This window comes from Salinimicrobium flavum (genome assembly GCF_042684505.1).
In the GTDB taxonomy this organism is placed as follows: domain Bacteria; phylum Bacteroidota; class Bacteroidia; order Flavobacteriales; family Flavobacteriaceae; genus Salinimicrobium; species Salinimicrobium flavum.
On the sequence record NZ_JBHULT010000005.1, the window covers coordinates 115,343 to 173,013 of the forward strand.

The 57,671-nt window shown below is 43.3% G+C and carries 49 protein-coding genes and 1 tRNA gene (2 of these 50 running past the window's edge); 35 read left to right on the top strand and 15 right to left on the bottom strand.

Going from position 1 to position 57,671, the window contains the following annotated elements:
• From ACFSTG_RS01025 to dnaG, 13 genes are all read left to right on the top strand, one after another.
• A protein-coding gene (locus ACFSTG_RS01025; protein ID WP_380747584.1) for a SusC/RagA family TonB-linked outer membrane protein crosses the window boundary here: on the top strand, positions 1–2,921 show its 3' portion. 46 nt of this gene lie to the left of the window's left edge; only the last 2,921 of its 2,967 coding nucleotides appear in the window; its start codon lies beyond the left edge, outside the window; the stop codon is at positions 2,919–2,921.
• A gap of 10 nt (positions 2,922–2,931) precedes the next feature.
• Positions 2,932–4,371 (top strand): RagB/SusD family nutrient uptake outer membrane protein, encoded by a 1,440-nt coding sequence (locus tag ACFSTG_RS01030; RefSeq protein WP_380747586.1) that lies wholly within the window; start codon positions 2,932–2,934, stop codon positions 4,369–4,371.
• A gap of 72 nt (positions 4,372–4,443) precedes the next feature.
• Entirely contained in the window at positions 4,444–5,826 is a 1,383-nt protein-coding gene (locus ACFSTG_RS01035; RefSeq protein ID WP_380747588.1) for a glucoamylase family protein, read from the top strand.
• Positions 5,816–6,598: a carboxylesterase family protein gene (locus ACFSTG_RS01040; RefSeq protein WP_380747590.1), complete on the top strand. Its 783-nt coding sequence runs from the start codon at positions 5,816–5,818 to the stop codon at positions 6,596–6,598. Before ACFSTG_RS01035 ends, ACFSTG_RS01040 begins: the two co-directional genes overlap by 11 nt.
• A 92-nt stretch (positions 6,599–6,690) precedes the next feature.
• The gene (locus tag ACFSTG_RS01045) at positions 6,691–8,496 is read left to right on the top strand and encodes a family 43 glycosylhydrolase (RefSeq protein ID WP_380747592.1); all 1,806 of its coding nucleotides are present in this window, start codon (positions 6,691–6,693) and stop codon (positions 8,494–8,496) included.
• A gap of 34 nt (positions 8,497–8,530) precedes the next feature.
• A complete protein-coding gene (gene bglX / locus ACFSTG_RS01050; RefSeq protein WP_380747594.1) occupies positions 8,531–10,801 on the top strand; it encodes a beta-glucosidase BglX in 2,271 nt (756 codons plus the stop codon).
• Positions 10,802–10,855: 54 nt separating this feature from the next.
• Positions 10,856–13,438, top strand: a complete 2,583-nt coding sequence (locus ACFSTG_RS01055) for a glycoside hydrolase family 2 TIM barrel-domain containing protein (RefSeq protein ID WP_380747596.1) — start codon at positions 10,856–10,858, stop codon at positions 13,436–13,438.
• A 9-nt stretch (positions 13,439–13,447) separates the two neighbouring features.
• On the top strand, positions 13,448–14,347 hold the full coding sequence (locus tag ACFSTG_RS01060; RefSeq protein ID WP_380747598.1) for an alpha/beta hydrolase: 900 nt from the start codon (positions 13,448–13,450) through the stop codon (positions 14,345–14,347).
• Entirely contained in the window at positions 14,344–15,435 is a 1,092-nt protein-coding gene (locus ACFSTG_RS01065; protein WP_380747600.1) for a formylglycine-generating enzyme family protein, read from the top strand. Before ACFSTG_RS01060 ends, ACFSTG_RS01065 begins: the two co-directional genes overlap by 4 nt.
• A 155-nt stretch (positions 15,436–15,590) precedes the next feature.
• Positions 15,591–16,160 (top strand): RNA polymerase sigma factor, encoded by a 570-nt coding sequence (locus ACFSTG_RS01070; protein WP_380747602.1) that lies wholly within the window; start codon positions 15,591–15,593, stop codon positions 16,158–16,160.
• A complete protein-coding gene (locus ACFSTG_RS01075; protein WP_380747604.1) occupies positions 16,141–16,839 on the top strand; it encodes a hypothetical protein in 699 nt (232 codons plus the stop codon). The genes ACFSTG_RS01070 and ACFSTG_RS01075 overlap by 20 nt, the downstream gene beginning before the upstream one ends.
• Positions 16,840–16,859: 20 nt before the next feature.
• A complete protein-coding gene (locus ACFSTG_RS01080; RefSeq protein WP_380747606.1) occupies positions 16,860–17,894 on the top strand; it encodes a hypothetical protein in 1,035 nt (344 codons plus the stop codon).
• A gap of 95 nt (positions 17,895–17,989) precedes the next feature.
• On the top strand, positions 17,990–19,939 hold the full coding sequence (dnaG, locus tag ACFSTG_RS01085; protein ID WP_380747608.1) for a DNA primase: 1,950 nt from the start codon (positions 17,990–17,992) through the stop codon (positions 19,937–19,939).
• On the opposite strand, the gene ACFSTG_RS01090 is transcribed toward dnaG, so the two are convergent.
• Both ACFSTG_RS01090 and nadE read right to left on the bottom strand, forming a co-directional pair.
• Positions 19,932–20,570 carry a response regulator gene (locus ACFSTG_RS01090; RefSeq protein ID WP_380747610.1) on the bottom strand — a complete coding sequence of 213 codons (639 nt, stop codon included), beginning with the start codon at positions 20,568–20,570 and terminating at the stop codon, positions 19,932–19,934. The genes dnaG and ACFSTG_RS01090 overlap by 8 nt on opposite strands.
• Before the next feature lie 140 nt (positions 20,571–20,710).
• Positions 20,711–21,499: an NAD(+) synthase gene (gene nadE, locus ACFSTG_RS01095; RefSeq protein WP_380747612.1), complete on the bottom strand. Its 789-nt coding sequence runs from the start codon at positions 21,497–21,499 to the stop codon at positions 20,711–20,713.
• 103 nt (positions 21,500–21,602) lie between these two features.
• On the opposite strand from nadE, the gene gldB reads away from it, so the two are divergent.
• Positions 21,603–22,562, top strand: coding sequence for a gliding motility lipoprotein GldB (gene gldB / locus ACFSTG_RS01100; protein WP_380747614.1), 960 nt, complete (start codon positions 21,603–21,605; stop codon positions 22,560–22,562).
• Positions 22,562–22,897: a gliding motility protein GldC gene (gldC, locus tag ACFSTG_RS01105; RefSeq protein ID WP_380747616.1), complete on the top strand. Its 336-nt coding sequence runs from the start codon at positions 22,562–22,564 to the stop codon at positions 22,895–22,897. Before gldB ends, gldC begins: the two co-directional genes overlap by 1 nt.
• Positions 22,898–22,924: 27 nt before the next feature.
• On the opposite strand, the gene yihA is transcribed toward gldC, so the two are convergent.
• Positions 22,925–23,530, bottom strand: a complete 606-nt coding sequence (gene yihA / locus ACFSTG_RS01110) for a ribosome biogenesis GTP-binding protein YihA/YsxC (protein WP_380747618.1) — start codon at positions 23,528–23,530, stop codon at positions 22,925–22,927.
• A gap of 9 nt (positions 23,531–23,539) precedes the next feature.
• Positions 23,540–24,304: an alpha/beta fold hydrolase gene (locus ACFSTG_RS01115; protein WP_380747620.1), complete on the bottom strand. Its 765-nt coding sequence runs from the start codon at positions 24,302–24,304 to the stop codon at positions 23,540–23,542.
• A 286-nt stretch (positions 24,305–24,590) separates the two neighbouring features.
• Between ACFSTG_RS01115 and mraZ the strand changes: the two genes are divergently transcribed.
• The 17 genes from mraZ to ACFSTG_RS01200 all read left to right on the top strand — a co-directional run bounded on the left by mraZ (position 24,591) and on the right by ACFSTG_RS01200 (position 42,080).
• On the top strand, positions 24,591–25,058 hold the full coding sequence (gene mraZ, locus ACFSTG_RS01120) for a division/cell wall cluster transcriptional repressor MraZ (RefSeq protein ID WP_380747622.1): 468 nt from the start codon (positions 24,591–24,593) through the stop codon (positions 25,056–25,058).
• A complete protein-coding gene (gene rsmH, locus ACFSTG_RS01125) occupies positions 25,045–25,941 on the top strand; it encodes a 16S rRNA (cytosine(1402)-N(4))-methyltransferase RsmH (RefSeq protein ID WP_380747624.1) in 897 nt (298 codons plus the stop codon). The genes mraZ and rsmH overlap by 14 nt, the downstream gene beginning before the upstream one ends.
• Positions 25,942–25,955: 14 nt before the next feature.
• Positions 25,956–26,273, top strand: a complete 318-nt coding sequence (locus tag ACFSTG_RS01130; RefSeq protein WP_380747626.1) for an FtsL-like putative cell division protein — start codon at positions 25,956–25,958, stop codon at positions 26,271–26,273.
• Between the two features lie 6 nt (positions 26,274–26,279).
• Positions 26,280–28,286 carry a penicillin-binding protein gene (locus tag ACFSTG_RS01135; RefSeq protein WP_380747628.1) on the top strand — a complete coding sequence of 669 codons (2,007 nt, stop codon included), beginning with the start codon at positions 26,280–26,282 and terminating at the stop codon, positions 28,284–28,286.
• Positions 28,283–29,746: a UDP-N-acetylmuramoyl-L-alanyl-D-glutamate--2,6-diaminopimelate ligase gene (locus ACFSTG_RS01140; RefSeq protein WP_380747630.1), complete on the top strand. Its 1,464-nt coding sequence runs from the start codon at positions 28,283–28,285 to the stop codon at positions 29,744–29,746. Before ACFSTG_RS01135 ends, ACFSTG_RS01140 begins: the two co-directional genes overlap by 4 nt.
• 30 nt (positions 29,747–29,776) lie before the next feature.
• Positions 29,777–31,021, top strand: a complete 1,245-nt coding sequence (gene mraY, locus ACFSTG_RS01145) for a phospho-N-acetylmuramoyl-pentapeptide-transferase (protein WP_380747631.1) — start codon at positions 29,777–29,779, stop codon at positions 31,019–31,021.
• A gap of 5 nt (positions 31,022–31,026) precedes the next feature.
• Positions 31,027–32,397: a UDP-N-acetylmuramoyl-L-alanine--D-glutamate ligase gene (gene murD / locus ACFSTG_RS01150; RefSeq protein ID WP_380747633.1), complete on the top strand. Its 1,371-nt coding sequence runs from the start codon at positions 31,027–31,029 to the stop codon at positions 32,395–32,397.
• A gap of 31 nt (positions 32,398–32,428) precedes the next feature.
• Positions 32,429–33,640: an FtsW/RodA/SpoVE family cell cycle protein gene (locus ACFSTG_RS01155; RefSeq protein ID WP_380747634.1), complete on the top strand. Its 1,212-nt coding sequence runs from the start codon at positions 32,429–32,431 to the stop codon at positions 33,638–33,640.
• Positions 33,637–34,740: an undecaprenyldiphospho-muramoylpentapeptide beta-N-acetylglucosaminyltransferase gene (murG, locus tag ACFSTG_RS01160; RefSeq protein WP_380747636.1), complete on the top strand. Its 1,104-nt coding sequence runs from the start codon at positions 33,637–33,639 to the stop codon at positions 34,738–34,740. The genes ACFSTG_RS01155 and murG overlap by 4 nt, the downstream gene beginning before the upstream one ends.
• Positions 34,741–36,093, top strand: coding sequence for a UDP-N-acetylmuramate--L-alanine ligase (gene murC / locus ACFSTG_RS01165; protein WP_380747637.1), 1,353 nt, complete (start codon positions 34,741–34,743; stop codon positions 36,091–36,093). It abuts the gene before it with no gap.
• Positions 36,083–36,799, top strand: coding sequence for a cell division protein FtsQ/DivIB (locus ACFSTG_RS01170; protein ID WP_380747639.1), 717 nt, complete (start codon positions 36,083–36,085; stop codon positions 36,797–36,799). Before murC ends, ACFSTG_RS01170 begins: the two co-directional genes overlap by 11 nt.
• A 3-nt stretch (positions 36,800–36,802) precedes the next feature.
• Positions 36,803–38,140, top strand: coding sequence for a cell division protein FtsA (gene ftsA, locus ACFSTG_RS01175; protein WP_380747641.1), 1,338 nt, complete (start codon positions 36,803–36,805; stop codon positions 38,138–38,140).
• 70 nt (positions 38,141–38,210) lie between these two features.
• Positions 38,211–40,217, top strand: coding sequence for a cell division protein FtsZ (gene ftsZ, locus ACFSTG_RS01180; RefSeq protein ID WP_380747643.1), 2,007 nt, complete (start codon positions 38,211–38,213; stop codon positions 40,215–40,217).
• Between the two features lie 134 nt (positions 40,218–40,351).
• The gene (locus tag ACFSTG_RS01185; protein ID WP_380747645.1) at positions 40,352–40,804 is read left to right on the top strand and encodes a GatB/YqeY domain-containing protein; all 453 of its coding nucleotides are present in this window, start codon (positions 40,352–40,354) and stop codon (positions 40,802–40,804) included.
• A 199-nt stretch (positions 40,805–41,003) separates the two neighbouring features.
• Positions 41,004–41,261: a GIY-YIG nuclease family protein gene (locus ACFSTG_RS01190; RefSeq protein ID WP_380747647.1), complete on the top strand. Its 258-nt coding sequence runs from the start codon at positions 41,004–41,006 to the stop codon at positions 41,259–41,261.
• A tRNA-Arg gene (locus ACFSTG_RS01195) sits at positions 41,239–41,312 on the top strand. The genes ACFSTG_RS01190 and ACFSTG_RS01195 overlap by 23 nt, the downstream gene beginning before the upstream one ends.
• Positions 41,313–41,537: 225 nt before the next feature.
• Complete coding sequence (locus ACFSTG_RS01200) at positions 41,538–42,080, top strand: hypothetical protein (protein WP_380747649.1); 543 nt, start codon at positions 41,538–41,540, stop codon at positions 42,078–42,080.
• A 61-nt stretch (positions 42,081–42,141) separates the two neighbouring features.
• On the opposite strand, the gene ACFSTG_RS01205 is transcribed toward ACFSTG_RS01200, so the two are convergent.
• Positions 42,142–42,264 (bottom strand): hypothetical protein, encoded by a 123-nt coding sequence (locus ACFSTG_RS01205; protein ID WP_380747651.1) that lies wholly within the window; start codon positions 42,262–42,264, stop codon positions 42,142–42,144.
• A gap of 210 nt (positions 42,265–42,474) precedes the next feature.
• Positions 42,475–44,028 (bottom strand): protein adenylyltransferase SelO, encoded by a 1,554-nt coding sequence (locus ACFSTG_RS01210; RefSeq protein ID WP_380747653.1) that lies wholly within the window; start codon positions 44,026–44,028, stop codon positions 42,475–42,477.
• A 304-nt stretch (positions 44,029–44,332) separates the two neighbouring features.
• Between ACFSTG_RS01210 and ACFSTG_RS01215 the strand changes: the two genes are divergently transcribed.
• Together ACFSTG_RS01215 and ACFSTG_RS01220 are read left to right on the top strand one after the other, a co-directional pair.
• Positions 44,333–44,695 carry a hypothetical protein gene (locus tag ACFSTG_RS01215; RefSeq protein WP_380747655.1) on the top strand — a complete coding sequence of 121 codons (363 nt, stop codon included), beginning with the start codon at positions 44,333–44,335 and terminating at the stop codon, positions 44,693–44,695.
• A gap of 116 nt (positions 44,696–44,811) precedes the next feature.
• Complete coding sequence (locus tag ACFSTG_RS01220; RefSeq protein ID WP_380747657.1) at positions 44,812–46,938, top strand: Tex family protein; 2,127 nt, start codon at positions 44,812–44,814, stop codon at positions 46,936–46,938.
• 24 nt (positions 46,939–46,962) lie between these two features.
• On the opposite strand, the gene ACFSTG_RS01225 is transcribed toward ACFSTG_RS01220, so the two are convergent.
• From ACFSTG_RS01225 to rpe, 3 genes are all read right to left on the bottom strand, one after another.
• On the bottom strand, positions 46,963–47,487 hold the full coding sequence (locus ACFSTG_RS01225; protein WP_380747659.1) for a DUF488 domain-containing protein: 525 nt from the start codon (positions 47,485–47,487) through the stop codon (positions 46,963–46,965).
• 92 nt (positions 47,488–47,579) lie between these two features.
• Complete coding sequence (locus tag ACFSTG_RS01230) at positions 47,580–48,587, bottom strand: YpdA family putative bacillithiol disulfide reductase (protein WP_380747661.1); 1,008 nt, start codon at positions 48,585–48,587, stop codon at positions 47,580–47,582.
• On the bottom strand, positions 48,574–49,236 hold the full coding sequence (rpe, locus tag ACFSTG_RS01235; RefSeq protein WP_380747663.1) for a ribulose-phosphate 3-epimerase: 663 nt from the start codon (positions 49,234–49,236) through the stop codon (positions 48,574–48,576). Before rpe ends, ACFSTG_RS01230 begins: the two co-directional genes overlap by 14 nt.
• Before the next feature lie 119 nt (positions 49,237–49,355).
• Here rpe and ACFSTG_RS01240 point away from each other — a divergent pair, with 119 nt between their 5' ends.
• Positions 49,356–49,490, top strand: a complete 135-nt coding sequence (locus ACFSTG_RS01240) for a hypothetical protein (protein WP_380747665.1) — start codon at positions 49,356–49,358, stop codon at positions 49,488–49,490.
• A gap of 93 nt (positions 49,491–49,583) precedes the next feature.
• On the opposite strand, the gene ACFSTG_RS01245 is transcribed toward ACFSTG_RS01240, so the two are convergent.
• The 6 genes from ACFSTG_RS01245 to tamL all read right to left on the bottom strand — a co-directional run.
• Positions 49,584–50,447: a sigma-70 family RNA polymerase sigma factor gene (locus ACFSTG_RS01245; RefSeq protein ID WP_029035204.1), complete on the bottom strand. Its 864-nt coding sequence runs from the start codon at positions 50,445–50,447 to the stop codon at positions 49,584–49,586.
• Between the two features lie 224 nt (positions 50,448–50,671).
• Entirely contained in the window at positions 50,672–52,912 is a 2,241-nt protein-coding gene (locus ACFSTG_RS01250) for a polyribonucleotide nucleotidyltransferase (RefSeq protein WP_380747666.1), read from the bottom strand.
• 300 nt (positions 52,913–53,212) lie between these two features.
• On the bottom strand, positions 53,213–53,482 hold the full coding sequence (gene rpsO / locus ACFSTG_RS01255) for a 30S ribosomal protein S15 (protein WP_380747668.1): 270 nt from the start codon (positions 53,480–53,482) through the stop codon (positions 53,213–53,215).
• A gap of 119 nt (positions 53,483–53,601) precedes the next feature.
• Positions 53,602–54,471 carry an acetyl-CoA carboxylase, carboxyltransferase subunit beta gene (gene accD, locus ACFSTG_RS01260; protein ID WP_380747669.1) on the bottom strand — a complete coding sequence of 290 codons (870 nt, stop codon included), beginning with the start codon at positions 54,469–54,471 and terminating at the stop codon, positions 53,602–53,604.
• 69 nt (positions 54,472–54,540) lie between these two features.
• Complete coding sequence (gene fbaA / locus ACFSTG_RS01265; RefSeq protein ID WP_380747671.1) at positions 54,541–55,608, bottom strand: class II fructose-bisphosphate aldolase; 1,068 nt, start codon at positions 55,606–55,608, stop codon at positions 54,541–54,543.
• 42 nt (positions 55,609–55,650) lie between these two features.
• Positions 55,651–57,671, bottom strand: the 3' portion of a protein-coding gene (gene tamL / locus ACFSTG_RS01270; RefSeq protein WP_380747672.1) for a translocation and assembly module lipoprotein TamL. Its footprint extends 544 nt past the window's final position; 2,021 of the gene's 2,565 nt are visible here — the last part of the coding sequence; its start codon lies off the right edge, out of view; the stop codon is at positions 55,651–55,653.

Consider the following 57,671-nt stretch of genomic DNA (forward strand, 5'->3'; position numbering starts at 1 on the left):
CGGCATTTGCACAGGTAACGAAAACCATCACCGGGCAAATACTGGATCCTCAGGGAATGCCTCTGCCGGGTGCAGAAGTTAAGGTGATAGACAAGAACATTTTTGACATCACCGATTTTGACGGAAATTTCACTCTCGAGGGAGTCGAAGTTGGTGACACTTTTAGGGTTACCTTCCTGGGGTTTGAGCCACAGGAATTCACTATAAGTGACCAAAACGAGTACATCCTCACTTTGCAGCAATCTGCCGCTGAATTAAGTGAAGTTGTGGTGGTAGGGTACGGTACCCAAAGAAAACAAGATTTGACAGGTTCTATAAGCCAAATTACACCTGATGAAATCACTCGTCAACCGGCGACAACAGCCACTCAATCCATTCAGGGAAGAGCGGCAGGTGTTCAAATTACCCCCTCTGGAGCTCCAGGTTCTTCACCAGACGTCTTCATCCGGGGTCTTGGGACAGCCTTTGGAGGACAAAATCCTTTGTATGTAGTGGATGGAATCCTTACAGACAATATTGATAACATCAATCCAAATGATATTGTTTCTATGGATATTCTCAAGGATGCGTCTTCACTCGCTATATATGGAAACAGAGGCGCAAATGGTGTAATCATCGTTAATACCAGGAAAGGAAAATCTGGAGTAATGGAAATTAAGATAGATACCTACTATGGTATAAAGAGTGAAATGGAGAAAGTCGACATGGCAGACTCACGTTCTTTCGCTATTTATTCAAACGAAGCACTTGGTGTTACAGATAGGTTCTCCGAAAATCAACAATACAACACTGACTGGTTTGAAGAAATTACCAGAACAGGTACTGTAAATAGTACCAATTTATCATTAAGTGCCGGTGGTGATAATGTGAGAACTTTTTTTAGTAGCGGTTATTTTGAAGAGGAGGGGTTGCTTAAAGGAAATGATTTTAATAGACTCACTTTGAGAAGCAATACAGATTTTGAACTTTCAGAAAAAATAGGATTAAGTTATCAAGCAAGTGCCTCTTTGACAGATGAGACACCTAAGCGTTTTACTGTTTTTAATACTGCATATAAACAAGCACCTATCGTGCCGGTACGATATGCTGACGGTCCTTTCGCCGGTGCATATGGTGTATCCGCTGACGAAACTGGTTCTTTTAATAATGTTGGGAACCCGGTACGAGATCTCGATTATGATAATCAGAAAGCAAAAAACCTAAGACTGCAAGGTACTTTTACGTTTGATTATGAAATTGTGGAATGGTTGAGTTTTACTTCTAGGTTTGGTATAGAATCTGAGAATTACCGATATAGAAATTTCACTAATAATCTGGAATTGTATTTAACCGGGGATCCCACCAGAACAAGGGCGGGATATAGCTCTGAGGCACCGAAAACCACTTTAACCATTACTAAGAGGAATAGTTATAAGTGGGTTTTAGATAACTTCTTCACAATGGATCATAGTATTAATGAGCTCCACAATTTTAAGCTTACTTTAGGTACTACAGTTGAGGAGCGGGGTGGAGAATTTTTAACCGGAATTCGACGTAACGTTCCAATAGATAGCGATTACTGGAGCTTAAACAATGGTGATGCAGACCCCATGGAGGCCTATCACCTGAGGGATAATACGGTACGACTAAGATCTTACTTTGCAAGATTGAATTATGACTTTGATCAAAAATATCTTTTTACAGGAACCTATAGGAGAGACGGTTCAAGCCAATTCCAGGAAGGCAGTAAGTATGGGGATTTCTATTCTATAGGAGTAGGTTGGGTTCTTTCAGAAGAAGACTTCCTTAAAGATTCAGAATTTATAAGTTTTCTTAAAATAAGAGGAAGTTTTGGAGAGTTGGGAAACCAAAATGTTCCTTTAAATGTTTTAACCTTCACTACAGGACTTAATTATCCATTTGGACCCGACCAATCTGTTAATGAAGGTGGAACTATAGATAAATTAATTAATCCTAATCTAAGTTGGGAAACAACCGAAGAATTTGATGTGGGCATCGAATTCGGATTTCTAGACGATAAGCTATCAGGAGAAATAGATTATTATAATAGGCTTAACCGGGATGCGATTTTACCGGTTGAAGTTCCCGATGCCTTTGGCTATAGTGGAGTAACCTTAACTCCAGCGGGCCAGGTGAGAAATGAAGGTTTAGAAATTGCTTTAAATTGGAAAGATCAGGTAAATGAGGATTTCAGTTATCAAATTGGAGGAAATATAACATTTAACACTAATGAACTTGAGAAGGTCACTAATCCCTTCTTTGCTGAAAACACCGGCGGAAGTATAGGCAATGGACAAATCACTAAAAAAGTTGTTGAGGGTGAACCATTAGGTAGTTTTTGGCTACTGGATGTAACGGGAATAGACGATGAAGGAAACTTCATTTATGATGATGTCAATGATGACGGCACAATAAACGATGATGATAAAAAGTTTTTTGGTTCCTATGCACCGAAAAATTTCTACGGATTAAATTTCTCGGCAGATTACAAGAGTTGGGACTTCAATATAGATGCATACGGTAATTATGGCAATGTAGTCTACAATGGTAAAAAAGCTCAACGTTTCGGGGGAGAGAATATCGAACAGGACGTTTTTGATAACCGTTGGACTCCTCAGAACAATTCCAATACTGAACCTGCACCCAGTAATGATGTTCCCTTGTCATCTTCTTACTTTCTAGAGTCAGGTGACTTTTTCAGAATTAACAATATCACAATTGGGTATTCTATTCCTTTAGAAGAGAATGGTTATTTCAAGGATGCCAGAATCTATCTAACCGCTCAAAATCCTCTCATTAGTCAAGATTTTTCAGGTTTTACCCCTGAGTTACCAGGAGATCCTTTAGGACTTGCTGGAGTTGAACTGGATGCATACCCCGCCGTCAAATCTTTTATTATTGGACTTAATATAAGTTTATAAAATCTGAATTATGAAAAGTATAACTAAGAATATAGTATTAATAGCTGTGGTATCAATTTTCGTTTCATGCGAAAAGGATTTTCTTGATGTAAACCCTTCGCAAGAAACTCCTGAGGTTGCACTCTCCGATCCTGATGCAGCTACTGAACTGGTAAATTCTATTTACAATAAGCTTTTAAGCTTTAATTTGAGTTCCTTCCCGTGGTATGGAGTGACCGAGATTACTTCAGATAATGCGGATAAAGGAAGTGATCCCGGTGATACAGGAACCTACCAAAAAAACCATGCCGAATATACTTATACAGAAACTGAAGCTTCATTCAGTAATTTATGGGAAAACCATTATCAAGGAATAGGTCGTGCCAATCAGGCTATTATTCTACTTCCCGATGTGGATATCGAAGAAGATTTGCGTAACAGGTTAATAGGAGAAGCTAAATTCCTACGTGGTCTGATGTATTTTAGAATGGTGCAAATGTTTGGTGGAGTTCCTATAATTGATTTCATACCAGATCCAAACAGCGAAGAAGATATCAATCGTGCTTACCAGAGGGCAAGTAAAGAAGAAGTTTATGCCTTTATAGAAGCCGATCTTCAAGATGCAATAGAGTTTCTTCCACTGAAGAGTGAGTATAGTGCGGCTAATCTTGGTCGTGCAACCCAAGGTGCTGCACAAGCCCTTCTTGCAAAGGTCAACCTGTATCAGGAAGATTGGCAACCGGCGTATGACTTAAGCCAAGCCGTAATTGATTCAAAAGAATATGACCTAGAACCTAATTATGAAGATATTTGGAAAGTAAGCCATGAAAATGGAGTGGAGTCAATATTTGAAATTCAGGGTAGGGGCGAGACTCCTTCATTGGGTGTAGATAACTATCATACTAGCCAGGGTGCTCGCGGTCAGGGTGGCTGGGGCTGGGGATTTAATTCTCCCTCCGAAGATCTTGCCAATGCTTATGAGCCGGATGATAAAAGAAGAGATGCGACCATAATTTTCAGAGGAGAAACCCTTTATGATGGAAGACTTGTTCCCGAAACAGTTTCAAACCTAAGATATAACCAGAAAGCCTATGTTGATCAAAATTTACAGGCAAATGACAAGAACGTCCAACTTTTAAGATATGCAGAGGTTTTATTGATAAATGCAGAAGCCGCTTTTCATCTTGGAATGCTTGAAGAGGCACAAGCCAAATTAAATTTAGTTAGAGAACGTGCTGGTCTTGAAAAGCTTCTTACAACTCCTACCCTTTTGGATATTTGGAAAGAACGACGATTGGAATTAGCCATGGAAGGAGACCGTATGTTTGATCTTCGTCGCCAAGGTCGAGCGGCTGAAGTTATGCAAGCTTTCGGAGTTCCCTTTGTAGTAGGTAAACACGAACTTTTTCCCATACCTCAAGAACAAATTGCACAAAGCGACGGATTATTAGAACAAAATCCGGGCTGGTAAGCTCAGCTTCAAAACCAATTAGGCTGCACTACATGTGCAGCCTAATCTTTCTTTACAAATTAATTCTTCAAAATGAATTCTATTACCAGAACTTTCTGCTCGATTGGGCTCATGGCTCTTATATTTTCTTGTAACGACAAGGCATCTGACTTTCAAAATGAGTCGGAAAAAGATGTTGAAAAAAATGTCGAGCTTCCTGAAGAAGAGCTCCTCGATATCGTCCAAAAACAAACCCTCAAATACTTCTGGGATTATGCCGAACCTAATTCCGGAATGGCCAGGGAACGGTATCATCCTGACGGGAACTATCCAAAGAACGATGCACATATAGTTACTACCGGTGGTTCAGGATTTGGACTTATGGCACTGGTCGTAGGAATGGAAAGAAATTTTATCCCACGTGATTCCGCGGTAAGTCGGTTGTATGGCATTGCCGATTTTCTTGCAAATACCACCCGATTTCATGGGGTGTGGCCCCATTGGATAAACGGGGAGACCGGCGAAACACAGGCTTTTAGTGACAAAGACAACGGCGGTGACCTTGTAGAAACCTCCTTTTTGGCACAAGGATTCCTGGTAGTCCGGGAATATCTTAAGAACGGGAATGCCCGGGAAAAAGCTGTGGCCCAAAAATACGATGAGCTATGGAAAAGTATTGAATGGAACTGGTACACCAATAACAAAAACGGACTTTACTGGCACTGGTCGCCAGATTACCAATGGGAAATGGATTTTATGATCGAAGGTTATAATGAATGCCTTATCACCTATTTCCTGGCAGCCGCCTCACCAGATTATGCCATTGAGCCTGCGGTTTATCACCAAGGCTGGGCAAGGAATGGAAATATTGCAACAGATGTTGAAGCTTATGACCTGCCGCTCATCCTGAAACATAATACCCGTGGGAACAAAGGGGGGCCACTTTTCTGGGCCCATTATTCTTACCTGGGGCTCGATCCCAGAGGACTGGAGGATCGTTATGCCAATTACTGGGACCTGAACAGAAATCATTCGTTAATAAATTATAGGTATTGCCAGGAGAATCCCAAAGATTATGAGACCTACAGTGAGGAATCCTGGGGCCTGACCGCCAGCTATACCCGCCGGGAAGACGGAAGTATTGGTTATGCAGCACATTCCCCCGATGAGGATCGGGGAGTGGTTTCTCCCACCGCAGCAGTGAGTTCTTTGCCTTACACCCCGGAAGAATCTATGCGTGCAATTCGCTATTTTTATGAAGATCAACATGAACTTTTATGGGGTCCGGCAGGATTTTACGACGCGTATAGTCTGGAGGAAGAACCATGGGTAGCAGACCAATATTTAGCAATTGATCAGGGCCCACAAGTTGTTATGATAGAAAATTACCGAACCGGCCTAATCTGGGATCTGTTTATGCAGGCTCCCGAAATTAAACAAGCCCTGGAAAAACTGGATTTTACCTATGAAAAATAAATTGCTCCTCATTTTGGCATTTTTGACACTTCAGTTTTCTGCGGAAGCTCAGGATAATGAATTGTTTAAACGCAAGGAATTAGTTTCAGAAGGAGATACTTTAAGATATAGAATTCTTTATCCTGAAGATTTTTCTGAAGCCGAGAAGTATCCTCTGGTTTTTGTGCTGCATGGAGCCGGGGAACGTGGTCGTGATAATGAAGCCCAACTTACCCATGGGAGCAGTCTGTTTCTGAAGGATACACTGAGGAAAAAATTCCCGGCAATAGTTGTATTTCCGCAGGTGGAAGCCGAAGATTATTGGGCCCGGGTGGAAGTAAACAGAGATACCGTTCCGCAACAGTTCAATTTTAAAAATACCGGTAAACCGACAAAAGCAATGCGGCTTTTAATGAAACTATCTGATGATTTAGCCGCCGAAAAATTTACCGATAAGAACAGGATCTATATTGGCGGACTTTCCATGGGAGGCATGGGGACTTATGAAATTATTTATCGAAAGCCCGACTTTTTTGCTGCGGCTTTTGCTATATGTGGTGGTGCAGATCCTGCGATAGTTGAAAAGTATCCAAAGGAATTTCCTATCTGGATCTTTCACGGAGAAAAAGACGACGTGGTACCACCCGAATGGTCAAAAACCATGGCACGGGAGATCAATACCCACGGTGGAAATGCTAAGTTATCACTTTATCCTAATGACAATCATAACAGTTGGGATTCGGCTTTTTCTGAACCTTATTTGTTACCGTGGTTATTCTCCAATCAAAAATGAAATGAATTGAAAGTTAAACGAAATTAAAATCACGCTTATATCCTGGGTCAGATTTTCCCCCGGGAACTCGATTGAATTTAAGACGAAAAGAAATGAAAGGTTTTAATTATATACTCTTATCAGCAGCTTTACTTTTTAGCTTCTTCGTTCACTCACAGGAAGTGGTTCCGGAAACGTATATTAATCCGCTGGATATTGACTATACCTATATGGTTTATAATTCCAGCAATAATATTTCCTACCGTTCCGGGGCAGACCCTGCTGTAATTGAATTCCGTGGCGAATATTACATGTTTGTCACCCGCTCTTTTGGTTACTGGCATTCCAAAGATCTTATCAACTGGGAATTCATTAAACCCAAACAATGGTATTTTGAGGGATCAAATGCGCCAACTGCTTTCAATTATAAAGATTCCCTTGTATACTTTGCAGGCGACCCGGCAGGTTACGGCAGTATTCTATATACAGATGACCCGAAAAAGGGTGAATGGACCCCAACCGCTTCTATTTCCACTAATATCCAGGATTCGGAATTGTTTATTGATGATGACGGGAAAACCTACCTGTACTGGGGTTCATCTAACGTACATCCCCTTCGTGTAAAAATGCTGGATAAGGACGATCGTTTTCTGGAAACCGGGGTAGAGAAAGAACTTTTTAATTTGGTAGAAGAAGAACATGGCTGGGAAAGGTTTGGGGAAAATAATTTCCACCCAACTTTGAAAGAAGGATACATGGAAGGTGCCTCTATGACCAAACACGACGGCAAATATTATCTGCAGTATGCGGCACCCGGCACGCAATTCAATGTTTATGCCGACGGGGCTTACATAGGAGAAACGCCACTGGGTCCATTTGATTACATGAAGAATAATCCTTATAGTTTTAAACCGGGAGGTTTTGCTACTGGTGCCGGTCACGGGATTACAGTGAAACAAACCAACGGCCAGTACTGGCATTTTGCCACAGTGGCCTTGGCCTCCAATTCCCACTGGGAACGCCGGCTGGCGATGTTCCCTACTTATTTTGATGAGGAGGGGTTAATGTATACAGACACCAGCTATGGTGATTATCCTCTATTTGGACCTAATCACCCAACTAAAGCGGGCCAACATACCGGTTGGATGTTGCTTTCTTACAAAGGAAAAGCATCGGTTTCCTCTTCCCAAATGCAGATCAGGAAAAGTACTTCTACCGATGGGGAATTTGATATTACTGAAATGCCCCTGGAAAAAAACAGCAAAGGTCAAATTATTTCGAAGGTGTTGACCGACGAAAGTCCAAAATCCTTTTGGGTTGCTGAAGCCAATGATGATAAACAATGGGTAGAGATCGAAATGCCTGCAACCGGAATTATATATGCTTTTCAATTGAATTTTCATGATGAGGAATCAGAAATTTATACCCGTATTGAAGGCTTAAGACACCGATTCACCCTGGAGGTTTCAGAAGATGGAAAAAAATGGGAAACCCTTGTTGATAGAAGCAATAGTTATGAAGATGCGCCGAATGCCTATATTCCCCTAAACCAGCCAGTAAAAGCAAAATTCGTTCGTTATAATAATATAAAAGTGCCGGGAAATAATTTAGCGTTATCGGAAATCAGGGTTTTCGGGAAAGGCTTGGGTGAAAAGCCCTCAAAAGTCAAGGGATTCTCTGTAACCCGGCAGGAAGACAGAAGAGACGCATCATTTAAGTGGCAACCGGTGAAGGGAGCCCAGGGTTATAACATCCGCTGGGGCATCGCACCGGACAAATTATACCAATCCTGGTTAATCTATGATGTTAACGAGCATTTTATGCGTAACCTGGATCGTGATACAAAATATTACTTCAGTATTGAAGCATTTAATGAAAATGGTATTTCAGAAAGAACTGAAGTGTTGGAAGTAAAATAAAAGAAGTTAATTATCAATTTTAAATTATCAAAAGATGAGAAATTATAAGCTGTTAGTCGCCGTTCTGTTTTTTATGGGATTTTCAAGTCTCCAGGCACAGGAAAAGATTCCGCAGGTGGAAGAATTGCTGGCCAAAATGACCCTTGAAGAAAAGATTGGTCAGCTTAACCTCCTCACTCCGGGGGGAGGCGTGGCTACAGGATCTGTAGTAAGTGAAGACGTAGAAAACAAGATCAGGGCCGGAAATGTTGGAGGGGTATTTGGTGTTTCCAGTCCTGCCCGGGTAAGACAGGCCCAGGAACTGGCCGTAAAGAATTCACGTCTTGGAATCCCATTGCTTATAGGAGCTGATGTGATTCACGGCTATAAAACGACTTTTCCCATTCCTCTTGGCCTTTCCTCCAGCTGGGACATGGAACTGATCAAAGAATCTGCAAAAATTGCTGCAAGAGAGGCTACTGCCGACGGGATCAACTGGAACTTTTCACCTATGGTAGATATCACCCGTGATCCGCGATGGGGCCGGTTTGCCGAAACTGCGGGTGAAGATCCCTTTTTAGGATCGGCGGTGGCAAAGGCTATGGTTGAAGGATACCAACAGGATGATCTTTCCAAACCTCACACAATGATGGCTACGGTAAAACATATGGCGTTATACGGTGCCCCCGAAGGTGGCCGCGATTATAATCGGGTGGATATGAGCCGTACCAAAATGTTCAATGAATACCTGCCTCCCTACAAAGCCGCAGTAGATGCCGGAGTAGGTAGTGTTATGACCTCCTTTAATGATATTGACGGAGTACCCGCTACCGGAAATAAATGGTTACTTACCGATCTCCTACGGGAACGTTGGGGCTTTGACGGCTTTGTGGTTTCCGATTATACTTCAGTAAACGAAATGATCGCCCATGGAATGGGTGATCTGCAGGATGTTTCAGCTTTAGCCCTTAAGGCAGGTCTTGATATGGACATGGTGGGAGAAGGTTTCTTGACCACCCTGAAAAAATCTGTTGAGGAAGGAAAGGTTTCCGAAGAAGAGATCACCACAGCAGCCAGAAGGATCCTGGAAGCCAAACATAAGATCGGACTTCTGGATGATCCCTACTTATACTCTGATGAAAGCAGGCCTGAAAAGGATATTCTGACCAAAGAAAACAGGGACTTTGCGCGTAAGGCGGCAGCTCATTCTTTTGTACTTTTTAAGAAGCATAACAATGCCCTGCCACTTGATAAGAATGCGAAAATAGCCTTGATTGGCCCGCTTGCAAATGACAAGAATAACATGCTGGGTACCTGGGCTCCAACAGGAGACCAGCAACTTTCTATCCCGGTACTTGAAGGTTTTAAAAATGTGGCGCCCAAAGCTGATATCACCTATGCCAAAGGAGCGAACATCAGCGACGACAGCACTTTTGCCAAAAAAGTGAACGTTTTTGGTCCACGCATCCAGATCTCTGAAGAATCTCCTGAGGAGATGTTGCAGGAGGCTCTAAGAATAGCGAACGCTTCAGATGTGGTGGTAGCCGTGGTTGGAGAAGCTTCCGAGATGAGTGGGGAAGCTGCCAGCCGCACAGACATTACCATTCCCGAGAGTCAGAAAAAGCTGATCAGGGAACTTGCAGCTACCGGAAAACCGGTAGTTTTAGTTCTTATGAGTGGTAGACCGCTTGATATTTCCGAAGAAATGGAACTACCGGTAACTATACTCCAGGTATGGCACCCGGGCGTGGAAGCCGGTAACGCCATCGCCGATGTGATCTTCGGGGATTACAATCCCTCAGGAAAGCTTACCGCTACCTGGCCGCGTAGTGTGGGACAGATCCCCATCTACTACGGTATGAGAAATACAGGAAGACCTGCGCCGGCTGACCGGTTTGAGAAATTCAAATCCAACTACCTGGATTCGCCAAATACTCCGTTGCTGCCATTTGGATATGGGTTGAGCTATACAGAGTTTGAATATTCTAATGTTAAGGCGAACAAGCAAACCCTTAAGGCCGGGGAAGAGATCACTCTCACCGCGACAGTTAAAAATACCGGAAATTACAACGGAGATGAGGTAGTTCAACTGTATATTAGTGACAAGGTAAGAAGCATTACTCCCCCTTTAAAAGAATTGAAAGGTTTTGAAAAGATCAGACTTCAAAAAGGGGAATCCAGAGAGGTTTCATTTACCATTACTGCCGATGATCTGAAATTCTATAACAGTCAACTGGAGTATGTCTTCGAACCGGGAGAATTTGAATTCTTTATTGGGGGAAGTTCAGACCATAAAATGACCGGATCTTTCGAACTGACCGAATAAGATGGTGGGGATCAAAGCAATTGTGTAAGAAAGCCGGGAAGTACAAGCCAGATCATGAGAGAATTATTATTTATCCTTTTCATAATTACAAGTCTTACATCTTTCGGCCAGCGAAATATTCAGAGTTTGAATTCTGCCTGGGAGTTCACTTCGGAAGTTCATCCGGAACAACTGGTGAACATTCCCCACACCTGGAATGCCGGGGACGCCTTCAGGGACGGTAAAGAATATTTCCGCGGAAAAGGAGTGTATAAAAAGACCTTTTTTGTCTCCGAAGAATGGAAAGACAACAGAGTGTTCTTGAAGTTTGAAGGCAGTAACCAGATCACAACGCTTTTCGTGAATGATCAACGCGTTGGCGAGCACAGGGGCGGGTATACAGGCTTTGTCTTCGACATTTCTGAAGCGCTGAAACCGGGTGACGAAAATAGGATCAGGATAGAGGTGGACAACAGTCACAACCCGGACATTCCTCCACTGGATGCCGACTTTAATTTTTACGGCGGAATCTATCGCGACCTTTGGTTGATCACCACGCCCAAAGTACACTTTGAATTGGCTAACGAAGCTGCAGGAAACCTGTTGATTAGAACCCCGGAAGTTTCTGAAGCAACCGGAAAACTGGAAATCGAAACCAAAATTGTCAACAGCAGTACCGAAAATAAAAAGACGGAGGTCAAAATTGATATTTTTGACCCGGATGGCAAACTCCTGAAATCGCTTCAAAAGAACGTCCATTTAAAAGCCGGAGAAACCAAAAAAGTGGATTTTGCCCACACTTTGAAAGATCCGGAATTGTGGTCTCCTTCTTCCCCGGAATTGTATCGCGCAGAAGCTTCGGTTTCTGCTGAAGGAATGAAAAATGACATTATAGACTCCAAATTCGGATTCCGCTGGTTTGAAGCCGATCCCGAAAAAGGATTTTTCCTCAACGGAAAACCGCTGAAATTAATTGGCGCCAACCGGCACCAGGATTTTGAGAACCTTGGCAACGCACTGCCAGATAAACTGCACCGCCGGGATTACGAGATGATAAGGGAAATGGGCGCTAATTTCATTCGGACCGCTCACTATCCGCAGGACCCCGAGGTATACAGGACCTGTGATGAACTGGGACTTCTTGTATGGAGCGAGATCCCGGTTATCAACGATGTTACCGATTCCGAAGCTTACTATGAGGTATCGCTAAAAATGCAGCGGGAGCAGATCCTGCAATTCTTCAACCATCCATCGGTAGTGATGTGGGGGTACATGAACGAGATCTTTATAAGGCTGGTGTTTAACGACAAGATGACCGAGGAGGAGAGAAAGGAAAAAATTCAAACTTCGGTAGAGTTGGCCGAAAAGTTGGAAAAGCTAACCAAAGATCTGGATCCTCATAGACTAAGCGTAATGGCCCTGCATGAAAATGAAATTTATAATACCTCTAAGATAGCAGAGCTCCCAGACGTTATAGGCTGGAACCTTTACATGGGCTGGTATGGCCCGGGGTTAGAAAACTTCGGAAAATTTCTCGATGAACAGCACGAGAGATATCCAAACCGGGCGCTATTCATTTCAGAATACGGTCCTGGCGCCGATGTTCGTAATCAAACGAATGATCCCAAACCCTGGGATTATTCTGAAGCCTATCAGTTAAAACTGCACCGCAGTTATATCAACCAGGTGCTGGAGCGGGATTTTGTGCTGGGAATGGCCGCCTGGAATTTTGCCGATTTCGGTTCGTCCTTCCGGCAGGACGCCATGCCCTATATCAACCAGAAAGGTCTGCTGAATATGGACCGCACCAAAAAGGACATTTATTATTATTACCAGGCCAGGCTTCTGGAGGAACCGGTAATTTATCTCGCCGGAAAGAATTTCACGGAAAGGTATCCCGAAAATGGATCAGAAAAGCTGCAATTTACGGTCTTCTCAAATGCTCCTGAAGTTATACTGGAGACAAACGGGCAGCAGTACACTTCTAAAGTAGAGGAAGGAATTGCCCTTTTTGAGATCCCGCTTCCGGAAGGTATACACAGGTTAACCGCAAAAACCGGTAAACAAAACTATTCTCGCGAGTTCGAAGTAAAGTACCGGGAAAATTTGCTTTCCCACCTGGAAAAAGATGACCTGTTGATCAACGTGGGGACGCATGTGCAGTACAAAGACCCCGTGACCAAAGAAGTGTGGATCAGCGACCGGGAATACCGGGAAGGTAGCTTCGGCTTTGTAGGCGGGGAAATTTACCAGAAGTCCAAAGACAAGTTCCAGGGCACGGCTTCAGACATACAGGGCACGGAGAATGATCCGTTGTTCCAGACCATGCGGGAAGGGATCGAGGCTTATAAATTTGATGTCAAAAAAGGAAAATACCGGGTGACCCTTTTATTCGCCGAACCTGAATATTCAGCTTCCGAAGAGAATATTTATAACCTTTCAGAAGTTTCCGAAGAAAAGGCTGCGGGGATCAGGAGCTTTGATATCAGCATCAATGGCGAAACCGTTAGAAAAGATCTGAACCTTGCGCGGGATTACGGGCGAATAAGGGCTGCAGAAATTTCTTTCATCGTTAGAACCGATGGCGGCCTTGAAGTTGACTTTGCCAATAATTTGGGGAAATCCTTACTTTCTGGCATCAAACTCGCAAAACTTTAAACCTTCAGCATGAAAAAGACCATTTTAATATTCCTTTTTCTCATTTGCTGTCAAAACTTTTTGGCGCAGGAAAAACTGGTGGACAGTCTTTACGGGGTAATGGAGGTTCAAACCGAAGTTTACGCCACAAAAGCCGGGGAAGATCTGATCGTGGACCTGTACAAGCCCGAGAAATCAAAAGAAAAAACTCCCCTGATCCTTTTTATGCATGGGGGAGGTTTTTCGGGTGGCAGTCCCAAAAATCCGCAGGAGGTGAAGTTTGCCAGGATCGCTGCTGCAAAAGGCTATACGGTGGGGTTGATCTCCTACCGGTTAACCCGAAAAGATCAGTCCTTTGGCTGTGATTTTGAAGCCGAAGGTAAGATCGAAACTTTCAAGTTTGCTGCCGAAGATTTCATGGATGCAGTTGCCTTCATGAAAAACAATTCAGAAAAATTCAGCATAGATCCAGACAAGATTATCGTGGGCGGCAGTAGTGCAGGAGCAGAAGCCGTATTGAATGCCGTTTACAATCCTGAACTTATGTTTCAGGATTCTGAAAAGTACCGGGATATCAAATTTTCAGCGGTCATCTCTCTTGCCGGGGCTTTGGTGGATGTGCGTTACCTGACTCAGGAAAATGTTGTTCCCGGGATTTTCTTTCATGGAACTGCCGACAATCTTGTGCCTTATGGTAGCGCCTCCCATCACTATTGCGAAAATGAGCAACCGGGGTACCTGATCCTGGATGGCTCAAAAAGCATTGTTCAAAAACTGGAGGAGCTGGAGACTTCCTTTTTGCTCTACAGTTTTGAGGATGCGGGTCATGAGATCTCTGGAATGCCCTTTGATCATTTGCAGCAGGTCTTTAGATTTCTGAATTCAGTGGTTTTCAACAATCAAAAAATTCAGTCAAAAATCACTTTATGAAGACCCTTTTAAAATGCCTTTTTTTAATAGCCTTTCTCCCGGTTCTTTCCTGTAAGGAAGAACAAAGATCTTCCTCCCAACCGGAAGAGATCACAAAAAAACCCGAAGGAATAAAAACTCCCGAAGGCATGGTATGGATCCCCGGCGGGAAGTTTATGCAGGGCGCCGTAGAAAGAGACTCCATGGCCATGAACCATGAGAAACCGGCTCACCCCGTAAAGGTTGACGGTTTTTTTATGGATGAAGCCGAAGTCACCAACGCCCGGTTCAAAAAATTTATAGACGCTACAGGTTACGTGACTGTAGCCGAGCGGGAAATAAACTGGGAAGAACTAAAAAAACAGGTGCCTACCGGAACTCCCAAGCCACCCGATTCCCTCCTCCAACCCGGTTCCCTTGTCTTTAAAAAACCCGGGCAGGAAGTCACAAATCTGTTTGATTTCTCACAGTGGTGGGAATGGAAGATAGGGGCGAACTGGAAACATCCGCAGGGCCCTGGAAGTTCTATAGAAGGAAAAGAGGATTTTCCAGTAGTACACGTAGCTTTCGAAGATGCCGCCGCCTATGCTGAGTGGGCAGGTCGCAGTCTGCCTACCGAGGCCGAATGGGAATATGCGGCAAGAGCCGGCAAGGAAGAGGAGATCTTCTTTTGGGGAAGTGATGCTTCAAAACTCAGTGAAATGGCCAATACCTGGAACGGCGAGTTCCCAACTGAAAACATTCTGACCGATGGGTATGAAGGTGGCGCCCCGGTAAAATCTTTTCCTCCAAATGATTTTGGTTTGTATGATATGGCCGGTAACGTGTGGGAATTCACGAATGACTGGTATAATGTGAATTATTATAAGGAAGCAAAAACGCAGGGTTTGCAAATTAATCCGCAGGGACCGAAGAGGCCTTTTAACCCGCACAATCTGCAGGTACCCGAAAAGGTCATTAAAGGAGGTTCATTTTTATGCCATGACTCCTATTGTTCGAGCTTCAGGATCTCTGCCAGGATGCAGACCTCCCTGGATTCTTCGCACGAACACCTGGGATTCAGGACCGTAGCAAAACCTGTAATGCTACAAGAGAAAATTAGGAATTGAAAAATTTTTTCAAAACCAATTTTGATTAACAGATAAATACCATCCCCAGATCTTTTAGGGGTCATCAACTATCTGGAAAAAAAATCCAGCCGTCAGGCAACCTTTTGTAACTTATCTTCGTCTATATAAATAGAAGGCCTTCAAAAATCTTACGGGTGAAAGTAATTCAACTTTTCAGGAATGAATCTCAGCTTATAAAAAGTGCTGCCAAAAACAACCGGGAGGCACAGCGGAGGCTTTATGAACGGCATTCGGGAAAGATGCTCAGCATTTGCAGGCAATATGTAAAAGATCTTCAATACGCTGAAGAGGTGATGCTTACCGGATTTTTCAAAGTCTTCACCCATCTTCAGGATTTCAAAGGGGAAGGGAGCTTTGAAGGCTGGATGCGAAAGATCATGATACGGGAGGCCATAAGTTTCCTGCGAACACAAAAGAAAGTGGAATTCTGTGATGAAAATATTGAAGAAAACGGCGGCTCAACAGATCCTGTAACTTCAGAATTTAGTGCTGCCCATATCCAGGAGATGATAGACAACCTTCCCGAAGGTTATAAAATGGTCTTTTTACTGTATGCAGTAGAAGGATATAAACATTCAGAAATAGCAAAAATGCTGAAGATATCAGAAGGTACTTCGAAATCTCAGCTTTTCAAGGCCAGGAAGATGTTAAAGGAGAAATTGGAATTAGAAAAAAACACAGCTTATGATACCGGAAAATTTTGACGAGCAGGTACGAAGACAACTGGGTAAGCGGGAAATTAAACCTTCTGCCGAAAGCTGGGAGAAACTTGAGGTTCGCCTGGAGCACAAAAAGAAAAAGCCGGTTCTCCATTTCTGGTGGATAGGAGGGGCCGCAGCCATCGCAGTGATCTTCTTTACCCTGGGTACTTTCTTTCAAAACCCTGCTGCGGAAGGACCTTCGGTGGTAATTGAAGAACCTTCAAAAGAAAAATTTAAAATCACAGAAACTCCCGAAGAGATAATAATTGCTGCTGAAGATCTGAATGTTCCGGAAACCCCGGTCACTCAAAAAATTGAATCCCTTCCGGAGAAAAACACTGCGGAAAACACTTTTTCGAAAACCCTGGCCCTAACAGATCCTGTCCCGCAAACCCTTCCGCAGAAAGAAGAAGAGGAAGTGGCGCCGCAGATGATTGACGAAACCCGTGCCGGGAACCTGAATACAACTGAAGTTTCTGATGCTGAGGTGGAGGCGCTGCTGCAAAAGGCAGGGGACCAGTTAAGGAGGGAGCAGGCTTATGCAGTGAAAACCGTAAATGCAGAGCGGCTGCTGGATGAAGTGGAATATGAGCTGGAGCAGAACTTTAGACATAAGGTCTTTGAGGTACTAAAAGAAGGCTTCACCAAAGCCAAAACCGCCGTAGCGAATAGAAATCATTAAATCAAAATCATCAATCTATCATGAAAAAAACTACCATTTATTTACTGCTATTTATTTTTAGCTTGGGGATTCCATCTTTGCAGGCCCAGGAAGAGACTCCTGCAGAGAAGATCGAAAAACTGGAAAAAGAGAAGGAAAAGATCATTGCAGAGGAAAAAGAGGCCCTTAAAAAAGAGGTGGAAAAGATCAATCTTCGCCTTGAGAAGAAGGAGATCGATTGGGAGAAGGCTGAAGAGCTAAAAAGTGAAGCCGCTAAAAAACACGCGCTAAATATTGAGAACCGCGTAGCGATAATTGATAACCAGATCGCACTTTTATCGCGGGACGGGAAAGAAAAAGACCCGGACCGGGAGAACGACGAATGGGGTGACGATGATGATGATGATGAGGATGATTGGCACTATAAAAGCCATTACAGCCGTACTACTACCCATCTCGTGGTCGCCGTAGGTTTCAATAATGCTTTGCTGGAAGATCAATCCCTTAATGATTCAGATTTCAAGATTGGAGGGAGCCGGTTTTTCGAATTAGGAATGGCATGGAAAACCCGTGTTTTCGAGCAGTCGAACTGGTTAAGGCTTAGGTACGGATTCTCCTTTCAGTTCAACGGATTGAAACCAACAGATAACCGGTATTTCGTAGAGAACGGTGATCTTACTCAGCTGCAGGAGCATGAGCTGGATCTCGATAAATCTAAATTCAGAATGGATAATCTGGTCTTCCCGGTGCACTTTGAATTGGGGCCTTCTAAAAAGATCGAAACTGAGAGAAGCGTGTGGTTCTCCACCCGAAACCAGCTTAGAATTGGGCTGGGAGGCTACGCCGGATTCAATATTGGGCAACGCCAAAAATTGAAATTTGAGGAAAACGGTGAAAAAGTCAAGCAAAAACTTAAAGCGGGCTACAACACCAATGAATTTATTTACGGGCTTAGCGGTTATCTTGGTTGGGGAGGCACAGCTCTGTATGTCAAATATGATCTTAATCCCATCTTTGATGACCCCAACCCTGAACTGCGAAATGTGTCGCTGGGTTTGCGCTTTGATGTAAATTAATTTTAAGAGGGTGGATTGGCTAAAGAGGGTCTTTTAATGAAGACCCTTTTTCTATTTTTATACTTACATTTGAGAAATTTTCCGCAGCAAATCATTTGATCTCAAAAAATACCATAGACCGAGTTTTTGAAGCCTCCCGGGTAGAGGAGGTGTTGGGTGATTTCGTGAACCTCAAGAAATCAGGCAGTAATTATAAAGGCTTAAGTCCCTTTAGTGAAGAACGTACCCCGAGTTTTATGGTTTCTCCCGTCAAGCAGATCTGGAAGGATTTCTCCAGTGGAAAAGGGGGGAATGTAGTTGCTTTCCTAATGGAGCACGAACATTTCACCTATCCTGAAGCTATAAAATACCTCGCTAAAAAATACAACATCGAGGTGGAGGAGACAGAGCAGAGTCAGGAACAAAAGGAACAGGCAGATGAGAGGGAAAGCATGTATCTGGTCTCAGAATTTGCCGCCAAATATTTCCAGCACAATCTCCTGAAAACAGATCTGGGAAAGGCTATTGGCCTGAGTTATTTTAAAGAACGGGGATTCTCTGATGAGACTATTAAAAAATTCGGATTAGGCTACTGTCTGGACGAATGGAGTAATTTTACTTCGGAAGCTTTAGGGAAAGGGTATAAGCTGGAATACCTTGAAAAGACCGGCTTAACGATTGTAAAGGAAGAGAAGCAGTTCGACCGTTTTAAAGGGCGGGTTATGTTTCCCATCCAGTCCATGTCGGGCAGGGTGTTGGGTTTTGGAGGAAGGATCTTAACCAACGATAAGAAGGCCGCAAAATACCTGAACAGCCCTGAGAGTGAGATCTATCACAAGAGTAAAGTGCTCTATGGGATCTATCATGCCAAACAGGCCATTGCAAAAGAGGATAACTGTTTTCTGGTTGAAGGTTATACAGATGTCATCCAGTTCAACCAATCTGGGATAGAGAATGTGGTATCTTCATCTGGAACGGCCCTGACTCCCGAGCAAATTAGATTGATCAACAGGTTGACCAAAAATATCACTGTTCTATTTGACAGTGACGCGGCAGGACAGCGAGCTTCCATTCGCGGAATAGATCTTATCCTGGAACAGGGAATGAACGTGAAAGTCTGTGCTTTTCCGGAAGGAGAGGACCCCGACAGTTTCGCGAAAAAGAATTCCGAAGAGGATATAAGGCTATACCTTAAGAACAATTCCAAGGATTTTATCAATTACAAGGCTTCCCTCCTTATGGAGGAGGCCAAGAATGATCCGGTGAAAAAAGCGTCCCTTATCAGGGATATGGTGACCAGCATTTCAAAGATCCCAGATCATATTCAGCAGGAGGTGTATGTGCAGGAAACTTCCCGTATTATGGATATTTCTGAAGATGTGATCTTCTCCACGCTTGCACAATTGGCAGGAGCTACCGGAAAGCAGGTTCCAAAAAAGACGAAGTCATTTGAAGTGGTACGGGATGATCCTGCTCCCCGCGAAAAGGTGGATGAACTGTATGTGCTTGAAAAGACCATTATCAGTTTGTTGTTGCTTTACGGTTCTGTAGAGGAAGAATTTGAAGACCTGGTCCTTAAGACCGATGAAAAAGGGGAAATGATTCTGGAGCCTGAGGTGCAGAAATCAAAAGTGTATGAGAAAGTCTTTCTCGATCTGCAGGAAGATGAAGTGGCCTTCGCAAATGAGAATTTCAGGAAGATCTACCAGCAGGTAATAGGAAAGTACCAGGAAGATGAAAATTTCTCGATTGACAATTTTGTAAATGAAATGGCTGTTGAAAATGCTTCGGAAGTGACCAACATCCTCATGGAAGAGGAGCAGTATGTATTGCACGACTGGGAACGCATGGAGATCTTTGTAAAAGAGAAGAAAGAAGGCATAGGCAGGCTGGTCAATGAAACCATACTTTCCCTGCGCAGATACCTGGTGAACCGAAAAATAAATGAGCTCAACCAGGAAGTAAAGGATGCACCTCCCGAAGAATCACCGGGGATCCTTCAGGATATCATGGATTATATTTCCCTTAAAAAGGTGCTTTCCAACAAGCTCAACCGCGTTATGTAGTTCTTAACTGCAGTAATCTGGACTGGTTGATAAGGTCAGCAAGGTTATCTACCCGCAGCTTCTTCAAAAGACGGGTTTTATAAGTGCTCACGGTTTTCTCATTAATGTCTAATGCCTCTGCAATATCCTTGTTCCTTTTACCGGTTGAAAGCAGGTTCAAAACCTCGATTTCACGGGTGGATAACTTTTTGTAGCGTGAAACCAGATTATTGGAACGGGAAGACCCTGAATTGATCTTGTCACTTATTTCCTTGTTGAGATAAATACCACCACGAGCCACCTGGTGCACAGCTTCCTTAAGGATCTCTGTAGATGCTGTTTTTGAAAGATATGCAGCAGCCCCTGCTTTTATAGCATTTAGAGCGTACATTTCTTCAGGATGGCAGCTAAGGATAAGTATCTTGGTACCCGGATTTTCGGCCTTAATAGTTCGCAAAGCGGTTATGCCGTTAATATCTGGCAGGTCTATTTCAAGGATGAGAACATCCGGATTTTTATTGCGCAGCGTTTTAAAAAGATCTTTCCCGTTTGTCACTTTTCCGACAACTTCGTAAACCCCTTCTCTTTCCAAAAGAGAAGAAATGCCCATGCGGGTGATGGGGTGATGATCAGCAATTAGAATCTTAGTCATTGTTTGAATTTTAGCACAAAGAATTTCATTTGTGAGGGTCTTGTAAAATTCTGATTGTTAGTTTTTATAAGAGTCTACAGGGGGAGAATGAAAGATACAGCCTTATTTTATTTTATTATAATCTTTTCGACAAAGTACCTTTATTTTAGATGAACAGGGATCTCGCAAACGGGAATAGGTTCCATCTTGTGCTTGTTGGCCCTGTTCCTGGTTTTGAAGATCCTGAAAACCTCTTTTTCCCTTCCGGTAAAATCCTCTTCATTTTTTCCTTCTTCGGCCTTTTTCATGGCCCACTCCAGTTCATTGTAAGAAGCTCCAATCTGGTCCTCATCACTTCGGCTGTCGCCAAAGAGCCCATCTGTTGGAGCTGCTCCCACTATTTCTTCAGAAATGTTGAGTTTTCTTGCGATCTCATACACTTCACTCTTCATTAGATCGGCAATTGGGCTGAGATCAACCCCGCCGTCACCGTATTTGGTAAAAAACCCTACCCCGAAATCCTCCACTTTGTTTCCGGTACCTGCGACGAGATATTTGTGCAGTCCTGCAAAATAGTAAAGTGTGGTCATCCTTAGTCTTGCCCTTGTATTTGCCAGGGAAAGTTCAAGATCAGGGCTTTCCTCCACATGTGGAACAGAACTTTTGAACTGCTCAAATACCTGTGTAAGGTTGACCTGTATATTGGTTACGTTTGCAAATTGCTTCTTAAGGCCGAGAATATGACTTTGGGCCCTGGTCACCTGTGAGGGTGCCTGGTGGATAGGGATCTCTACACAAAGAGTGCGAAGCCCTGTCCTGGCACAAAGAGCAGATACTACTGCAGAATCAATCCCTCCACTTATACCGAGCACAAATCCGTTCATGTTTGCTTTTGATGCATAATCTTTTAACCATTGAACAATGTGATCAATAACTTTTTCAGTTTGCATAAGTGGGCTGTTTAAGCTGGAAACAATATCTTTGTTAACAAAAATAAACTTTAGTCTTAATTAAAATCCATAGTCTGAGTTAAACCCTTCTTAATTCTTGTTAATGCTGAAAAAACTAACTTTTTTGGGGATCTTTTTTCTCCTTTTATCTTGTTCTGAAGAAGATAAAAGAGCTGAAGAGATAGCTAAAATTCCGGTAGAAGTAAAGATCACCCGCTTTGATAAGCGGTTCGCTTCTGCTACGGCCGATAGCCTTCCCGATTTAAAAAAAGATTTCCCCTTCCTTTTTCCTATGAACTACCCCAATATAGTGTGGGTGGAAAAAATGACCGATACCATTCAGCTGGAATTGAATGAAGCGGTTGCTGCCCGGTTTCCCGATCTGGATCAAACCGAAAAGGAACTGCATGAGCTTTTTCAGCATATAAAATACTATTTCCCTGAAGCCCGTATCCCAGAGGTCGTTACCCTTACCTCAGACGTTGATTACCGTAACAAGGTGGTTTGGACCGGCGACCTGTTATTGATAGCGCTAGACACCTATTTAGGGGCAGAACATCCGTTATATGTGGGTATACAGGATTACATAAGGAAAAATTTTCAGAAAGACCTGATAGTGTCTGATGTGGCAGCGGCTTTCGCAGAGACTAAAGTTAAGTCGCCTGCTTCGCGTACGTTCCTCGCTAATATGATCTATTATGGCAAGATTCTTTATCTGAAGGATCTGATTATTCCATTCAAAACCGATGCAGAAAAAATAGGGTACACTCCCACGGAAATTGAATGGGCGAGTGCAAACGAGGAACAAATATGGAGATATTTTGTTGAAAAAGAACTTCTGTTCTCCACCGATTCTGAACTGGCAACCAGGTTCCTTTATCCTTCGCCTTTTTCAAAGTTCTACCTGGAGCTGGACAATGAAGCACCGGCAAGGTTGGGGCAGTTTACCGGCTGGCAGATCGTAAGGCAGTATATGGACCGCAACGGCGGTAGCCTGGAAGAAATGTTGCAGGCAGACGCAGAAACCATTTTTAATAAATCAAATTATAAACCAAAGAAATAATGGCTATAGTTAAGAAATCAAACATAAACATCAATGTATCCCTTGACGAGAACAGGGTGCCCGAAGAATTGCACTGGAGTGCAGAAGACGGAGGAGTGGAAAACCAGGAGGCCAAGGCTATGATGCTCTCGGTCTGGGATGCTGAACAAAAAGAAACCCTGAAGATAGACCTGTGGACGAAAGATATGCCGCTTGATGATATGAAAATGTTCTTCCATCAGACGCTGGTTACCATGAGCGACTCATTTTACAGGGCTACCCAGGATGAAAAAATGAGGGATACCATGAAAGATTTCTGCGAATTCTTTGCAGATAAGATGGACCTGAAAAAGTAAACCCGGGTCTTTTTAGTGGTGGGGGAGTTATTCGGGCTTGAACTGCTGGTTGATGCTGTCAATGTAGTCGAGGACTTCATCCCTGCCTGTACCGTTTGAGGAGGAGGTGACAAAATATTGTGGCATTTCTGTCCAGGTCTCCAGCATTTTTGCCTGATAGTTGTTCAGGTTTCTCTCGAGGGCTTTAGGCTTCAGTTTATCTGTTTTGGTAAATATAATACAGAAAGGGATTCCATGTTCCCCTAGATACTGCATAAACTCCAGATCAATAGCCTGTGGACTATGCCGACTGTCTATTAGAACGAATGCGCAAAGCATTTGTTCGCGCTTTTCGAAGTAGGCAGTGATGAACTTTTGAAAGGTCTTTTTAGCGGTTTTGGAAACCCTTGCATATCCGTAACCGGGGAGATCTACAAGATACCAGCTGGCATTGATCAAAAAATGATTTATGAGTTGGGTCTTTCCCGGCCTGCCTGATGTTTTCGCCAGGTTCTTTCGGTCTGTAAGCATGTTGATAAGAGAAGACTTACCTACATTACTGCGACCAATAAAAGCATATTCGGGTAGCCTGGAGTCTGGACATTTCGAGACTTCAGAGTTACTTATAACGAATTCTGCGGTTTTAATTTTCATTTCCAGAAGCTATAGGTTCCGGGCGGTCAACCATTTGTAGAGGATCTCATTAAAGGCATCGGGGTGTTCCATCATGGCAGCATGCCCACATTTCTCGATCCAGTAAAGATCGGCATCGGGCAGCAGACGATAAAAATCCTCAGCTACTTCAGGAGGGGTGACATTGTCATTTCGGCCCCAGATGATGCAGGTTGGAGTATGCATCTTGGGCAGGTCTTTAGACATGTTATGTCTAATAGCACTTTTTGCTATTGCCAGGGTCTTGATAAGTTTATTTCGGTCGTTTACCGTCTCAAAAACATCGTCTACGATCTCTTTGGTGGCAATTTTGGGATCGTAAAAAACATTCTCAGCTTTTTTACGAATGTATTCGTAATCCCCCCGCTTAGGATAACTTTCTCCCATCGCGCTTTCATAAAGACCGGAGCTTCCGGTGATCACAAGGGCTTTAACGAGTTCCGGGTACATCTTGGTGCCAAGTAAGGCGATGTGGCCCCCAAGGGAATTTCCCAACAGGATGACATCCTTGTAACCTTTCAGTTCCAGGAATTCCCTAAGGTATTTTGCAAAGTTGGCAACGCTGGTTTTTAAAAGAGAGAGATCGTAAAGAGGTAGTTCAAGAATGACGACTTTGTATCCGTTCTTCGGAAAGAAATCCATCACTCCCTCAAAATTACTCAGTCCTCCCATCAACCCGTGAAGAATGATAATTGGTCTGCCTTCTCCTTCTTCTACATAGCTGAATTTGCCGTCTTCCCTTAAATTATTTTTCATTGATTGCCTTTGCTGTTAGCTTCGCAAATATAGCGATTATGATACAAGTATAAAGATTTTAGCTTATTCTCTTATTTATTAGCCCGCTAATTTTAATTTTTTATAAACAATCCTACTGCCGGATTTTGAGTTTTTTTTAACAAATTATAAATACAACTAAAAGTCCTTCAATTAGTTGGTTTCTCTGCCCCTGCCGTCCGGTGGGGTGTAAAATTTATTAACAATGTGGTAAAAAGTGGTAAAATGTGGTTTAAAATTCAATATATTTGAATCGTAAACTATTCAGGTGGTAAATCTCATTGGAACATATGAATGCAAGGTAGATGCCAAGGGGCGTCTCATGGTCCCTGCTGCGATAAAAAAGCAGCTGGTGCCAATTCTGCAGGAAGGTTTCGTTCTTAAACGATCGGTCTTTCAGCCGTGCCTGGAATTATATCCCATGGCGCAGTGGAACCAGCTGATGAAAAAAATGGGAGGCCTCAACCGCTTTAACAAAAAGAATAATGACTTCATTAGAAAATTTACTGCGGGAGTCAAAATGGTCGAGGTTGACACCAACGGTAGATTACTGATCCCGAAAGACCTGATAAATTTTGCTGAAATAAACAAGGAGATCGTCTTGTCTTCGGCGATTGATATTGTGGAGATCTGGGATAAACAAAAATATGAAAATGCCATAGACGGAGGTACGGAAGATTTTGCAGATCTCGCCGAAGAAGTCATGGGAAACGTAAATGAGAATGAATTACCATAATCCGGTCTTACTAAAGGAAACTGTCGATGGGCTCAATATCAAGCCTGATGGCATCTACGTGGATGTCACTTTTGGCGGTGGCGGTCATTCGCGCGAGATCTTGAGCAGGTTGGGTCCCGAAGGGAAGCTGTTTGCTTTTGACCAGGATAAGGATGCTTTGGAAAATGCAATAGACGATCCTCGATTTACACTTATAAACGAGAATTTCAGGTTCCTTAAGCGGTTTTTGAGGTTTTACGGAATCAAAAAGGTTGACGGTATACTCGGGGATTTTGGGGTTTCTTCTCATCAGTTCGATGTTGCTGAAAGAGGGTTTTCCACTCGCTTTGAGTCGAAACTGGATATGAGGATGAACCAGCAAAGCACGTTGAGTGCCTTTGAAGTGGTGAACAACTATGATGAAAAGCAATTAAAGGCGGTTCTTTTTAATTACGGGGAACTTCGAAGTGCTCCTAAAATCGCAAAAACAATAGTTGCTGCGAGAAAGGAAGGAGAGATCTCTACCAGTGAACGTCTAAAGGAGGTGTTGAAACCTTTCCTGCCCGTGGGGCGGGAACACAAGGTCCTGGCTCAGGTTTACCAGGCGATAAGGATCGAGGTGAACCAGGAGATCGAAGCCTTAAAGGAATTTTTGCTCCAAACCCATCAATTACTTAACAAGGGTGGAAGGCTGAGTCTTATCTCCTATCACTCCCTCGAGGACAGGCTGGTGAAAAGGTTCATAAGAAACGGGATGTTTGAAGGGGAGCCTGAAAAGGATTTCTACGGAAATATTTCGGTGCCGTTCAGGAAGGTTGGTAAGATGATCACACCTTCTTCCGAAGAGATAAAGAAAAACAATCGTGCAAGGAGTGCAAAGCTCAGAATTGCAGAAAAAATATAGGTCCTGAAGGAAAGATGAAAGAAAGCTTTTACGACATATTAAAAGGAAAGTTTTTAGTGAGTAACGATGCTTTCAAGAACTGGAGATTCATCCTGTTCTGCACCCTGCTCGCAATCATTATGATAGGAAGTTCTCACAGTGCCGAGAGAAAGGTGCACGAGATCGCCCGCATGAACAATGAGGTAAGGGAGCTTAGAAGCCAATTCGTTGACAGCAGGTCCAGTCTTATGCGTTTAAAAATGGAATCAACCATAAGCAGGAGAATGGCAACTCGTGGGATCAAACCTTCAGATGTTCCTCCTACCAGGATAATAATAAAAGAAAAAAAGTAAGCTTTAATGGCTACCACAGAAAAGAAAATATTATACAGGATATACGGTGTTGCGGCATTGATGTTCCTGCTTGCCATTTTTGTGGGGCTTAAGCTACTGGATATTCAAATTATGGAAGGGGAGAAATACCAGCAGATCGCGCAGGACCGTACCTACCGTAATTTTACCATTCCGGCAAATCGCGGGAATCTTTATGATTCCGGCGGAAATTTACTGGCTACTTCAATCCCTAAATATGATATAAGGTTTGATGCGGTCACAGTATCTGACAAGAATTTTGAAGCTAATATTATTCCTCTTTCCGAAGAACTTTCAAAGATGTTCGGGAAACCGGCTGCCAAATTTGCTAAGGATCTGCGTACGGCCCGGGTCAACAGGCACCGGTATTATCTGGTTGCGCGCAATCTGGGGTATTCAGAATATGTAAAGATCAAAAGTTTTCCCATGTTCAATCTGGGTGCAAACCGGGGTGGGATCATTGTGGAACAGCGAACCGTAAGGGAACACCCGTTAGGGAAAATGGGGGAACGAACCGTGGGTTACGAACGGCAGGATGATAGCGGGTACTATACCCGTGTAGGACTGGAAGGGGCTTTTGGCCCATACCTTAGAGGGAAAGAAGGCCGGAGGTTAAAACAGAAAATAGCAAAAGGCCAATGGAAGCCTATTAGCGATAATAACGAGGTGGAACCAAAAGACGGGTATGACCTTATTTCTACTATTGATGTGCAGATACAGGATATCGCGCATCACGCTTTATTACAACAGCTTGAAAAATATGAAGCAGATCATGGGTCTGTGGTGGTAATGGAAACCAAAACCGGCGAGATCAAAGCGATCTCAAATCTGGGTCGCACCGCTCAGGGTACCTATTTCGAAAAACTGAACTATGCCATTGGAGAATCTCATGAACCGGGATCTACTTTTAAGTTAATGGCATTGGTTGTCGCCCTGGAGGATAAAGTGATCGATACCAGTACTGTGGTAGATACCGAGAACGGGATCATGACCATTCACCGTAGAAATGTGCGGGATTCAAAAAGAGGTGGCTACGGAAAGATCACTGCAGCTGAAGCCTTTGAGGTCTCTTCCAACGTGGGGATAGTGAAAATGATCTACGAGAATTATAAGGATCAGCCTCAAAAGTTCGTTGATGGCCTTAAGAGAATGCACCTGCATGAAGAACTGGGGCTGGCAATAAAAGGAGAAGGTATACCCTATATCCCAACCCCGGGAGATAAGACCTGGTCTGGTCTTTCATTACCTTGGATGGCTTATGGGTATGGTAGTATACAGATCACACCACTTCAAACCCTCACATTTTACAATGCAATAGCCAACGGTGGGGAAATGGTAAAGCCAAGATTCATAAGAGAGGTAAAGGAGTGGGACAAGACGATTGAGCGCTTTGATAAAAAAGTCATCGATCCCGCAATATGCAGCCCTGAGACCGTTTCTAAGGTAACAGAGCTAATGAAGCACGTGGTGGAGAGAGGAACCGGAAAAAGCCTTTATGATCCTAATTTTTCAATGGCAGGAAAAACAGGTACTGCCCAAACAGAATACTGGAAAGAGGGATGGGCTTCCAATCCGCAGTATATATCTTCTTTCGTGGGATTCTTTCCCGTGGAAGAACCAAAATATTCCTGTATCGTGGTAATTCACAAACCAAATAACAAGGTAGGGTATTACGGAGCTGATGTTAGCGGACCTGTCTTTAAAAGAATCGCACAAAAGATCTTTACAGATACCCCGGTAATCGATGAATTCGAAACACTTGAAGTTACCAATCCTGAGGTTGAGGAGAATTATCAAAAATATTTTGCAACCGCAAGAGAGTATAAAGAAGTAATGCCAAACCTCAAAGGTATGCCAGCCATGGATGCTGTCTCGGTCCTGGAGAATATGGGCCTCAAGGTTCAATTATTAGGAAAAGGGGAAGTAAGCGGGCAGTCGATAGAACCGGGGACCAAAATAGAAGAGAATAAGGTTATAAAATTGAAATTAGGGTGAACATTCTAAAAGACATATTATATAAAGTGCCTCTCGAGGCTGTGGTGGGAAGTACTGCCGTGGCTATAAACGGGATCCATTTTGACTCCAGGAAGGTTTCCCTTAATGACGTTTTTGTCGCCATTGAAGGCACCGTCTCCAATGGACACGATTTTATTGATAAAGCAGTAGACCAGGGTGCTTTGGCTGTGATCTGCCAGGTACTGCCAGACACGATTGTGAACGGCGTAACCTATGTGCAGGTTAAAGATTCCCAGCAGGCACTGGCTTTTATGGCCGCCAATTACTATGAAAACCCATCTGAGAACCTTAAACTGGTTGGCGTTACAGGCACCAATGGAAAGACTACAGTGGCCTCGCTGTTGTACCAGTTATTCACAAAGGCCGGATTCAAAGTAGGATTACTCTCAACCGTACAGGTGATGGTGGCAGAGGAAAGCTTTAAGGCCACCCATACCACCCCCGATTCCCTTACCATAAATTCATATTTGAGAAAGATGAATGAGGCGGGGGTAGAATTTTGCTTTATGGAAGTGAGCAGCCACGGCATTGCTCAACACAGAACCACCGGACTCACATTTGCCGGGGGGATATTCACCAATTTGACGCACGAGCATCTTGATTATCATAAATCATTTGCAGAATACCGGGATGTGAAAAAAAAATTTTTCGACCAGTTGCCGGCTTCGGCGTTTGCGCTTACGAATGTTGACGACAAGAATGGAAGGGTCATGATTCAGAATACCAGGGCAAAGAAATACACCTACGCGTTAAAATCTGTAGCCGATTATAAAGCCCAGATACTGGAAAATGATTTTGGGGGATTATTCCTGAAGATAAATGACAAAGAGGTGTGGACCAAATTGATCGGGACTTTCAACGCCTACAATATCCTGGCTATCTATGCGACTTCGGAATTATTGGGGTTGACTACGATTGAAAGTCTAAAATATATAAGTGAACTAGAAGCCGTGAGTGGCCGGTTCCAGTATTTTATTTCCGAAGGAAAAGTTACTGCGATAGTTGATTATGCCCACACGCCTGATGCCTTGCAGAACGTCCTGGAGACGATCAACAGCATACGTACCAAAAATGAAGAATTGATCACCGTAGTGGGATGCGGAGGAGATCGTGATCGCACTAAAAGACCTAAGATGGGCCACATAGCCTCAGCTTTAAGTACAAAAGTAGTCTTCACCAGCGATAATCCACGTACTGAAGATCCCGATGCGATCATTGAAGAGATCGAAAAAGGGGTGGAGCCACAGAATTTTAAAAAGATCACCTCTGTCACCAACAGGAAACAGGCAATAAGAACTGCTTGTCAAATGGCGGGTAAGAATGATATTATACTAATTGCAGGGAAGGGACACGAAACCTATCAGGAGATCAACGGAGAGCGAAAAGATTTTGATGATCTAAAGATCGTGACCGGGATATTAAAAGAAATGAATAAATAAATCTCTTCTGTAGAGAAGAATCAATAGCGTATGTTATATCACTTGTTCGAATACCTTGAGAGTGCCTATACCTTCCCTGGAGAAAGACTGTACCAGTACATTTCCTTCAGGTCTGCGATGGCTATCATTTTCTCACTGGGTATTTCGACCATTTATGGAAAGCGCATTATTAATTACCTGTTGAAAAAGCAGGTAGGGGAAAGTGTGCGTGACCTGGGCCTTGAAGGCCAGACAGAAAAGGCCGGAACTCCTACAATGGGTGGGGTGATCATCATTCTTGCTACCCTTATCCCGGTACTGTTGTTCGCGAAGCTTGACAACATCTATGTGATCCTTTTGATCGTAACCACATTATGGATGGGCGCTATTGGTTTTCTGGATGATTACATCAAGACCTTCAGGAAAGACAAGGAAGGACTAAAAGGTATTTTTAAGGTCATTGGACAGGTTGGTCTTGGGATCATTGTGGGTGCTACCATTTATTTTCATCCCGATATCACCATTAATGAGAATCCGCAACTTCCAAGGTCTTCACAAGCGGTGGAGTTGATCTCTTCTGCAGATAACCCTGTGATCTCTTCATCTTTTGAAGAAAAATCTACAAAAACTACCATTCCGTTCGTGAAGAACAATGAGTTTGACTACGCGAGCCTTATTTCCTGGATCAACCCCGAATGGGCAAAGTATGCCTGGCTGATCTTTATTCCCATCGTGATCTTTATTGTAACTGCGGTTTCCAACGGGGCCAATCTAACAGATGGAATTGACGGACTCGCTGCGGGCACCTCGGCAATTATCGTGTTGACCCTGGGTATTTTCGCCTGGGTCTCGGGTAACATAGTGTTTTCAGATTACCTCAATGTAATGTACATACCCCGAACCGGGGAAATGACCATTTTTATTTCTGCTTTTGCAGGGTCATTGGTAGGATTTTTATGGTACAATACCTTTCCTGCCCAGGTCTTCATGGGGGACACGGGGAGTCTTACCATTGGTGGGATCATTGCCGTGCTTGCACTGGCCACCCGAAAAGAATTGTTGATACCCATTTTATGCGGGGTGTTCCTTATAGAGAATTTGTCGGTAGTGATGCAGGTAGGCTGGTTTAAATACACCAGGAGGAAATATGGGGAAGGAAAAAGGATCTTCCTGATGTCCCCGCTGCACCATCATTTTCAAAAAGCCGGTTTTCATGAGAGCAAGATTGTTGTGAGGTTTTGGATCATTGGGATCTTTCTCGCCATCGTGACCGTAGTTACATTGAAATTAAGATAAACAACGTGAAGAAAAAGGAAACAAATAACGCAAAAAACACTTCCGGATTCCTGGCCATTCTTGGTGGAGGGGAAAGCGGAGTGGGCACAGCCATTCTTGCAAAAAAGGAAGGCTACCGCGTGTTTGTTTCAGACCTTGGTAAGATAGGGGAGGCTTACAGGCAACTTCTGGAAAAGCATGCTATTGAGTGGGAAGAAGAAAAACATTCCGAAGAAAAGATCCTTCAAGCAGACCTGGTGATGAAAAGCCCGGGGATACCTGAGGATGCTCCTTTGGTGAACCTGTTAAGAGGAAAAGGAATCCCTGTTATTTCTGAAATTGAATTCGCAGCCCGTTTCACAGATGCACTCCTTATTGGAATAACCGGAAGCAATGGTAAAACCACCACCACAAAGTTCACCCATTTCATTCTGAAGAATGGAGGCCTGAATGTGGGAATGGCCGGAAACGTAGGGCAGAGTTTTGCGAAACAGGTGGCCGAAACAGATGCCGATCATTATGTGCTGGAGCTAAGCAGTTTTCAGCTGGATGGAATAATAGATTTTAGACCGCATATTGCTGTGATCACCAATATCACTCCGGACCATCTGGACAGGTACCGGCACAATTTTGAAGAGTATATCGCCTCAAAATTCAGGATCACCAAAAATCAGACAGAAGAAGATTTTTTAATATATGATGCCGATGACCCGGTAATAGAAAGATGGCTTAAGAAAAACACGATACGCTCAAGAAAACTACCGTTTTCACTTCAGAAGGAGATAGAGAACGGTGCCTTCATCAAGGATGAAAAAATGATTATTACACTAGATAATTCCCAATTAACCATGCCAACATCAAACCTTACCCTAGAGGGGAAACATAATGCCAAAAACGCCATGGCAGCAGCTACTGTGGCTCAATTATTAAGAATAAGAAAAGAAACCATCAGGGAGAGCCTGTCCAATTTCCAGGGAGTGGAGCACAGGCTGGAAAAGGTGCTTAAGATAAACAACGTTCAATACATCAATGATTCCAAGGCCACTAATGTGAACGCTACCTATTACGCCCTTGAGAGTATGGAGTCTGAAACCGTATGGATCGTGGGCGGTGTAGATAAAGGAAATGAATACTCAGACCTTTTACAGCTCGTGAACGAAAAAGTTAAAGCCATCATCTGTCTTGGGGTAGATAATACGCCAATCCTGGAAGCTTTTGGGAACTGTGTCGATACCATCGTTGAAACGCGTTCAATGGAAGATGCAGTGAAGCAGGCATACAAGCTTGCGGAAAGAGGCGATACCGTATTGCTCTCTCCTGCCTGTGCAAGTTTTGACCTGTTCAAGAATTATGAAGACCGGGGAAGACAATTCAAGGAAGCAGTAAGAAATTTATAATTAATAAAATACTTTAAAAAGAGCATTTTCAATGACCGACTTTTTTTCCAGGATAAAAGGAGATAAAACTATTTGGGCGTCGGCCGGATTGTTGGCAATATTTTCATTTTTGCCGGTCTACAGCGCGAGTAGTAATCTTGCCTATCTCTATGGGGATGGAAGCACTTTCCATTACCTGGTCAATCATTTTATCTACCTGTTCCTGGGGTTTGTCATAATGTTCTTTGTACATAAGGTACCCTATCACTACTTTATTGGTCTTTCCATCCTGGTGCTCCCGGTACTCATCCTCCTGCTTATCTATACGGTCTCGCAGGGAACGGTAATAGAAGGGGCCAATGCCAGCAGGTGGATCTCCTTACCTTTTCTCAACAAGACTTTCCAGACCTCCACATTGGCATCGGTTGTGCTGATCACCTATGTGGCAAGGTATATGGCCAAAATGAAGGATAAAACCTTTTCTTTCAAGGAATCCATACTCCCCCTGTGGGTGCCGGTGGCCCTTGTGCTGGGACTTATTTTGCCAGCCAACTTCTCCACCACAGCCATACTTTTCGCGATGGTTTTGCTGGTAGTGTTCATAGGTGGTTACCCGGTAAAATACCTTCTGGGGATTCTCTTTACAGGGATCATCTTCCTCTCGATCTTTATGCTTACGGCAAAAGCCTTTCCTGGGCTGTTCCCCAACCGGGTAGATACATGGATTAGCAGGGTTGAGAACTTTGCAAATGACGAGGACACAGAGGCAGATTATCAAATAGAAAAAGCAAAGATCGCCATTGCAAGTGGAGGAATAACCGGAGTGGGAATAGGCAAAAGCGTACAGCGAAACTTCCTGCCACAATCATCTTCAGATTTTATTTATGCGATCATCGTAGAAGAAATGGGTTTGATTGGGGCTTTCGGGGTTATGCTGGCATACCTTATGTTATTTTTCAGAATTATCATAGTGGCAACCAAGGCAGATACTGTCTTTGGGAAACTGCTGGCTATAGGCGTGGGTCTGCCCATAATTTTCCAGGCGCTGGTGAACATGGCAGTTGCGGTAGAACTTTTCCCTGTGACTGGTCAAACTTTGCCGTTGATAAGTAGCGGGGGATCCTCGATATGGATGACGTGTTTAGCCCTGGGAATCGTGTTGAGTGTAAGTGCGAAACGCCAGGAGGAGATCCAGAAACTGGAACGGGAAGAACGTTCTGCGGATGATGATAATCCGCTTGAAATTTTAAGTGAGGCAATATGAAAAAAGATCTGCGAGTAATCATTTCCGGAGGCGGTACGGGGGGACATATTTACCCGGCGATCTCTATTGCCAATGAAATAAAACTGCGATATCCGTCGGCAGAGATCCTTTTTGTAGGGGCACAGGACCGTATGGAAATGCAGAAAGTACCTGAGGCAGGTTACAAGATAGAAGGTTTGTGGATAAGCGGACTTCAGCGCAGGCTTACTGCCAAAAACCTGCTGTTTCCTGTGAAATTGGTTAAGAGCCTCTGGAAGGCCAGGGATATCATCAAAAAATTCAGGCCAGATGTGGTTATCGGGACAGGCGGCTTTGCCAGCGGACCACTTTTACAAATGGCGCATCGGGAAAAGATTCCTACGGTGATCCAGGAACAGAATTCATATCCGGGTATTACCAATAAGTTACTTGCCGGAGGAGCTAATGTTATTTGCACTGCCTATCCGGGAATGGAGAGATTCTTTCCTGCGGAAAAGATCGTATTGACGGGAAATCCTGTACGCCAGGATCTGTTGGATGTCGCAAATAAGAGGGAAGAAGCCCTTGCTTTCTTCGGAATTGATCCAACTAAGAAAACCGTGCTTGTACTGGGTGGAAGCCTGGGTGCCCGCATGATAAACAGGTTGGTGGAAGAGAATATAAAAGAATTCGGGAAGAATGATCTGCAATTGATATGGCAGACCGGAAGCCTGTATTATGAAGAGTACAAAAAATACGCAGAAAAAAATAATGTGCAGACTTTCGCCTTTTTGAAACGTATGGACATGGCATATGCGGCGGCAGATATTATCATCTCCAGAGCCGGGGCAGGCACAGTTTCGGAATTATGTATTGTGGGTAAACCCGTAGTTTTTATTCCGTCGCCAAACGTTGCCGAAGATCACCAGACAAAGAACGCAATGGCGGTGGCCGAAAAAGATGCTGCGGTGGTGCTTTCAGAAAGTCACCTGGAGCAGGGTTTCAGATCAATTTTCTTTCCGCTGGTGGAGGCGGAGGACAAAATGCAGAGCCTTAGCAAAAATATCAAGAAGCTGGCGAAGCCTTTCGCTACGGCCAACATCGTAGATGAAGTTGAAAAATTAATTACACCTGTAAGCTAAATGGCATACTACGAGTACATAAAGAATATATATTTCATCGGGATAGGTGGTATAGGGATGAGTGCCCTGGCCCGGTATTTCAGTTCCCAGGGGAAGAATGTGGCGGGATATGACCGTCACAGAACCGAACTTACCTCCCGGTTGGAAACTGAAGGCATTCCGGTGATCACATCGGAAGAAGTGGAGGACCTGCCTTCAGGTTTTAACGAAGGGGATACTTTGGTGGTTTATACGCCGGCCATTTCCAGGGACAACAAACAATACAATCATTTCGTCGCTGCAGGTTACCAAATGGAAAAAAGAGCTGCGGTTCTTGGAAACCTTACTAAACATCATTTTACCCTTGCGGTGGCCGGTACTCATGGAAAAACCACCACCAGCACAATGCTGGCCCATTTGCTGAAAGCAACGGGAGCAGAGGTGACCGCCTTTTTGGGAGGAATAAGTGAAAATTATAATTCCAACCTGATTCTATCGGGAGATAAGGTCATGGTTGTGGAAGCCGATGAATTTGACCGTTCCTTCCTGCAATTGGAACCAAATCTGGCCGCCATCACCTCTATGGATGCCGACCATTTAGACATTTATGGAGAAGATGCCCAGATAAAGGAATCCTTTCATGCTTTTGCAGCTTTGGTGGCTGAAGACGGGAAACTGTTCTTTTCCAATGGCCTTCCGTTACAAGGCATATCCATTGGAGTTGAAGACAACGCCGATGTGAGTGCCCAAAATGTGAAAATTGAGAATGGATGTTATCATTTCGACCTTAAAACAATTGAAAAAACCTATCCGGATCTTATGCTCAGGCTACCGGGAAAACATAATCTCCAAAATGCGGTCATGGCTTTGGCAATGGCACTTGAATTCGGTGCCCCCCCCGAATTGCTTGCCGAAGCTCTGGCTTCATTTAAGGGAGTAGAGCGTAGGTTCTCCTACAGGATAAATACAGATAAGTTGGTGCTGATTGATGATTATGCACATCACCCTGCAGAAATAACTGCAGTGCACCAGGCAATACGTGAAATGCATCCCGGGAAAAGAGTACTGGCGGTCTTTCAGCCGCACCTTTTCAGCCGGACGAGGGACTTTGCAGATGACTTTGCAAAAAGCCTTGGTCTCTTTGATGAGATACTCTTACTGGATATTTATCCGGCAAGGGAGGAGCCCATTGAAGGGATCACTTCGGAATGGCTTTTTAAAAAAATAACAAACCCGAATAAACAACTGGTTGGGAAAGAAGAACTTTCAGCGGTGATCAAAAGTAAGGAACCTGAGGTCGTGGTTCTTATGGGAGCCGGTGATATTGGTGAGGAAGTCGAAAAAATAAGGAAAAAACTGACAGGTGAAAATTAACTGGAATTACATAAAAACATTCTTGCTCATTGGCGCTGTGTTCTTTTTATTTGCATTCGCTGAAAAACGCAATAATTCCCGCGTACTTTCCGAAGTAAATCTAAATTTCACCAACAGTGAAAACCTCTATCTCACTGAAGAAGCGGTTAATAAATTGTTAATACAAAATGAAGTAAGGGTTCGAAGTGTAGGGAAAGAAAAGTTAGATTTGAATAGGGTGGAAACCCTGCTGGAAGCACACGAAATGGTTGAAAATGCTGAGGTTTTCATGACGGTAGACGGAAAAATGGGAGCCAGTATCACCCAGAGAAAACCATTGGCCAGAATGATGGGAAATGTACAATATTACCTGGACCGAAATGGTGAAAAAATGCCGCTCTCAGAATTTCATTCTGCCAGGGTCCCTTTGGTAACGGGAGTAACAGAAGAACACCTGCAGGAAGTACATCCATTGGTGAATTTTATTGGGAATGATGAGTTCCTTACCAGGCACGTGACAGGCCTTCACCGGTTATCAAACGGCAAGTATGAAATTTACCTCAGAAAACTTGATTTTGTGGTGATGTTGGGAACAGTAAGCGAAATTCAAACGAAGTTTAAAAATTTTAAAGCTTTCTATCAAAAAGCAATGAAGGATAAGAAGCTGGACGCATATCAAAAAGTGGATCTACAATTTGGGGACCAGGTTGTGTGCACTAAAAAGTAAAATATGGAACAAAACGACATCGCAGTAGGGTTAGATATAGGAACTACCAAGATCGTTGCCATGATCGGCCGTAAGAATGATTACGGAAAAATGGAGATCATCGGGATTGGAAAGGCCAAAAGCCTTGGAGTACACAGGGGGGTGGTGAATAATATCACCCAGACCATACAATCCATTCAGCAGGCTATTCAGGAAGCTGAAGCCGATTCCGGGATGAAAATAAAAGATGTGGTGGTAGGCATTGCCGGCCAGCACATTCGAAGTTTACAGCACAGCGATTATATTACCCGCCCAAATCCGGATGAGGTGATTGACGCTTCAGATATTGAGCAGCTTTGTAACCAGGTTCACAAACTGGTAATGCTTCCGGGGGAAGAAATCATTCATGTACTTCCGCAGGAATTCAAAGTAGACGGGCAGGCAGAGATCAAAGAGCCTATCGGAATGTACGGAGGAAGGCTGGAAGCAAATTTCCACGTAGTGGTTGGCCAGGTTTCTTCTATCAGGAATATAGGCAGATGTGTGAAAAGTGCAGGGCTTGAACTTTCTGCAGTTACTCTGGAGCCGCTGGCTTCTGCGAACGCAGTGTTGAGTCAGGAAGAGAAAGAGGCCGGCGTAGCCCTTGTAGATATAGGGGGTGGTACCACAGACCTTGCTATTTTCAAGGATGGGATCATAAGACATACTGCTGTGATACCGTTCGGAGGTGGTGTGATCACAGAAGACATCAAGGAAGGCTGTTCGATCATTGAAAAGCAGGCGGAGTTATTGAAAGTGAAATTCGGATCGGCCTGGCCGGGAGAAAATAAGGATAATGAGATCGTTTCTATTCCCGGGTTGCGTGGAAGGGAACCAAAAGAGATCACTCTTAAGAACCTTTCAAAGATCATTCACGCCCGTGTAGTGGAGATCGTTGAGCAGGTTTATCTGGAGATCAAGAATTACGGTCACGAGGAGCAGAAGAAAAAATTGATTGCGGGAATCGTATTAACAGGTGGAGGCGCACAACTAAAGCATATCAAACAGCTGGTAGAATACATCACCGGTATGGACACGAGGATTGGATATCCAAATGAGCACCTGGCTGGCGACAGCGATTCAGAGACGACCAGTCCGGTCTATGCTACGGCGGTAGGACTCGTTCTGAATAGTCTTGAAATCGTTAAGAAACAGCCTCATGAGGAACTCATGGAAGAAGCGGCCGAAGATGAGATCGCGGCAGATAATGGGATAGAAAGAGAAGAAGTGAAGGAAGAGCACCAAACGATCAGTCAGCCGCGAAGAACAATATTTGAAAAATGGTTTGAAAAGTTCAAGGATTTTTTAGACAACGCCGAATGATCTGAAAGTTCGGCAGATAAAATACTATGAAAAGAAGAAAAAGAAGTAAACAACCAGTAAAACAGAATTTATGAGCAGCACAGAATTCGGAAACATTTCATTCGATCTCCCCAAGAATCAATCGAACGTTATAAAAGTTATTGGTGTAGGTGGAGGCGGTAGCAATGCGATTAATCACATGTTCCAGCAAGGGATCAAAGGTGTTGATTTCGTGATCTGCAACACAGATGCACAGGCACTTGAAAACAGCCCGGTTCCTAATAAGATCCAGCTTGGTGTAAGAGAAACGGAAGGACTTGGTGCAGGCGCTGATCCTGAAGTTGGGCGCAAAGCCGCAGAGGAAAGTTTTGATGAAATAAGAGGACTTCTCGATACCAATACCAAAATGATCTTCATCACCGCTGGAATGGGTGGTGGTACAGGTACAGGAGCCGCTCCTATTATTGCAAAACAAGCGAAAGATATGGGAATACTTACGGTGGGGATCGTAACTATACCATTTCAGTTTGAAGGTAAAACAAGATGTGAACAGGCCCAACACGGAGTGGAGAACCTGCGTTCGCATGTGGATTCCTTAATTGTAATCAACAATAACAAACTTCGTGAGGTCTATGGAAATCTCGGGTTTAAAGCCGGATTCTCAAAGGCAGATGAAGTGCTGGCAACTGCCTCCCGAGGTATAGCCGAAGTAATAACCCATCACTACACGCAAAACATTGACTTGCGGGACGCGAAGACCGTTCTTAGCAACAGTGGTACCGCAATTATGGGATCTGCACAGGCTACCGGGGGAAATCGTGCTCAGGATGCCATTTCCAAGGCACTTGATTCCCCACTGCTTAACGATAATAAAATAACCGGAGCCAAAAATGTGTTGCTGCTTATCATTTCAGGTTCCGAAGAAATTACCATTGATGAAATTGGAGAGATTAGTGACCACATCCAGGCAGAAGCCGGACATAGTGCCAACATCATAATGGGTGTTGGGGAAGACGAAAGTCTCGATGACTCTATTTCGGTTACCATTATCGCTACAGGTTTTGATGTTGAACAACAAAATGAGATCGTAAATACCGAGACGAAGAAAATCATCCATACGCTTGAAGATGAGCAAAGGGCTGATCACGAATTGTCTCCTAAAAAAACATCTTCTACCTACAATGCTGCACCCAAAAAGGAGGAGAAGAAGATTGTTCATACCCTTTCTTTAGAGGAGGATGAGGCCGATGAAGAGCCGGAGTGTAGTTCCACTTCGGAAGAAGTAAGGAATATGTACGTAGAGTATGAGGAGGTGAACCCGGTGGAGGAAGAATTCATCATTTCAGACACAATAAAAGATATTGAGGTAACTGATCCAGAAGTTGTTCAACCGACTTCCCAGGAGCAGTTCATGATCACTTTTGACTTTCCCAGGAATCAGGAAGACACCAGGAACCGGGAAGCAGAAAAACCGCAACAAAAGGTGCAGGAGGACAAACAAGAGCCACATGCTTCACAGGAAAAGATCGTACACCGGCTTTCTGAAGAAGAATTAAAGGATCTTGAGGTGAACGAGCCTAAAGAGGTTTCTCCCGTTGCCAAACATAATCAAAATGGGGTGACCCGTTATTCTCTGAGCGATTACATGGAGGTGGAGCAGATGCTCAAAAATTCGAATCCAACTCCGAAGCAGAAAACAGAACCTGAACCAGAACTTAAAAGTAAACCTCAGGTTGAGCCTGCACCGGAAAGAAATCCGGTTCCTGCTTCAAAGCCTGTGAGTCAATCTCCCAAAACAGAGGAACCAAAAACTACTCCTGAAGAAGTAGATCCTTTCAACAATCCAATTTCTGAGAACCTCATAGAGCGGGCTGCGGAAAGAAGGGCCAAAATGAAAGAATTCAACTATAAGTTCAGGAATAACCTGTCAAAGGTTGATGAGTTTGAAAAACAACCGGCGTATAAACGTCATGGCATAGAGCTTGACAATACCCGTCCGGGGGAGGAAAGAATGTCCCGTACCACCTTAGGTACCGGAGAGGATGACGAAATAAGATTCAGAACCAACAATTCTTATTTGCACGACAATGTTGATTAAATAGTTCCCCAACTATTTTTTAAGCCCGAAGCCAGCCCCCCGGTTTCGGGTTTTTTATTTTATATTCAGGAAAGATCCCCTCTTGCTTTGGGGCATTTAAGTAAGTATCTTCGCAATTACTAAAATTTACGGAAATGAGTTTACAGGATAAAGTAATGACCGAAATGAAAGCTGCCATGAGAGCTAAAGACAGCACCAGGCTGGAAGCCTTAAGAGCAGTTAAAAGTGCTATACTTCTCGCGCAGACAGATGCTGCAGGGAAAGATGGTTTGAATGAGGAAGAAGAATTAAAATTGCTTCAAAAGCTGGTAAAGCAGCGTAAGGAAAGCGCGGCAATATATAAGGAGCAGGGAAGAGAAGACCTGGCCGGCCCTGAGCTTGAACAGGCAGCAGTGATAGAACAGTTCCTTCCGAAACAGATGAGCGAAGAAGAGATAGAAAAAGAAGTTGAAGACATCATTAGCAAGACCGGTGCAACCGGGATGCAGAATATGGGGAAGGTTATGGGAATGGCTTCAAAGGAACTTGCCGGAAAAGCTGACGGGAAGACCATTTCTGTAGTAGTGAAGAGGAAATTGGGAAGTTAGAAATACGAATTTAGAGGCAACAGGTTTAAAGTATAGAGGTATTAATTCACCTTTTATATTAGTTGGAAATGGCAGATTTTTCTTTGTCGCAGTTTAAAGTTTTTATGTAAATTGCGCCTTCTTAAAAGGCCCCGTGGCGCAACTGAATACCCGCCCGTACCGAACGGTACGTTCGGGCGGGGCGCATAAACATTTAGCTATGTACTATGTTTATGTTATTTATAGTTCTAATTTCGATGAATATTATATCGGAATGACAGATGCTCTCAACAGAAGGCTGGAAGAGCATAATAATGGGAAAAACAGATCAACAAAGGCATACAGGCCTTGGGAAATGGTCTACAATGAATCGTTAGATTCGAGAGAATTAGCGAGGAAGAGAGAAAAGTACTTGAAATCGGCTGCAGGAAGAAGGTGGAGAAAAAAATTTATTAGGCCCCGTGGCGCAACTGAATAGCGCATCAGATTTCGGCTCTGAGGGTTGCAGGTTTGAATCCTGCCGGGGTCACTTAAAGCAGAACGTCCGCACGAAAGTGCGGACTTTTTTGTTCCCTGAAGAAGCTGAGCTTGCTCAAAGCTTCGAAAGGGAACAAAAAAGCGCAACGCTGAAGGCGTTGCGGACTTTCTATTTTCAGGCGAGGCGCCCAGGGAAAGACGAAGTCAATCCTTTTAAGAAAGCTGAGCTTGCTCAAAGCTTCGAAAGGGAACAAAAAAAAGTGCAACGCTGAAGGCGTTGCGGACTTTCTATTTTCAGTCGGGACACCCAGGGAAAGACGAAGTCAATCCTTTTAAGAAAGCTGAGCTTGCTCAAAGCTTCGAAAGGGAACAAAAAAGCGCAACGCTGAAGGCGTTGCGGACTTTCTATTTTCAGGCGAGGCGCCCAGGGAAAGACGAAGTCAATCCTTTTAAGAAAGCTGAGCTTGCTCAAAGCTTCGAAAGGGAACAAAAAAGAGCAACGCTGAAGGCGTTGCGGACTTTCTATTTTCAGGCGAGGCGCCCAGGGAAAGACGAAGTCAATCCTTTTAAGAAAGCTGAGCTTGCTCAAAGCTTCGAAAGGGAACAAAAAAGTGCAACGCTGAAGGCGTTGCGGACTTTCTATTTTCAGGCGAGGCGCCCAGGGAAAGACGAAGTCAATCCCTTCCGGAAAGCTGAGCTTGCTCAAAGCTTCGAAAGGGAACCAAAAAGCGCTACGCTGAAGGCGTTGCGGACTTTCTATTTTCAGGCGAGACACCCAGGGAAAGACGAAGTCAATCCAATCAATGATCAAAACCAATGATCAATTAACAGGTCACGTCTATGGAGTCAGAGATCCTGATATGGACGTAAGGTGAGTACGATTATGCGATAAAGCCGAGCAGCACCAGAAAAATAAAAAATGCAGCTGCCAGCAGGTTGTCTGACCAGGCTTCGAGGATCGATACCTTCTCCTTATTCTTGGAATCTTTTTCTTCTGTGCTCATCTTGTGAATTTTTAAGGTTCGACTCTACTTCTAAAAAATTCTCTAAAAGAGAATGGACATCTAATTTAGAAAATTTTATGATTCCTACAAACGAGTTGCTGTTAAATCTCTGAACCTGAACCTCAAAAACTTATTCTGTCGGGACATCACTGATCTATTTCTGACTAAAAATTTAACATTTAAATCTGGAATTGGATTACGATTGAAATGTTAGGAACTGCAGGATAGCATGGAACAACCGGGTTTTTGAGAAGCCCAGTCGGGCCTTTTTGTCACAAGACTCTCATAGCCTTCGGAAGAATAAGGGTTTTTAAGCGCCTCCTGTAATTGTACAAACAAGTCATTCTTGCCTTTTTCAAGTTCCTCTATTGCCTGGTGTAAAAGATAATTCCGCAGTATAATTCGGGGGTTGTTCCTGTTCATTATGGTTACAGAGTTTTCCCGGGAAATACTAATATTTTGTAGTCTTCGGGAATATGCCAGGATGAGATTTTTAAAGGTCATAGCTTCAGAGTCATCCAGATCATTGTAAAAGGCTTCCTTGAAATGAGACATTATCTGGTCTTCTTTAGTTTCCGCAGTAACCCCGGCGAGGAGTCGGTAGAAAAGAGTCATATCCGGCTGGATCTCAGACAGGGTTTTTTCAAATTCGGAGATCAGGTCTTTATCAGCTTTTTCAACTTTATCCAATCCAAGTTTTTTCCCCATCATTCTGTAGTACCCATTCCAGAATATTTCTTCATATGAGGCCAGTGCTTCCTCAAGCATTTCGGGTTCCTCGAAAAGCAGGGAAAGGGTATTTGCCAATTTTCCAAGGTTCCAGTAAGCTACTGAGGCCTGATTTCCGAAGGCATAGCGGCGGCCGGGAAGATCAGTGGTATTGGGAGTGAAGTTGTGATCGTAATTGTCGAGGAAAGAAAAGGGTCCGTAATCAAGGGTTAGACCCAGGACCGACATATTATCTGTATTCATTACGCCATGCACAAACCCCACTCGCTGCCATTCAACCATTAACAGGGCCGTCTTTTCTACAATTTCCTGGAAAAAAGAAAGTACCTTGTTTTCGCCGGTAAGGTGGGGGTAGTAACGGGCGATTGTCCAGTCTGCCAGTTGCCTTAATTTTTCGTTCTCGCGTTGGGCTGCCAATAATTCAAAACTTCCGAAGCGCAGAAAAGAAGGGGCGACGCGGGTAACAATGGCCCCGGGTTCATATTGAGGATTTCCGTTATAGAACATATCCCGCAGTATCTTTTCACCCGTGGTCACCAGGCTTAGGGCCCGGGTAGTGGGTATTCCCAGATGATGCATTGCCTCGCTAATAAGGTATTCGCGCACAGAGGATCGCAATACCGCCCGGCCATCTGCCCTACGGGAGTATGCCGTAGGACCGGCTCCTTTTAACTGCAGCTCAAAAACTCCTTTTTTAGATTCCAGTTCACCCAGGGTGATCGCCCTACCGTCACCTAACTGTCCTGCCCAATGACCAAATTGATGCCCGGCATAACAGGCCGCATAAGGGAACATTTCAGAGGTAATTTTATTGCCTGCCAATATCAATATATCTTCCTTAGAAGGAGAAGAGATCTCAAGATCGGCTGCAAGGTCATTGGTCCAGGCTAAAATCTCTGGTTTGGGAACAGGAGTAGGTGCAGCCTTACTGTACAGGACTCCGGGAGTTTGCCGGGGCGTGCGGTCTCCTGTATGGTCACCCGCAAAGGTGCGGGTAAATTCATTTTTAAACTCCTTCTCATGTAAAGCTTTCATTGATGCTGATTTTCGTGTTTTATAACCTCGGCAAGGATAGTACCAAGATAAAATTACTTTTCTGAAATACAGGGCTGGCGGAAATGATTTAATGTAGTTGTTTTCCTTCCGAATAATAATAATACCCTAACTTGAAGGTTATTAGACAGACAATTTTGCGTTACATGGATTTTCTGACAGAATTTGCTTTAGTTTTTTAACAGCTGCTTAATGAATGGCTGCTGAAAAAGTTAAACCTGAATTAAAAAGTATCGGCACATTGATGAACTACCCTACTTTTAATAAAAATTGAAAAATGATTGTTATGACTTCATACCAGAGTAGAAACCAAATTCACAGCGAGCTGCAGAGAATGTTGCCGCACCAGATAGAAGAATGTATGGAATGTGACGAATTGCCACAGACCTTGCATCAATTGATCATGCACAATTTTCAGGCGCGATTTGTTTGTTACGACAAAAAGACCGGCACTATTGAAGTGGGGGTTGAAGACCAGGAAGCCATAGACAGTTATCCCAAGATCACGGTTCAAAAGTTCAAGCTGGGAGAGACAGTATCACAACTGTCCAGGACCTTTAGAAAAAGTGATCAAGACCTGAAATTTTATGGGAAGTTACTTGCAGGCAATAATTCTGCTGCCAAAATCGATGACGTAGTCCTTGTTTAAACCTGCAGTACTACCCAATTTAAAAGCCTTCTGATGCCCCTCAGAAGGTTTTTTTTATTCCCGGTGATTTACATTCTATCACAGGTAGTTTATCTTTGGGTTCCAAAATTCCGGTCATGACCACAATAGACTTCATTGTTTTCCGCTCTCATTTACCCGTAAAAAACGTAAAGAATACGGTGCAGCTTTTGGCAGAAGGTGCTACCATTCCTTTTATTTCCCGGTACAGGAAAGAAATTACCGGCGATCTTGATGAAGTCCAGATAGGGGAAATTCTTAAATTTAAAACTGAATACGAGGAACTGAAGAAACGGAAAGCGACTGTTTTAAAAGCTATTTCTGAACAGGATGCCCTCACTCCTGAGCTGGAGAAAAAGATAAAATCTGCGGCCGATCTTTCACGATTGGAAGACTTATATCTTCCTTATAAAAAGAAGCGAAAAACAAAAGCAGACATTGCCCGGGAACTCGGCTTAGAACCCCTGGCAAAGATACTGATGGCACAGAATTCAGAAAATATAGAAGCTGTGGCCCAAAAATATACCGGGAAGGAATTGCTGTCTGCCAAAGCAGCCCTGCAGGGAGCCAAAGATATTGCTGCTGAATGGATCAATGAACATGAGGGGGTTCGAAACCAGCTTCGGAAGCTTTTTCAAAAGCAGGCCGAAATAATTTCAAAGGAGGTTAAAAAGAAAATAGAAGAGGAGAATGCCCAGAAATACCGGAATTATTTTGACTGGAAGGAAAGCCTGAACAAGATACCTTCCCACAGATTACTGGCAATTCTCAGGGCTGAAAAAGAAGGTTTTGTGAGAGTGAAGGTAGAAGTTGAAAAAGAAGATGCTTTACAGATCATTGACCAATTTATTCTGAAAGGAGCAAAAACCAGTTGTACCCCTTTAGTGGAAGAAGCCATTAATGATGCTTACAAAAGGTTTCTGCATCCGGCACTTTCGAATGAGGCCATGGCCTCAGCAAAGGAAAAAGCAGATGAAGGAGCCATTCAGGTCTTCGCAGATAACCTTAGACAATTACTTTTAGCTCCCCCGCTAGGCTCAAAGAGGATTTTGGCGCTTGACCCCGGATTTAAATCGGGTTGTAAACTGGTTTGCCTTGACGAACAAGGCAATTTGCAGCATAACGAGACCATTTATCCGCATCCGCCGCAAAAGGAAGTGGCAATGGCTTCCAAAAAAGTAAAATCACTGGTCAATGCCTACAACATTGAGGCTATTGCGATTGGTAATGGGACAGCTTCCCGGGAAACAGAATTTTTCATCAAAAAAATACATTTTGACAGGGATGTGCAGGTCTTTATGGTCAATGAGGCTGGAGCTTCAGTTTATTCAGCTTCAAAAATAGCCCGAGCAGAATTTCCTACGTTTGACGTTACGGTAAGAGGAGCAGTCTCCATTGGCCGCCGATTGGCAGATCCCCTGGCTGAACTGGTAAAAATAGATCCGAAAGCCATTGGAGTGGGGCAGTACCAACACGACGTGGACCAGGCAAAACTGAAAAATGAACTTGACCGTGTTGTTGAGAGCTGTGTGAATTCAATAGGTGTGAACCTGAACACTGCCAGTGCACCGTTATTGAGCTATGTTTCCGGGATCGGCCCCGCATTAGCCGAAAATATCATCAACTTCCGCAGCGAAAAAGGAGAGTTTTCTTCCCGAAAGGAACTGCTGAAAGTTCCGCGCCTAGGTGCAAAGGCTTTTGAACAGGCCGCAGGTTTTCTAAGAGTACCAATTTCTGAAAACCTGCTCGATAATTCCGCTGTCCATCCTGAAAGCTATGGGGTCGTGGAAAAAATGGCCACCGATCTAAAGGTGGACCTAAAAGAAATTATTGGCAACAAAGCCCTCATTTCCAAAATCACTCCCGAAAATTACATTTCTGAAACGATAGGTTTACCTACTATAAATGACATTTTGCATGAGTTGGAAAAACCTGGAGTAGATCCGAGAAAGTCAGCTAAGGTCTTTGAGTTTGATCCCAACGTGAAGTCTATTAAGGACCTGAACCCGGGAATGAAATTGCCGGGGATCGTAAACAACATTACTAACTTTGGATGTTTTGTAGATATCGGTATCAAGGAAAGCGGGCTCGTACATATCTCAAAACTGGCAAATGAGTTCGTGAGTGATGTAAATTCTGTGGTCAAACTACACCAGCACGTACAGGTAAGGGTGATGGAAGTTGATGAGCAGCGGAAGCGAATTCAATTGTCCATGATCGATTAGGAGGGAATTTTGGGTTTTAAAGCTTTATTCCTTATAAACCAACTTCCCGTTTTCAATCTTTGCGGGTTTTGTGTAAGGATGCTCAGTAGTTTTATCTTTTCCCATTATATGAAGTACTTCCCAGTTGTCGGCTTTAAGATAATCTGATATCATCGCACGGTGACAACTCCACCACACTGCTTCAGAACACATGATGGCGGTACGTTTTTCAGAAGCAATGGCTTTAAGTTCTTCTACAGTAGTTTTAAATTCAGCGGTTTCCATATAGTCAGCGTACCCGCGAAAGGAAGGATGCCGCCATACCTGGTTTACAGAATCGGGTTTTGCCTTACGCCTGCCGCCCAGTTTCTCAAAATGGAAATACAAAATATCATTTTTAGGCAGGGACTGTTCCATCGAGTCCTTGTTAAAGTGCGGATATTTACGGGAACCGGGATAACGTCGAATATCAACAACAGCTTCTATCTTATGTGCTTTTAACCATTCCACGAACTCCTCCAGAGGATGAGTGGAATGACCTATGGTCCATATAGTTCGCTTAGATCCCATATTTATCAAAATTATAAAAGTTTTTTGGTAACGAGCGGGTGAGAGGACTGGGGAGACGGGGAGACGACGGGACGACGGGACGAGGGGATTGGTTAACGTTGATGACTTTGTTCTCCTAACTTGTTAACTATGTCTTCTACGATCATTTCAGCATGTACCCGGGAGTTTTCAATGAACCACTTGTGGGTTTCGGTACCGCCGCAAATGACCCCGGCGAGATAAATACCTTTTACATTAGATTCCATGGTTTCGGGGTTGTACCGGGGGATCTTTCTGCCGTCTTCAGATAATTTGATCCCGATGTTTTTCAGGAATTCGAAATTCGGTCGGTAGCCGGTTAACAGGAGCACCCAGTCGTTTTCCAGGACCTGCTCTCCATCTTTGGAAGAGATGACCACCTCATTTTCCCTGATCTCTTTGATCTCTGCATTAAATACGGCTTTAATGCTGCCTTCATCAATCCGGTTATCAATATCTGGCTTCACCCAGTATTTTACCCGTTCCCCAATCGCAGGTCCGCGGACGATCATAGTCACATCTCCACCTTTTCTATAGATCTCCAGTGCGGCATCTACAGCCGAATTACTGGCGCCTACCACTATGGTCTTCTGCGTGGCATAGAAATGAGGATCACCGTAATAATGGGCTACCTTAGGCAGGTCCTCACCGGGAATATTTAAATAATTAGGGATGTCATAAAATCCTGTGGCAATAATCACATTTTTGGTACTGTAGTTTCCCTTAGAAGTGGTGATCTTGTGGAGATCGTTATCTAAAGTCTGGATTTTTTCTACCTTTTCAAAAAGCTGAATTTTAAGATGATTTGAAGTAACAATCCTTCTATAGTACTCTAAGGCCTCCTGTTTGTGCGGTTTCGGATTAATACTGATAAAAGGAATTTCATCCAGTTCAAGCTTTTCCGAAGTCGAAAAGAAGGTCATGTTTGACGGGTAGTTGTACAACGAATTCACCAGCGTGCCCTTTTCTAAAATGAGATAGGAAAGCCCTTTCTTTTTGGCCTCCAAAGCACAGGCAATGCCAATAGGTCCACCGCCTACAATAACAAGGTCGAATATTTCCTCCTCCTTATGAATTGACAAGGGCTTTCAGGTTTTTGATCGTTTGGGTAGGATCTTCGGCTTTAAAAACAAAGCTGCCTGCCACCAACACATCTGCACCGGCTTCTATTAACCGGGCGGCATTTTTATCGGTTACCCCACCATCAACTTCTATGAGAGTAGAGGCATTGTTGCGTTCTATGATCTGCTTCAGTTTTTTTACTTTTTTAAAGGTGTTTTCAATGAAGCTTTGACCTCCAAATCCCGGATTGACACTCATCATACACACCAGATCGATATCTCCAATTACATCTTCCAGTAGATCTACAGAGGTGTGTGGATTGATTGCTACTCCGGCTTTCATGCCTTCAGCTTTGATTGCCTGCAGCGTTCTGTGTAAATGGGTGCAGGCCTCATAGTGCACCGAAAGGATATCGGCTCCCAAAGCTGCAAATTCTTTAATGTACCTGTCGGGGTCAACGATCATAAGATGAACATCAATCGTTTTTTTTGCGTGCCTGTTGATCGCTTCCAGCACAGGCATTCCGTAGGAGATATTAGGAACGAAGACTCCGTCCATGATATCTATATGAAACCAGTCGGCTTCACTGTTATTGATCATTTCAAGGTCCCGCTGCAGGTTTCCGAAATCTGCTGCTAAAACAGAGGGGGCAATAAGTTTCGTGCTCATAAATTGTGTGTGTTTTGCAAAAGTAACAAGAATTATGCTAATGAGGGTTTTATAGACTAAGGAGGTTAAGAAAATAAGGAATTTTGTAACTTCAGGAATATAATTTAAAAGAGAACACTATGGAAGTGGAGGAAAAATCAAATAAAAGAAAATACGGTAGAATGGGATGCCTTGTGGCTGTGCTGGTTGTGGTGATCATTTTGATCCTAATGGCTCTTGGTATCATTGGGAATTCAGATTGGGCAAATCTGTAAAAAAATGAACCCCGGTAATCACTCCGGGGTTCTATCATCAATCAATCAAAAAACGAACAGTTCTTTAAAACTGTTGGTCATCTTTACCGGGAATTATCCCAGGTATGTTTTCAAGATCTTGCTTCTTGAAGTATGTTTTAATCTTCTGATAGCTTTTTCTTTGATCTGTCTGACTCTTTCTCTGGTAAGATCAAAAGTCTCACCAATTTCTTCCAGGGTCATTGGATGTTGATCCCCCAACCCAAAATATAAGCGAATAACATCTGCCTCACGTGGGGTTAAGGTCTCCAGAGCTCTTTCGATCTCAGTACGTAAAGATTCATGAAGTAATTCCCTGTCAGGGTTTGGTGATTCCCCTGAACGAAGAACATCATAAAGGTTTGAATCTTCACCTTCTACAAGAGGGGCGTCCATTGATACGTGACGGCCCGAATTCTTCATGGACTCCTTAACATCGTTAATGGTCATGTCAAGTTCTTTGGCGATCTCTTCTGCGGAAGGCGGACGCTCATGTGATTGCTCTAAAAAAGCAAAGGTCTTATTGATCTTGTTGATTGAACCAATCTTGTTCAAAGGCAGACGCACAATTCTTGACTGCTCGGCCAGTGCCTGAAGTATAGACTGACGGATCCACCAAACGGCATAGGATATGAATTTGAAACCACGGGTCTCATCAAATCGTTTGGCAGCTTTAATTAATCCTAAATTACCTTCATTTATAAGGTCGGGAAGGGTCAAGCCCTGGTTTTGATATTGTTTCGCTACAGATACCACAAAACGCAGGTTTGCCTTTGTTAGCTTTTCTAAAGCACGGTCATCACCCGCTTTTATTCGTTGTGCCAGTTCCACCTCTTCATCGGCAGTGATCAGGTCAACTTTACCAATTTCTTGCAAATACTTATCCAGCGAAGCAGTTTCACGGTTTGTTACCTGCTTCGTAATTTTAAGTTGTCTCATCTATCGTCTCCTTGGATTTTATTGTGAATAACTCTTGTAGATAGTTATACGTAAAGAGGCGGGAAAATGTTACACAAGAAATAAAGATAAGGAAAAAAATAATTGGTTCTTCTGTAAAATGGGAGTTTTTCTGTGCTTTAATCCTTACAAATCCCTAATATCCATAAAAAAAGAGCGCCCAGCTAATTAGCAGGGCGCTCCGTATTTATGTAAAAACAGTTTTTTTAGTTCCTGTCTTCCCTGTTCCTGTCTCTGTTCCCTCCACGAGATCTGTCATCACGTCCACGGTTGTCACGACTATCACGTCTTCCTCCGTCACGGTTATTGTCTCTTGGTGGTCTTGGAGAATATCCTTCAGGCTTTTCAAGCAATGCTTTTCTTGAAACTTTAGGTTTTCTTGTTTTTGGATCAATGCCCAGGTACTTCACTTCGAAAACATCTCCCATGTTCACTACATCAGAAACATTTTCTGTGCGCTCCCATGCCAGTTCAGAAACGTGAAGTAATACTTCGTTTCCTTTGGCATTAGTATATTCAACTACGGCTCCGAAGTCAAGCATCTTAACTACTTTAACTTCGTAAACCTTTCCAACTTCAGGTTTGAAAGTAATTGCTTTAATTCGCTTTTTCACTTCGTCGATCATCTCCTGGTTAACACCAAGGATCTCGATCACTCCCATTTCATCAATTTCTTCGATGACAATGGTAGTTCCGGTTTCCTTCTGCATCTCCTGGATCACTTTTCCACCTGGTCCTATCACGGCTCCAATGAATTCCTGAGGGATCTCCACTTTTTCCATTTTTGGAGCATGTGCTTTCACATTGGCGTTAGGCTGAGCAATAGTCTCAGTAATTTTATCCAGGATGTGAAGACGTCCTTCTCTTGCCTGCTTTAAGGCCTTAACAAGGATTACGTAAGGCAGACCTTTTACTTTGATATCCATTTGGCAGGCAGTAATACCATCAGCCGTTCCGGTTACCTTAAAGTCCATATCTCCAAGGTGATCTTCATCTCCAAGGATGTCTGAAAGTACTGCATAACGCTCCCCGTCAGAGATGAGTCCCATTGCGATTCCAGATACCGGCTTTTTCATTTGAATACCTGCATCCATCAATGCCATAGTTCCCGCACAAACGGTTGCCATAGAAGAAGAACCATTAGATTCCAAAACTTCAGAAACAATTCTTACGGTATAAGGACAATCCTCGGGGATCATATTTTTCAAACCTCTTTGTGCCAGGTTTCCGTGTCCTATCTCGCGGCGTGAAGTTCCTCTTATTGGGTAGGCTTCCCCGGTACAGAACGGTGGAAAGTTATAGTGCAGATAGAAAGTTTCCTCTCCCTGATGGGTAGGCATATCTATCATATTGGCCTCTCTCGAAGTACCCAGAGTCACTGTGGCAAGTGCCTGAGTTTCCCCACGGGTAAAGATAGCAGAACCATGAACTGAAGGAAGATAATCGACCTCACTCCATATGGGACGAATCTCGTCTGTCTTTCTTCCATCAAGACGAAGTCCTTCAGCAAGGGTCAATTCCCGTACTGCCTCTTTTTCTGTTTGACTATAATATTTTTTGATCAGATCCTTGTTTTCTTCGAGTTCTTCTTCAGAAAACATTGCCAGTACTTCTTCCTTAACTGCAGAAAAAGCTTCCCCGCGGTCTTTTTTGCCGTGACCACCTTTAGCGATGTCGTATATTTTTTGATATACTGCCTCACGTACTTTGGTTTCAATAGCCTCATCAGATTTGGCTTCGGGGTATTCCCTTACAGGTTTTCTTCCGAAGGCGTCAGCAAGACGATGTTGTGCTGCGATCTGATCTTTAATGGCATCATGAGCAAATTTAATAGCATCTGCCATTTCTTCTTCGCTGATCTCTTTCATTTCACCTTCTACCATCATCACTGAGTCTTCTGAAGCTCCAATGATCATATCGATATCAGATTCTGCCAACTGGCTGCGACTTGGGTTGATCACGAATTCACCGTTGATCCTTCCCACACGGGCTTCAGAAATTGCAGTTTCAAAAGGGATATCTGAAAGTTGAATCGCTGCGGAAGCTGCCAATCCTGCAAGAGCATCGGGCATAACTTCTTCATCATGTGACATTAACTGGATCATTACCTGAGTTTCTGTCCTGTAATCTGAAGGGAAAAGTGGACGCAGTACGCGGTCAACAATTCTCATTACAAGGATCTCTCCATCACTTGGGCGGGCTTCTCTCTTGAAGAAACCGCCGGGATAACGACCTGCGGCTGCAAATTTCTCCCTGTAATCAACAGTTAACGGAAAGAAATCCATCGTGCTTTCCTTGTAAGAAGAAACGACAGTACAAAGTAACATGGCGTCTCCCATTTGTACAACAACAGAACCATGGGCCTGTTTTGCTAATTTTCCGGTCTCGATGGAGATGGTCCTGCCGTCCCCAAGATCGATGACCTCTTTAAATGTTTTTGGAATCATAATAATTTAAATTCTTCCTGCGGTTTCGCAGGTGTTAAACAATGGTCTCCCGTCTACAGGACGGGGCTGGTTGTGTTGTTGTTGGGTTGTTGTAAGACCAATGAAAAACTACCTTTTTAAACTTTGACACTATGCCTAAGTTTACAGGGATGTTTTGGCTTTTATTCCTGATTTATTTCAGGATAAAAATTTACACAGAATTTTCTCAGCAAAAGAGGAAAAACCAAATAAATTTAAAAGCATTGTTGTTTTGCAGAAGAAAAAAGGGATAAAAAAAGGGGCCGCAAAGCCCCTAAAAAATTATTTTCTTAAACCTAATTCCTTAATGATTTCCCGATATCTAACGATATCTTTCTTCATTAAGTAATCCAGCAGGCTTCTTCTTTTACCTACTAATTTAACAAGTGATCGTTCTGTATTGTAATCTTTACGATTATTCTTCAGGTGCTGAGTCAAATGTTCAATGCGGTGAGTGAATAATGCGATTTGGCCTTCAGCAGACCCTGTATCATTCTTTCCCTTGCCGTGTTTCGCAAAAAGATCTTGTTTTGCGTCTTTTGTTAGATACATTCCAATATTAATTTTAATGATTTTTATGTATTTGGCAGGTTTTCTGCCAGGCGGCAAATATACTACTTTCTTTTTATTTACTAGTCTTCAGACATTTAAATTTTGTAGGGTTTGAAGTCTCAATGGGTTACTCCAGGCCTTAAAGGTTGGTTCTGAATCAAATCAATATACTGGTTCACCTTGTTCTTTAATTCTGAACGTTTGGTAATGAAATCAAGAAAACCGTGTTCCTTTAGGAATTCAGAGGTCTGGAAATCTTCAGGAAGGTCTTTTCCGGTTGTATCTTTTACCACGCGGGGTCCTGCGAAACCAATCAATGCTCCCGGTTCGGCAATATTGATATCCCCTAACATTGCAAAAGAAGCCGTCGTTCCGCCGGTTGTAGGATCTGTACACAAGGAAATATAGGGAATACGGGCATCTGCCAGTTGTGCCAGTTTAGCTGAAGTTTTTGCAAGCTGCATAAGAGAATAAGCAGCTTCCATCATTCTGGCGCCACCAGATTTAGAGATGACCATTAAAGGGATCTTGTGTTCAAGAGCATAATTTGCCGCACGTGAGATCTTCTCACCTACCACAGCGCCCATGGAACCTCCAATGAATTTAAAATCCATACAGGCGATCACAATATCCTTTCCTTTTGATTTACCCACGGCAGTTCGAACTGCGTCTTTAAGTCCTGTTTTTTCCTGGGCAGCCGCCAAACGATCGGTATATTTCTTGGTGTCCTCAAAATTGAGTGGATCCCTTGAGGTAAGATCTTTGTCAAGTTCAGTGAACTTGTTGTCGTCAAAAAGAATCTTGAAATATTCGTTACTTCCAATCCTTACATGATAACCGTCTTCAGGACTAACATAGAAATTCTTCTCCAGTTGCTCTGCGTCTACGATCTTACCGGTAGGGGATTTATACCATAAACCTTTTGGTACATCCTTCTTGTCTTCGGTAGCAGTTTGTATTCCTTTTTGTGTTCTTCTAAACCAGGCCATTGAGTGTAGGATTTAAAAAATTCCGGGATGTAAAGTACATAAAACCCCGGAATTTTATTCTATTTCTGATTAAAGTGTATTGATATTATTAAGGTCTTCAAAAGCCTTTTTTAGACGGGCTTTAAAGGTAAGCTCTCCTTCCCTTACCCATTTCCTGGGATCATAGTATTTCTTATTAGGAACTTCAGCCCCCTCAGGATTCCCTATCTGGGATTTTAAATATTCTGCCTTACTTCCCATATAGTCCCTGATTCCTTCGGTATAAGCATACTGAAGATCTGTGTCTATATTCATCTTGATCACCCCGTATCCAATTGCTTCCCTTATTTCTTCAACAGTAGAACCACTTCCGCCATGGAAAACAAAGTCGATGGTATTTTCACCAACACCGAATTTCTTCGAAACATGTTCCTGTGAATTCTTAAGGATCACCGGAGTTAATTTGACATTTCCGGGCTTGTAAACACCATGCACGTTTCCAAAGGCGGCAGCGACAGTGAACTGGTCACTTATTTTGCTCAATTCCTCATAAGCATAAGCCACTTCTTCAGGTTGGGTATATAATTTGGAAGAATCGATATCTGTATTGTCTACCCCGTCTTCTTCACCTCCTGTAACCCCAAGCTCGATCTCTAGAGTCATCCCCATTTTGCTCATTCGCTCCAGGTATTTTTTAGAGGTCTCGATGTTCTCTTCGATAGGCTCTTCAGAAAGATCAAGCATATGCGAACTGTATAGTGGTTTCCCGAACTGCTTAAAATGTTTTTCACTGGCATCCAGCAAACCGTCAACCCATCCTGTAAGTTTTTTTGCACAATGATCTGTATGAAGTATTACTGTAGCTCCATAAAGTTCGGCCAGTTCATGAACGTGTTTAGCACCTGCAACTGCTCCTGCAATAGCAGCTTTTTCGTTCTCGTTTGAAAGTCCTTTTCCTGCATTGAACTGGGCTCCCCCGTTAGAGAACTGGATGATCACCGGGGCATTTAATTCTGCAGCAGTTTCCAAAACGGCGTTGATACTGCTTGAACCTATTACATTAACTGCCGGAAGGGCGAATTTTTTGCTTTTTGCATATCTGAAGATCTCCTGTACTTCTTTTCCTGTGGCTACTCCGGGTTTTATATTGTGACTCATATTATTTTGTTTAGGGTAACAAAAATAAGAAATTTAGTTGGCTTAGAAAGGATAATTAATACCTACATTATAGACCGCATTGGCCAGATTATAATCCCTGAACCATCTTCTTCCTTCGGGTCCTGCCGGATTGTAGGTTTTAAATCCAATATCAAACCTGAGAACGAAAAAATCGAAATCATATCGCAGTCCAATTCCTGAACCAATGGCGATCTCCTCCAGGTCTGCGAGGGAGGTAAAGGTGGAAGCTTCCTCTTCTACCACATCAAGTACATTCCAGATATTCCCGGCATCCACAAAAATGGCGCTGTTAAGGTCTCCAATGAGGTTATACCGGTATTCGGCACTTAAGGCGATCTTCATGTTGGCTTCATTGAATTCGTTTCTTCCACCACTGCTTCCGGGCCCAAGGGAATAAGGTTGCCAGGCCCTGTTGTCATTAGGCCCTCCCGCGAAGAAACTGCGAATAAAAGGAATACTGTTCGAATTTCCGTAAGGAATGGCTATTCCACCAAAGGTCCTTATAGCAAAAACGTTATCTCTGCCAAATTCCCAATGTTTGATATAATCGATTTCTGTTTTGACATATTGAGAAAAATTCACTCCAAAGATATTATACCTTCCGTCTTCATCCTTCTGAAGGTTAGCAATCCCGGAAATAGCTGAAAGGACATTTCCTGCAGCTTCAACTTTCACCCTTAACCTGGAAAAATCTTCGTCATAGATGTTTTCCTTTTTGTTGAGGATGTAGGAGAAATTTGAGGCAAAGATCAAATTGTCTTCAGAAAGCCTGTTTTTTCTTTCCCTTATGTCATTAAGTTCCTGAGATTGGGAAGGGGTGAGATTGTCGATATTTCCCTGCCTGACATCCCTAAGGAAAAGATCGGCACCATCGGGGATCTCCAGTTTTTTCATTCCGTCATCGCCAATTACAAAATATTCTTCGGAAGGGGAGATATTTTCTGAAGTGGCAATTTCATTTAGTTCCTGATAGGAATTGCGGTAAACGTTGAAGTAGTTATCGGTATTCAGGTTTCTTATGTACTGGACGTTGACCAGGTCAAGAAGATGGGTCAGGTTTTCTGAAGGAAGCCATCGATAATTCATGATGGCAAGAAGGCTTTGTTTGTCCAGGCCAATATTGGTCTGGGTGCTGGCTCCCAGGCTGAACTTTGTAAAGGGATACATGAATTTAGGAATGAATCTTTCCGTGGAAACCGGGAACAATATCCGTGGCAGGGTAAGGTCTACATCCATTCCCACTTCTGTTATATCAAAGAACCTGTCATCATCATTCGCGGCATCTTTGGAGGAGCCAATACTTCCCCGTCCCGAAATTTCCAGGATCTCTGCACCTTTGAAGATATTCCTTATCAAAAGGGAACCTCCAAATCCTATCCCGAATTTTTGAATGTTACTTTGTGAAACGTCAAACTCAAAACCAAGAGAATACCTTTGTCTGGCAGTTAAGAAGATATTGGCGATAAGGTCTGTTCCGGTGCTATCAGCAGGATCTTCGATATACTGGATGTTGGGATATCGAAAAATACGCAGTTGGTTCAATCGGTTGTAGGTAAGGCTTCGTTGCTCGTCAGAGTAGATGCTTTCCGGGGTTATGAAGATCGCGTTAGTGAGGGCCTTTGGTTTATATTTTAGTTTATCAAAACTGTAAATATAGTATCCTTCATTGGAGGCTGTATCTGTGACCGGTTCTTTTCGGTTTTCAAAATTGAAATCCGGAAAAATATTTACCCGGCTAATTTTATGGACCTTGAACGGGATCCTGGTCTGGATTCCGTTAACGGTTGCCTGCCGGTTTTGAATGATTACCGAAGTGTTGACCTTTTGATTGGTATTGATGGTATCTGCCTCAAAACTGATGTATTCCTGTTCAAAATGAAAGAGTCCGTTATTCCTGTAAAGTGATGTGAGGCGTTCCCTTTCTGCCCCAAAATCAGCAGTCTTATATTGCCTTCCCTCCACGATCTCAGAATCTGCACGATGTACATTATAAATAGAATCTGCTACTATAGAGGCTATCCTGGTAGAAATTGAATCTACCC

What these genes read in the sequence shown, in the direction of transcription:
- ACFSTG_RS01065 (WP_380747600.1), top strand. Translation starts at nt 14,344, where the DNA reads ATGAAGACCCTTTTAAAATGCCTTTTTTTAATAGCCTTTCTCCCGGTT.
- ACFSTG_RS01210 (WP_380747653.1), bottom strand. Translation starts at nt 44,028, where the DNA reads ATGAAAGCTTTACATGAGAAGGAGTTTAAAAATGAATTTACCCGCACC.
- ACFSTG_RS01090 (WP_380747610.1), bottom strand. Translation starts at nt 20,570, where the DNA reads ATGACTAAGATTCTAATTGCTGATCATCACCCCATCACCCGCATGGGC.
- rpsO (WP_380747668.1), bottom strand. Translation starts at nt 53,482, where the DNA reads ATGTATCTAACAAAAGACGCAAAACAAGATCTTTTTGCGAAACACGGC.
- ACFSTG_RS01075 (WP_380747604.1), top strand. Translation starts at nt 16,141, where the DNA reads ATGATACCGGAAAATTTTGACGAGCAGGTACGAAGACAACTGGGTAAG.
- ACFSTG_RS01030 (WP_380747586.1), top strand. Translation starts at nt 2,932, where the DNA reads ATGAAAAGTATAACTAAGAATATAGTATTAATAGCTGTGGTATCAATT.
- gldC (WP_380747616.1), top strand. Translation starts at nt 22,562, where the DNA reads ATGGCTATAGTTAAGAAATCAAACATAAACATCAATGTATCCCTTGAC.
- ACFSTG_RS01135 (WP_380747628.1), top strand. Translation starts at nt 26,280, where the DNA reads ATGGCTACCACAGAAAAGAAAATATTATACAGGATATACGGTGTTGCG.
- ACFSTG_RS01060 (WP_380747598.1), top strand. Translation starts at nt 13,448, where the DNA reads ATGAAAAAGACCATTTTAATATTCCTTTTTCTCATTTGCTGTCAAAAC.
- ACFSTG_RS01055 (WP_380747596.1), top strand. Translation starts at nt 10,856, where the DNA reads ATGAGAGAATTATTATTTATCCTTTTCATAATTACAAGTCTTACATCT.
- ACFSTG_RS01155 (WP_380747634.1), top strand. Translation starts at nt 32,429, where the DNA reads ATGACCGACTTTTTTTCCAGGATAAAAGGAGATAAAACTATTTGGGCG.
- murG (WP_380747636.1), top strand. Translation starts at nt 33,637, where the DNA reads ATGAAAAAAGATCTGCGAGTAATCATTTCCGGAGGCGGTACGGGGGGA.
- ACFSTG_RS01225 (WP_380747659.1), bottom strand. Translation starts at nt 47,487, where the DNA reads ATGGGATCTAAGCGAACTATATGGACCATAGGTCATTCCACTCATCCT.
- fbaA (WP_380747671.1), bottom strand. Translation starts at nt 55,608, where the DNA reads ATGAGTCACAATATAAAACCCGGAGTAGCCACAGGAAAAGAAGTACAG.
- ACFSTG_RS01220 (WP_380747657.1), top strand. Translation starts at nt 44,812, where the DNA reads ATGACCACAATAGACTTCATTGTTTTCCGCTCTCATTTACCCGTAAAA.
- ACFSTG_RS01115 (WP_380747620.1), bottom strand. Translation starts at nt 24,304, where the DNA reads ATGAAAAATAATTTAAGGGAAGACGGCAAATTCAGCTATGTAGAAGAA.
- ACFSTG_RS01080 (WP_380747606.1), top strand. Translation starts at nt 16,860, where the DNA reads ATGAAAAAAACTACCATTTATTTACTGCTATTTATTTTTAGCTTGGGG.
- mraY (WP_380747631.1), top strand. Translation starts at nt 29,777, where the DNA reads ATGTTATATCACTTGTTCGAATACCTTGAGAGTGCCTATACCTTCCCT.
- ACFSTG_RS01130 (WP_380747626.1), top strand. Translation starts at nt 25,956, where the DNA reads ATGAAAGAAAGCTTTTACGACATATTAAAAGGAAAGTTTTTAGTGAGT.
- gldB (WP_380747614.1), top strand. Translation starts at nt 21,603, where the DNA reads ATGCTGAAAAAACTAACTTTTTTGGGGATCTTTTTTCTCCTTTTATCT.
- accD (WP_380747669.1), bottom strand. Translation starts at nt 54,471, where the DNA reads ATGGCCTGGTTTAGAAGAACACAAAAAGGAATACAAACTGCTACCGAA.
- ACFSTG_RS01245 (WP_029035204.1), bottom strand. Translation starts at nt 50,447, where the DNA reads ATGAGACAACTTAAAATTACGAAGCAGGTAACAAACCGTGAAACTGCT.
- ACFSTG_RS01240 (WP_380747665.1), top strand. Translation starts at nt 49,356, where the DNA reads ATGGAAGTGGAGGAAAAATCAAATAAAAGAAAATACGGTAGAATGGGA.
- nadE (WP_380747612.1), bottom strand. Translation starts at nt 21,499, where the DNA reads ATGCAAACTGAAAAAGTTATTGATCACATTGTTCAATGGTTAAAAGAT.
- bglX (WP_380747594.1), top strand. Translation starts at nt 8,531, where the DNA reads ATGAGAAATTATAAGCTGTTAGTCGCCGTTCTGTTTTTTATGGGATTT.
- ACFSTG_RS01045 (WP_380747592.1), top strand. Translation starts at nt 6,691, where the DNA reads ATGAAAGGTTTTAATTATATACTCTTATCAGCAGCTTTACTTTTTAGC.
- murC (WP_380747637.1), top strand. Translation starts at nt 34,741, where the DNA reads ATGGCATACTACGAGTACATAAAGAATATATATTTCATCGGGATAGGT.
- ACFSTG_RS01205 (WP_380747651.1), bottom strand. Translation starts at nt 42,264, where the DNA reads ATGAGCACAGAAGAAAAAGATTCCAAGAATAAGGAGAAGGTATCGATC.
- rsmH (WP_380747624.1), top strand. Translation starts at nt 25,045, where the DNA reads ATGAATTACCATAATCCGGTCTTACTAAAGGAAACTGTCGATGGGCTC.
- ACFSTG_RS01040 (WP_380747590.1), top strand. Translation starts at nt 5,816, where the DNA reads ATGAAAAATAAATTGCTCCTCATTTTGGCATTTTTGACACTTCAGTTT.
- ACFSTG_RS01185 (WP_380747645.1), top strand. Translation starts at nt 40,352, where the DNA reads ATGAGTTTACAGGATAAAGTAATGACCGAAATGAAAGCTGCCATGAGA.
- yihA (WP_380747618.1), bottom strand. Translation starts at nt 23,530, where the DNA reads ATGAAAATTAAAACCGCAGAATTCGTTATAAGTAACTCTGAAGTCTCG.
- ACFSTG_RS01035 (WP_380747588.1), top strand. Translation starts at nt 4,444, where the DNA reads ATGAATTCTATTACCAGAACTTTCTGCTCGATTGGGCTCATGGCTCTT.
- ACFSTG_RS01215 (WP_380747655.1), top strand. Translation starts at nt 44,333, where the DNA reads ATGACTTCATACCAGAGTAGAAACCAAATTCACAGCGAGCTGCAGAGA.
- ftsA (WP_380747641.1), top strand. Translation starts at nt 36,803, where the DNA reads ATGGAACAAAACGACATCGCAGTAGGGTTAGATATAGGAACTACCAAG.
- ACFSTG_RS01250 (WP_380747666.1), bottom strand. Translation starts at nt 52,912, where the DNA reads ATGATTCCAAAAACATTTAAAGAGGTCATCGATCTTGGGGACGGCAGG.
- ftsZ (WP_380747643.1), top strand. Translation starts at nt 38,211, where the DNA reads ATGAGCAGCACAGAATTCGGAAACATTTCATTCGATCTCCCCAAGAAT.
- ACFSTG_RS01190 (WP_380747647.1), top strand. Translation starts at nt 41,004, where the DNA reads ATGTACTATGTTTATGTTATTTATAGTTCTAATTTCGATGAATATTAT.
- rpe (WP_380747663.1), bottom strand. Translation starts at nt 49,236, where the DNA reads ATGAGCACGAAACTTATTGCCCCCTCTGTTTTAGCAGCAGATTTCGGA.